Raw genomic sequence first — 54,457 nt, 5'->3', positions numbered from 1 at the left:
GAAGCCGAAGCGCAGGATATCGGGATCGCGGAAATCGCCGATCACGCCGCGCGCGATCAGCGCCTGGCAGATGGCGTAGGCCTCATCGTGGCGGAAGGAGAGCTGGCTGCCGCGCGCATCGGGATCGGTCGGGCTGACGAGATCGAGAACGACTCCACGTTCCGACAAGCACTGGCGAAAGAACTCGGACAGGGCCTGCGATTTCTCGTATAGCCGGTCCACGCCGATTTCCGCAACAAGATCGACGCCGACTTCTAGGGCGGCGAGGCCGAGGATCGGAGGCGTCCCGCAAAGCAGTTTTTCCACGCCGGGCGCTGCCTTGTAATCGTCGCTGAAGGCAAAGGGGGCGGCATGGCCCATCCAGCCGGTCAGCGGTTGCCGCGCGGCCTTCAGGTGCCTTTCGGCGACGAAGGCATAGGCCGGCGCGCCAGGGCCGCCATTGAAATATTTGTACCCGCAGCCGACCGCGAAATCCGCTTCGCAGCCATTCAGATCCACCGGCAAGGCGCCGCCCGAATGCGACAGGTCCCACAGCACCAGCGCGCCGGCTTCATGCGCGGCGTGCGTAAGGGCAGCCATGTCGAACAGCTCGCCCGTTTTGTAGTGTGTGTGGGTGAGAAGAAGGAGGGCGACATCCCCGTCGAGCGCGTCCGCCAATGCTTCGCGCGGGGCCAATCGTCGCTCGGCAAGACCCTGCCGTTCCAGCCCTTCGATCATGTAGAGATCGGTCGGGAAGTTGCCCGGTTCGCTGAGCACGACCTTTCTCCCAGGACGCATGGCAAGCGCGGCGGAGATCAACTTGAACAGGTTTATGCTGGTGGAATCGCAGGCGATGACTTCGTCTGCCCGCGCCCCGATCAGCGGTGCGATCTTGGTGCCGATCTTGCTGGAAAGATCGATCCAGCCCGCCGAGTTCCAGCTCCGGATGAGGTTCCGCCCCCACTCTTCGCGAACCACCTGCTCCAGACGCTCGGGCGTCGCTTTGGGAAGGCAGCCAAGGGAATTGCCATCGAGGTAAATCACCCCTTCCGGTACATCGAAGCGCTCCCGAAATTCCTCCAACGGATCGCCCGCGTCGAGACATTTTGCGCGCTCAAGCATCGGGAAGCTCTCGCAGAATCGCGCGGGTGAGGCCGGCATCGCCGCCCGCGATCTTGAGCGGCAAGGCGATCAGTTCGTAGCGCCCCTCGGATACGCCATCGAGCACCAGCCCTTCGAGGATGCGCATATCGTGCTTCAGCACGGCCTTATGGGCGTCCATCGTCTTCGATTCCTGCGGGTCGACACTGGGCGCATCGGTCCCGACCAGCTTCACCCCCTGAAATGCGAGCCATTCGATCGTTTCGGCATCAATGGCGGTGAAGTCGCCATCCCATTCGTCATGTGGAAAGCGGGCGAAGGTGCGGAACAGCACCCGATCGGCGCTTTCGATATGCGGGAGATCGCCGACCGAGATCGCTCCACCGCTCACGTCGGTGGCATCGATCACCAGGCACTCGCCAAGATAGGGATCGAGCGCGACACTCGCGATATCGGGCGCGGTCTGCGAATAGTGGAGCGGCGCATCGCCATGCGTGCCCGAATGGGTGCTCATCGTCATCCGCCCGACATTGACCGGCGAGCCGTCCTCCATTGTCCACGTTCGTTCGAAGGCGAATTGCGTATCGCCAGGCCAGACCGGCAGGCCCCCTTGCTCGTTGGTGGGGCGCAATGTCTGCGAAATATCCCAGATGCGCCGATCGGACCGCCAGGAACTCACAGCGCGGTCCTCACGCTCAGCAATTCTGGAAAGAACGCCGCTTTCAATACGCCCGCGAGATAGGGCACACCCGGCGTTCCGCCGGTGCCCTTTTTGAAGCCGATGATCCGCTCGACCGTTTTCAGATGGCCGAAACGCCAGCGCTGGAAGTGGTATTCGAGATCCACCAGCTTTTCGGCCAGTTCGTAAAGGTCCCAATATGTCTTCGGGTCACGATAGACCTCGGCCCAGGCTGCCTCGACCTCGGACGAGTGGGTCCATCGTTCGCCGACCGGGCGCTCGAGTATCTCTTGCGGAATGGCCAAACCGCGCCGCGCGAGCAGCGCGACAGCCTCGGCATAGATCGATTTTTTCGCCAGCTCTTCGCGCAGGGCTTCCGCCACTTCGGGCGTCGCCTCGTGCATGGTGATCATGTCCGGATTGCGCCCGCCAAGCAGGAATTCCATCATGCGGTACTGCGCGCTCTGGAACCCGCTCGACCCGCCGAGATGCGGGCGGATGGTCGAATAGTCGTGCGGGGTCATCGTGCTCAGCACGTCCCAGCTTTGAATCAACTGCCCCTGCGCGCGTGCCACGCGGGCGAGCATCTTGAACGAAGGCCGCAGCCGGTCCTGCCGGATGCATTCGCGTGCCTCGGTCAGCTCGTGCAGACACAGTTTGAGCCACAGCTCGCTCGCCTGGTGGACGACGATGAACAGCATCTCGTCATGTGCGTCGGACGCCGGGTGCTGCGCCGAAAGGATGCGGTCAAGATCGAGATAGCTGGAATAGGTAACATCGGATGTCATGCGCACAGCCCTAGCGCGCATTGGTCGCCGATGAAACTAGTTCCCTACCCTAACCCTCGATCACCCGTGTTTGCGGGTGATGCTTGTCTAGGTGCTTCTTCACGATCCGCAGGTTCTTGGTGTTCGAGCGATAGACCACGTCGAACGCGTCGCCGACCACCGGCACCGCGCCCACCGCGCCGTCGATCGCAATATTGCCGATCATCCGCCACAGCTTCCACCGCGGCAGACCAAGGTTCCTGGCTTCCCAAACGATGTAAGCGCCCATGACGGCCGTCACGATATCACCGACCACGGGTACAAACCCGATGATCGTGTCGAGGCCGATCGGATAATTCGTACCCGGCACCACCATGCTGCGTTCGAGCAGGTGTTCCATCGCCTCGATCCGCTTGCGGATCGAAACCGGATCGGTGCCGGTAGGCACGTCGATCCCCATGGGTCTCGGACGATTCGGGTCTTCCATATCCGCTAGATGGGGGCGCGGGAGAGCGGGAACAAGGGATGGATGTTCCACGGGTTTTCGCTGAAGGCGTCGATGTCCGCGCGTACCAGCGACCAGCGGATCGGCGCACCCAGCGGGATGTAAAGATTCGTTGCCAGAAGCGTGTTCTCCGCTTCGTGGAGATAGGAAGCCTCCTCGGTCCCGTCGCGGGCATCGAGCGCGAGCGAGACGAGGTAGTCCGCATCTTCGCTGCACTGCGCCTGCCGAATCCCGCAATTGAACTGGTTGAGGAACCAGCGCGGCGAGGCATAGCGCGCTACACGGTCGCGCAGGGCGAGATCGGCGGCAGACAGTGTTTCGACGCGCGTGGCGGACACACCGATGGCAGCAAGGTCATCGGCCAGCCCTTCGAACAACAGGTCCGAGCCCGGACCGGGCGGCAGATGGATGGCCACCTGCGCTTCCTGCCCGCTTTGCGAACGCCACCGCGCAACCCGCTGGCTTGCCTCGCCGCGCCGCTGTTCCAGCGTGAGCGCAGCCCATCGCTCTTCGGGTGTTTCCTGCGCGCCGGACAGGGCGACGGGCACGATCCGGGTCGACGGAATCCAGCCGCCGATATTGAACGGCGCCATGAGATCGGTCCGGTCGATGGCCATGGCAAGCGCCTCGCGATTGGCGCTCGTGGCGAGAAAACCCCGAGGATTGTGGACATCGAGGCCAAGCAATCCAATGGCCGCATCCAGGCGAACATTTCCGCGCGACAGGGGGCCGGTGTTCGCCAGCGGCAAGTTCGCCAGCCGTCCCCCAAGCACGAGGTCGAAATCGCCCTGCGAAAAGCCGTCGGCGGCCCGCTCCGCGTCGACAGCATGCAGCCGCACTTCGCGCACGATGTCTTCCCATCCGGGCTGTTCCGGCAATCCGCGTCGTTCCGGAGGCAGGGGCCTGAGCGCCATCACATCCCCGGCCGTAACGAGCGTCATCAGGCCAGCCCCGCCTTCGCCGAAACCGATTCCGAGTTCGGGTTGCGCCAAGAGCTGCAGAAAGTCGGGCATCGGACTAGTCAGCCGGATTTCGATGACACGACCGGTCATCGCGCGAATGTCCCGGATCTTGGCCAGATCGAAGCCGAGCGTCGTCCCATCGAGCTGACGCAGCCGACGCTGAAGGGCGTCGCGGACCACTTGCGCCGTCAGCCTTGTACCATCGCTTAGATCGAATTCGTTGATGCGGAAAATATAGCTCGCGCCGTCATCGGTCACGATCCACCGCTCGGCAACGCCGGGAACCACTTCCCCGCGCGAGTCGATCCGCACCAGACCGGGGGAAAGCGCCGCGCGCAGGTGCTGGCCCGCATTGCTCAGCCGCACACCCTCGGCCTGCAGATCTTCGGGCTCGGCAATGAAAGCAACATCGATTATGCCATCGTCCGCGCCTGTACCGCAGGCGGCCAGACAGGCGGACAGGAAGGCGAGGAACCAAGGGCGCATGACTGCCGGTTAGCAGCCTGCGGGACCGACGTCAGCCGTACAGTTCAAAGATTGCGAAGGCGTCGTTCCTCGGGAGAGAAAGCCGAAGCCACACCGACCCCCGGCACGCCGGTTTGCGCTTCCCGCGTGGCCCCGACGGGTGCACGAACCACCTTGGGATCGATGTCGCTTTCGAAGGACACGCCGAAGCGCGCATCCTGTACCCAGGCGACATTGCCTTTCACCATACCGACATTGCGCAAGTTGAACTTCAGCCGGTCTCCACGCGATACGGCGATACCGGCACCCTCGGCCATCAATCCGCCCGCGGAAAGATTGCGCACCTTGACCCGGATCGCCTCCGGCCGACCCTCGAAGGTCAGCTCGGCAAAGAGGAACAGGCTGTCGCGAGCAACATTGCGCGTCTCGACCGAAGACATGGCGTTCATCGCATCCTTGACGTATTCCGTTCAGGCCCGGCTCCGGGCGAGTCCCGGCGCCAAGCGACGTTAAGCGACAGACCTAAAAAATCCGTTATCGCGCGTTCAATCGTCGCGCGAGATCTTTTCCCTCCGTTCGTGGGCTTCCTGCGCCTCGACGGTCATCGTCGCGACCGGGCGGGCAATAAGCCGCCTGAGGCCGATCGGATCACCCGTCACCTCGCACCAGCCGTATTCGCCCTCGTCGATGCGCCGCAGCGCCGCGTCGATCTTGGAGATCAGCTTGCGCTGGCGGTCGCGCGTGCGCAGTTCGATCCCCCAATCGGTTTCCGAGGATGCGCGGTCGTTCAGATCGGGTTCGCGGATCGGACCGTCCTGCAGCGACTGCAACGTCTGCCCGGCGGCATCATGAATCGATTTTTTCCAGTCGAGCAGGAGGATACGAAAGTATTCCTGCTGCCGTTCGTTCATGTATTCTTCGTTTTCGTCGGGAACGTAGTCGTCGCCGATTGCGGCGCGCGCCTTGGCTAGTCTTTGCTTTTCGTTTGCCACAGAGGCCATTGAGGACCCTCTCATCCTGGTCGAATTGAGACATCGGACCACCGCCGTCCCGCAGGCCCGGATTTTCCCGGTGCCCCGTATGACCCGCTCGGCGCGAGCCTATAGGCAAGCGCCACCCACGGCACAAGCGTCAATCCGGTAAGCCGCGCAAATGCCCGCCGCCCGTGGCAGATATGCGTTTATTCGCTCGCGGATTAAGAAAGCGGAGCGTGTATTAACCTTTTATTGACCATACTTTGTGAACTTCTTGAACGTCCGGCGATGGATGCCGGTCCTTCAGGGGAATGACGATGCAGCTTACCGGTATCGAAGGGGGCAACGGCACGATCATCCAGGGTGAGGAAGCCGGGGCGCTGGTCGCCGAATGTCTCGCCGCATACGAATTGGGCAGTATCGACGCGCTCTACGACTTGGGCGTCGCATTTTCGACCGGAAGCCACGGCGCGGTCTGCGACCTCGTCGAAGCGCATAAATGGTTCAACATCGCCGCGTCGAAAGGGCATGAAGAAGCAAGCTGGTGCCGCGCCGACGTTTCGGATGAAATGACCGCGCGGGAAATAGCCGAAGCCCAGCGCCGTGCCCGCGAATGGTTGCTCGAAGGCGCTCGCAGAGTCGCCTAACCTTCTTTTCTGAACGGCCCGCGCGTCGCGAGATAGTTGCGATCCGCGGCCACTCCGGCCCGCTCGCGGTCGAGAAAATCGGCAACTGCCTCACGGAAGCCGACATTGGCGACCCAGTGCGCCGAAACCGTTTCCACCGGCTCATATCCGCGCGCCAGCTTATGTCCGCCCTGCGCGCCCGCCTCCACCCGCGACAGACCCAGTTCGATCGCCGCGTCGATCGCCTGATAGTAGCATAGCTCGAAATGCAGGAAGCGCACGTCGCGCGTGCACCCCCAATAGCGCCCGTATAGCGCTTCCCCACCAATGAAATTGAGCGCCCCGGCAATGGGTTCGCCATCCTGCAATGCCAGCACCAGCAGCAATGCCTCCCCCATCCGCTCGCCCAGCAGGTCGAAGGCCTCGCGCGTCAGGTAGGGCGTGCCCCATTTGCGCGCGCCGGTATCCTGGTAGAACGCCCAGAAGGCATCCCAGTGCTCGAGTCGGATATCCCCGCCGCGAAGGCGGAGGATGTCGACACCGGCCTGCGCGGCGGCGCGCTCCTTGCGCAAATCCTTGCGTTTGCGCGAGGCCAGCGTGGCGAGGAAATCGTCGAAGCTTGCAAAGCCGCGATTGTGCCAGTGGAACTGGATGTCGCTGCGCAGCATCCACCCGGCCTGTTCGAACAGCGCTTGCTGGGCCGGTTCGATGAAGGTCGCATGCGCGGAGGAAAAGCCGTTTTGCACGCACAATTGCTCCGCCGCCGCCAGCAGCGGCGCGGCATAGGCCTGGTCAGACAATAGCAGGCGCGGCCCGGTGGCGGGCGTGAAAGGCACCGCGATCTGAAGCTTGGGGTAGTAATGACCCCCGGCCCGCTCGTAAGCATCGGCCCAGCCATGGTCGAAAACATATTCCCCCTGGCTGTGCCCCTTGAGATAGGCTGGCATGGCGGCAAGCAAAGGCCCGCCCTCCTCGCCGATCACCAGCGGGGTCGGCTGCCAGCCGGTCCCGGGTCCGACGCTGCCGGAATCTTCCAGCGCAGTCAGGAATTCGTGGCTGACGAAGGGATTGTCCGTGCCCGCAAGCGCGTTCCATTCGCCGCGGTCGAAGGCGCCGACCGACCCGCCGACGCGCGCGGCAAGGCCGCCATCGCTCACGCTACCCCGGCCCCTTCGACGATCGGGGCGTCGGCATGGACCCGCGCATGGTCGCGCAAGTCCGGTGTATCGACCGTCCAGGTGAGCACCGGCATGCCGCCAGCGCGTAGCGAGGAGACCATCGGATTGGGCAAGGCCGCGACGTGATAGGCGATGAATTCAGGCCGTGCGAACCACAATGCCAAATGCCGTTGCCAAGCCTTCTGCGTCATACCGTAATGGTCCTCGCGCATGACCAGGCCCTGCACTGTGTTCGGCGAATGCCTGCGAAACCAGCGCGAAACGCGCGGGTCGAAACTCATCACAGCGTGGCGCCCTTCATATCCGGCCAGCGCGTCGCGCACAGCGACGCAGCTCTCCTCGACATCGTAGCGACGACGCGATTTTATTTCCACGAGGATAGGCACCTTGCCATCCACCAGTTCCAGCAAATCGTCGAGCCGCGCCAGCATGTGTTCGCTGTCGAGATAGGCGATCCGCGCCAGCTCTTCGGCCGAATAACACGCGGTCGGGCCGGTCACGCCGGTAAGCCGGTCCAGCTCCCAGTCGTGCATGAGCATCGCCGCATGGTCGCGACTGCGCTGGATATCGCATTCCACGCCCATCCCGCCTTCGAGTGCGCCGGCGAAAGCCGCGAGCGAGTTTTCCGGAGCAAGCTCGTCATGCAGGCCGCGGTGCGCATAGGTCCATTCGCGCAGCCACCCAACCCGCGCAGGGTCGGGTGACGGTACGAGAAAGCGATCAAGCCTTGAGAGCAACGATCGCATCGACCTCGACCGCGGCATTGAGCGGGAGGACCGGCACGCCCACTGCGCTGCGCGCATGTTTCCCCGGATCGCCGAAAACCTCGACCATCAGGTCCGAGGCCCCATTGATGACCTTGGGCTGATCGAAGAAATCGGGGATCGACGCGACGAAACCGCCCAGCTTGACCATATGCGCCACGCGTTCGATCAGCCCTGCCGCTTCGAGCTGGGACAGGATCATCATACCGCAGGCCCGCGCGGCGGCGATACCCCGGTCGAGCGCGACGTCCTCGCCCAGCTTGCCGGTCACCAGCTTGCCGTCGATGAAGGGTAGCTGGCCCGACACATAGGCGGTGTGGCCATCGACCACCACGGGCTGATAGCTGGCAACGGGCGCAGCCGCCGGGGGCAGCGTGATGCCATGGGCACGAAGACGGTCGTGAATGCTCATGCGGTTTCCTTCTCGATTTCGCCCAGCAGCCACGGCAGCGCTTCATCCCAGCGATCGATCCGTGCATCGGCATGACCCGAGCTATGCGCGCAATCGATATGCGGGGCGAGCAAAGGTTCGCCGCAGAGGTGGAGCGTGGTGATGGTGCCGACGGTCTCGCGCGCGGAGCGGTGATGCTGCGCCAGATCGTCGATGAAAATGGCTTTCGAGGGATTGTATTCCTCGAGGATCGCCTGGAGCGCTGGCCCCTTGGGTCCCTGATTGGTGAAGACCCGTGCATCGAGCCCGTGATCGAGCAATTGCGCACGGCGCATTTGCTGCCGCTTGTCGACGAGATTGGTGAGGATGACGACATCGGCGTGTTCGCGCAGCGCGGCCATCCCTTCGATGGCACCCGAAATAGGCGTCTGGCGATGCATTTCGGTGTCGAAGAAACCGCCGAGCTTGGACCAGATTTCCTCGGGCGCGAGAACTTCGCCGCTATCCTGCCAGCGCAGCGCCTTGGAGAAATCATTGCCCTCCATCCGGAACTCCACGCCCTGCGTCTCGGCCAGCCAGTCGCGGAATGGCGAGACCATGTGCAGCAGCACTTCGTCGCAATCGGAGATGATCAACGGACGGCTCATGCGGCAAGCTCCCGCGCCGCAGCGGCGAGCGCCTCGGGTGTAGTGTTAAGCGCATCGGCGGCCAGCACCAGGTCGGGCTCGTGATTGGCGAGAAATTCCAGCACTGCCGCCTGAACGCCGCGATCGCTCAACCCGTTCCTCAGCCGTTCGGGAGTGAGGCCGGTGAGCGAGAGCAGTCGCTCGGCCCGCTTCTCGTCGGCCAGCGCCCAGCCGAGCGCTTCGAGCGCCAGCACCTCGGCGGTCCTCGTTTCCTGTCCGGATGGTTCGCGAATAATTGTCAGCGCTCCCGCTTTTCCATATGGCCCCTTCGAAACACGCGAAGGAGCCGCCAAGTGGCAAAGAGAATCCTCGTTGTCGAGGACAACGATCTCAACCGTAAGCTGTTCTGCGACGTGTTGAAGGCCAATGGCCATGAAGTGGTGCCCGTGGCCGATGGGCAGAACGTGCTCGCCACGGCGAAGCGATTCGCGCCCGATCTGGTTATCATGGACATCCAGTTGCCGAATATCAGCGGGATCGATCTGATTGCCCAGCTCAAGGCCGACAGCGCCTTGGCCGACGTCCCGGTACTGGCCGTTACCGCCTATGCCGGCAAGGGCGACGAGGAGCGGATCCGCGATGCGGGCGCGGCCGATTATCTGGCCAAGCCCGTTTCCATCGGGCCTTTCATGGCGGCGGTACGCGCCTTGGTGCCCGATTAGCGGGCGGTCATATCGGCAGCGAAGGCCTCCAGCGCGACAGACGGGCCAGCTTTGCAGAGGCAAAATCACTTGTCCGCTTTCCCTCGTTCGAACAGAGGCTTGCCCGCTTTTGGCAGGGGCGTCACTGCCTGCTGCGCTTGACAAACGCCACCACAAGCCGCTTTGCCCCGGCAGCAAATTGCGCATCGTGCCCCCAGCGGGCCTGTGCCTCATAAGGATTGGATAGCCCCGCCATGGACCGAGCCCAAGTCGACGCAAAGATCCGCGAACTGGCCGCCCCCTTCAACAAGAAGGGCGTAACCATTACCGAAGCCACGACCTTCGCCAACGATCTGGAATTCGACAGCCTGACCGTCATGGATTTCGTTGCCGAAATCGAAGACGAATTCGACATCATCATCTCGATGAACCAGCAGGCCGAGATCGAGAATTACGGCCAGCTCGTGGATGCCGTAACCAAGCTCCAGGCCGACTGATGAGCGAGGGCATCATCCAACCGGACCAGCCGGAAACCATCGAAGGCGAAGGCAGGGATCTGTTCTCGAAGTTCGACGACATCATCGCTCTGCGCGAAGGGCTGCTCGCCAGCGGGCAGGAAGACCCCTTCAATCTCGTGATGGAAAAGGTCCTCTCGCCCACCCGTGCGATTTGCAACGGGCGCGACACGATCCTGCTTGGCACTTATAACTACATGGGCATGACCTTCGACCCCGACGTGGTCGAGGCTGGCAAGCAGGCCTTGGCCGATTTCGGCTCCGGGACCACGGGCAGCCGCGTTCTGAACGGCACGTATCAGGGCCACAAGGAAGTCGAGCAGGCGCTCATGGACTTCTACGGCATGGATCATGCGATGGTCTTCTCCACCGGCTACCAGGCCAATCTTGGGATCATCTCGACCATCGCCGGCAAGGGCGATTACATCGTCCTGGACATCGACAGCCACGCCAGCATCTGGGACGGCTGCGCCATGGGCAATGCCGAGGTGGTGCCATTCAAGCATAACGATATCGAGGCGATGGAAAAACGCCTCAAGCGCATTCCCGAGGACGCGGGCAAGCTGGTCGTGCTCGAAGGCGTCTATTCGATGCTGGGCGATGTGGCGCCGCTCAAGGAAATGGTTGCCATTGCCAAGAAATACGGCGCGATGGTGCTGGTCGACGAAGCGCATTCGATGGGCTTCATCGGCGAGAACGGGCGCGGCGTGGTGGAAACCGCAGGCGTCATGGACGATGTCGATTTCATCATCGGCACCTTTTCCAAGAGCGTCGGAACGGTGGGCGGCTTCTGCGTTTCGAACCACCCCAAGTTCGAAATCATGCGGCTGGTATGCCGCCCCTATGTCTTCACCGCCTCGCTTCCCCCCTCCGTGGTCGCGACCGCCGAAACCAGCATCCGCAAGCTGATGCACGGGTCGAACAAGCGCGCGCATCTGTGGGAGAATTCGCGCAATCTGCACAAGGGGTTGAAGGACCTTGGCTTCACCCTCGGCACGGATGAGCCGCAAAGCGCGATCATCGCGGTGATCATGCCCGATCTCGAGAAGGGCGCGGCCATGTGGGAAGCGCTGATCAAGGGTGGGTTGTACGTCAATCTGGCCCGCCCACCGGCAACTCCGGCCAATATGACGCTGCTGCGCTGCTCGCTCTGCGCCGAACATAGCGAAGAGGAAGTCGGCGAGATCCTCTCGATCTTCGAGCAGGCCGGGAAGGAAGTCGGGATTATCTGACGCGGGGGCGCGCCGCCTAGCGCGCTTCGATCGGTGGCGGGGCGGCGCAGGGGCCGGTATCGCCCTCCTCGCTTCCGCCGAGCTGGGTGAGGATCACCACCCCGCCCACCACGAGAATCACGAACGCTGTCGTCACCGTGCCGAGATATTTGTCGATCACCCGTTTGATCGGCGCGCCGAACACGCGGAACAGTATCCCCACGGTCATGAAGATCAGCGCGCGGGCGAACAGGCTGGACAGCACGAAGGTGACGAGGTTCATCCCGACGAAGCCGGCCGTGATCGTCAGCAGCTTGAACGGCACCGGGGTCGCGCCCGCGATCAGGATCGCCTCGAAATCATATTCGCGCAAATGGCAGGCGGCGACGGGGAACGCCTCGGTCAGGCCGAGCGAGGAAATCAGCCACACGCCGACGCTGTCGTAGAGTCCCCAGCCGATCGCATAGCCGAGCAGCGCGCCCGCCACCGAGGCCAGCGTGGCGATCAGCGCGAACTTCACTGCCTTCTTCGGTTCGGCAAGGCACATCAGGCCGAGCAGCGGGTGCGGCGGAATCGGGAAGAACGAGGATTCGACGAAGCAGAAGAAGGCCAGCCACCACACCGCATGCGGATGCGCGGCCTTGTCCATCGTCCAATCGTACAGCCCGCGCAGCGGTTTCATGATCATGGTGGGGGTGATTCCTCGCGTCCCGGTGAGACATGCGGGATTAAGCGAGGCGAACCCTGTTGGCAACGCCTTCGAACTAACCTATTTGGTTCTTTTCTCTTGACATCGTGACGCTATTTGGCTAGCAAAGGGCGATTATATACTTTACAAACCCAAGCTTCTGCCCTATAACCAAAAGGGTAAGGAGCAATGGAAATGTCGGTACTTTCGTCCCCCCACTTTCACGACGAGGCCAAGGCCTATGAGTTCCTTGAAGGCATCGTGTGGGCGAACGGAGTTACCTGCCCGCATTGCGGCGTGGTCGATGGCCGCGTGTACGATCTTTCCGGCGTCCTCACGAAGCCCTCCAAGAAGCACCCCAAGGGCAAGGTTCGCCACGGTCTCAAGAAGTGTGGCGAGTGCCGCAAGCAGTTCACCGTCAAGGTTGGCACTGTGTTCGAACACGCGCGCCTCCCCCTTACGAAGATGCTCCAGGCGGTTCACCTTATCGTGTCGAGCAAGAAGGGCATCAGCGCCCACCAGCTCCACCGTGTTCTCGAAATCAGCTACAAGAGCGCGTGGTTCCTTGCTCACCGTATCCGTGAAGCGATGCGCTCGGGCGATCTTGCACAGCCCTTCGGTTCGAACGGTGGCGCTGTAGAGGTCGATGAAACCTACATCGGCTTCAAGGGCGGCGTAGCTACCCGTCGCGGCACCGCTCACAAGCGCGCTGTCGTTACCCTCATTGACCGCGAGAGCGGCACGAGCAAGTGGTTCCACGTTGCGAACAGCACCGCAGCGGACATTCACCCCATCGTACTCGGCAACATCAGCCGCGAAGCCCGTCTCATGACGGACGAAGCCAAGATGTACCGCAAGATCGGCCGCGACTTTGCAGAGCACGGCACGGCTACCCACGCGGCTAACCAGTACGTGGACCCGAAAGATCGCACCATCCACACCAACACGGTTGAGGGCGCGTTCTCGATCTTCAAACGCGGTATGCGCGGCGTGTATCAGCACTGCGCAGAGCATCACCTGCACCGCTACCTTGCCGAGTACGAGTTCCGCTACAACACGCGGGAAGCCAACGGCATCAACGACCGTGGACGTGGACGTGGACGTGGACGTGGACGATGAATAAAAAATCGAGTCAAATCAGAGGTTTCCAAACCTCTGATTCGGCTTGACTTTTTAGTCTTTTCGCCTAAAGATAATTGTGTCGGAGACGTCTGTTCGCGACTGACAGATCAGGCACTGCCCGTCCTGTGATGTGACCCAGCTAGAGTGTGGTTGCGGAGGGCGGGCAGACTATCCCAAGACCTTCTCGATATCGGTGGCTAGGCCTTTCATCTCCTTGTCTGGGAATATCTTGAGGCCAAACCGTTTACCGTGCTTTTCGTAAATGGTTGGCGCGAACTGTCGTAAAAACCGGTCATCGGTCATGCCGTGCATCTTCGGCTCGATAGCCATGGCGAATGCAGATGCGGCAATATCGGCAAGGTGAATTGGCTGCTCATTCTGGTGGGGCACTACATCGGGTTCGTCGGCAGAAATTGCTTCCCAGTGCGCCCGACAATTATGTTGTCCCTCTCTCAGTTTCTGGATGTAGGCAAACATTTCTGGATACGGCCACATTCGCTGCTCAGAAAGAACTAGGCTGCACGGTCCGTTCGGGCGTCCGGGCAGCGTTGCTGCGTCCCTGACCGCCCACGAAATACGTTCCACAAGCATCTTCAAAAGATAGTTGTATTCGTTGGCGTGGTTATCCCGGATGTAGCTGCCGAGCATAGAAGGCTTATGGATCGCAACGAAGGCAGTACGGATTTTCTTGGCCGCGATTTGCTGGCTCAAAACGAAGCGGCCTTTGTCGTTCTCTTCAGAGAATTTGCGAAATTCGCGTTCTTGCAGGCGTTCGCCCCTTGCCCCGTCAAATGCCGCCAGCGTATCCTCTAAAAACTCGTCCCTGACGATAACTGCGCCCATCGCTAGGAATGTGCTCGAACCATGCCCATATTTGTCGCCAGAGCATCCGCTCTCGTCAATAAACGCAGAGAAAGTTGAGGGCTTACCGACCATGGCCGGTAAGCGTGAATCCACAATGAGGCGGAGTCAACTGGACAAGTTCAAAGATGCGGCGCGCGAACTTGAATGCGACGACGACGAACAGCGCTTCAGGGAACGGTTGGAAAAGCTGACAAAGCCGCGAAAAGATCAGAAGGCCTAGCCCTTCTTGTCGTCGCCTTTTGAGAAACTGAAGCCGGACACGTAGCCCTTTAACCCCTTGTCTCTCGTAGGCTCTGGCTCCCGCTCTGCCATTGACTTGGCAATTTCGACCCCATCCACGTGCAGGCTGCCCACCCGTGGAGCATATATAGCCTCGCGCTTCGAGCGAATGGTGGTGTTCGTTACGCTTGCGATCAGGTCAGGATTATCGATCGACATGCCCTGACCATGCACGCTGGTTAGCGTGCTGTTGGATATGAAGAGCATGGGCGGATTACCTCCCCCCTTTCTTCCCCTTTTTGTCATAGCGGGCCTTCCTGACGCTGATGTTATCGAGACTTATCTTATCAATGTTGTCGGCATTCAAGAACTGCCTTCCGGTATTTGATCTCACATTTGAAATCTTGGCATCGCCCACCTGACTGATTCTGATGTCTGGTACATCGGGTTCTTCGGGTTCTTCAGGCTTCTGACGGTCGGGCCTCGATGAAGTGAGCGCAAGCCACATTAGGCCCATCGCACTGACTGCTATAGAAGCGATCCCGCCATAGATGAGAACGTCGAAATATGGCGAACCAGATGGGAGACTTGCTGCGCCGATCATGGCTGCAATCCCCCCACTCAATACGGTGACAAGTAAAGCCAGCAAGATACCGCGTTTTTCCATAGGCACCTCATATCAGATGCCTCTTGGGTTTGTAAGGTATACAATCGCCTTTAGCATTCCCACTCGTCCCGTAGGCGCTTCTCTGGCCATAACCTATTTGACGAAAAATCATTTTCCTACAGCGTTACGCTCGGTTTAGAGAGAATCGCATGATGGGAATTGTCCCGATACAGGGGCTTAGATCGCATCATCGGCTAGGTGGGTTTGTAAACGACACAATCGCCTAGCAAAAGGGAACATCGGAAAAGTGCGATTCGAACGGCCCCGACCATGATCGGGCCTGGCGGGCGGTCCTTGCGGGGCCGCCCTTCGTCGTTTCGTGCCCAGTGCAAATGCGGAAGGGATCGACGTGCCGAGCAAACCAGCGACCGGGACACATCGCGAACCCGAATGGATGGCCCCTTTCCTCACCGCCCTGCGGGCCGAGCCGAAGGTGCGCGCCGCCGCCCGCGCAGCCAAAGTGGCCCTGTCGACCGCCTATCACCGCCGCAGGATGGACCCGGACTTCGCTCGCGAATGGGACGAGGCACGCGGGATACCCATTGGCGAGGGGGCATCCGGCCGGGGCGGCACCCGCCGCATCGGCGCCAAGAAGATCGAACGCTTCCTCGAAACGCTGGCCGAAAGCTCCAATGTCCGCGCCGCGGCCGAAGCGGCGGGGATCGCGCCGCGCGCGGTCTATCGCCTGCGCCGCGACGACCCGGACTTCGCGCGGGCCTGGTATGCGGCGCTGGCCGAAGGATACGACAATCTGGAAATGGAGATGCTCGAACACCTGCGCGCGCAGGGGGCAGGCGAAATCACCCCTGCAAGCGCGCGCAAATTCGACACGGCGACCGCCCTGCGCTGCCTTGTCGCGCACCGCGAAAACGTGGCCCGCGAAAAGGGCCGCCGCGCGCTGGCCGACGAGGTGACGACCATCGCATCGATCAACGCCAAGATCGATGCCCTGCGCCAACGCGCCCGTGCCAACGACCGGACGATCCGCAAATCTCGCCGGAAAGCCGCGCGCGATGGCGAAGGCTAGATCCATTCCCTCGCGCGGGAACTGGCTGCGGCGCGACAGTCCGGAAGCCGAGGCCGATCGCGCGGAACTGGGCCGCCTGCTCACGGCCCACGAGCTTGCCGCGCTGGGAAGCTATTACTGGGAAGGCTGGGCACGCGATGCCCAGCTTCCGCCCGAGCAGCTATGGCGGACATGGCTGATCTGCGCCGGGCGCGGCTTCGGCAAGACCCGGGCGGGCGCCGAATGGGTGCGCGACGTCGCCCGCAACGATCCGGCCGCCCGCATCGCGCTGGTCGGCGCGAGCCTGACCGAAGTCCGCAACGTCATGGTCGAAGGCGATAGCGGCGTGCTGGCCGCCGCCCCCGGTGCGCTGGCCCCGTTATTCGAGCCGAGCCTGCGCAAGCTGACATGGGAAAACGGGGCGACCGCCTGGCTCTATTCGGCGAACGAGCCCGAAGTGCTGCGCGGCCCCCAGCACAGCCACGCCTGGTGCGACGAGATCGCCAAATGGGACAGCGCGGGCGACCGCGCGCTGGCCGCGTGGAACAATCTGCAACTGACCATGCGGCTGGGCGAGCGCCCCCGCGTTCTCGCCACGACCACGCCGCGCACCAACGCGCTGATGCGCCACATCCTGGCGCGGGTGCCCACGGGCGAAGTGGTGGTGGCGAGAGGCAAGACGACCGACAACAAGCATGTGCTACCCGGCGACTATCTCGCCTCGATGATCGAGCAGTTCGAAGGCAGCAGCTTCGGACGACAGGAACTGGCCGGCGAAATGGTCGACGCCGTGGAAGGCGCGCTGTGGAGCCGCGCGCTGCTGGAAAATTGCCGAGCAGGAAGCGAATTGCCCAGGCCGCTCCGCATCGTGGTGGCGGTCGATCCTCCGGTGTCGGCCAGGGGCGATGCCTGCGGGATCGTCGTCGCCATGCTGGGGGCGGACGGCGTGTCCTATGTCCGCGCGGATTGCTCGGTCGAGAAAGCGACTCCCGAACGGTGGGCACGCGCGGTGTCGGATGCGGCCGCGGCATGGCAGGCCGACCGCGTCGTCGCCGAGGCCAACCAGGGCGGCCAGATGGTCGCCAGCGTGTTGCGCGCCGCCGATATCTCGGTGCCGCTGAAACTGGTCCATGCCAGCCGCGGCAAGGTGGCGCGAGCCGAGCCCGTCGCGGCGCTCTATGAAAGCGGGCGGGTGCGCCATGCCGGGCTCTTCGCGAAACTGGAGGATCAGCTCTGCGGCTTGATGGCAGGCGGCGGCTATGAAGGGCCGGGCCGATCGCCCGACCGCGCCGACGCGCTGGTCTGGGCGCTGAGCGAGTTGATGCTGGGCAAGAGCGCGAGGCCGAGGGTGCGTACGGTTTAGGAGAAGAAGCACTGGCCCGGAACAGGTCCGGGCTGACGAACTACAGGACGGACCATCAATTACAGTCACCCCGGACTTGTTCCGGGGCGGTGCTCACTTCTGCAATAGCGGCGGGAAGCCCAGGTCTTCGCCAAGGTCGCGCCACTGGGGATTCGTTTCTTCAATGACGTTGAACTTCCATTGGCGCGGCCAGCGCTTGATGGTCTTCTCGCGCCGGATCGCAACTTCGATGTCGTCATGCGCTTCGAACCAGACGAGGCGCTTGATGTCACGCTCCGCAGTGTAGCCGCCGAAAGTGCCATCGCGATGCTGATGCAACCGCGCGAGCAGGTCGGAACTGACGCCGGTGTAAAGTCGCCCGCGATAGTGGCTGGCGAGGATGTACACCACCGGTTCGAACGTCCGCATCGCTTGTGAATGCAAGAAGCACTGCCCCGGAACAAGTCCGGGGTGACACATAAAACAAGGAAATCCCATGTCCTTCCTCACCAGTCTCGCTTCCGCCTTCAAGGGCGGGGGCGATGCCCGCGTGCCTGTGTCGCGCGGGTTTATCAGCCCCTGGGCGACCGCCTTCGATGGCGGGCCGCTGGGACGCGCGCCGTTCGATTACAGCCGCGAGGTGGCCGAGGCCTATCTTGCCAATCCGGTGGCGCAGCGGTCGGTCCGGATCGTGGCCGAGGGAGTCGGCGGCGCGCCGGTTTCCTGCGCCGACGCGCGGCTGGCGAAACTGCTCGCCTGTTCCTGCGGGTCCCAGCCGCTGCTCGAAGTGCTTGCCGCGCAATTGAGCCTGCATGGCAATGCCTATGTCCAGATCGTCAAGGACGGCGCGGGCGTGCCCATCGAGCTCTATCCGCTGCGGCCCGAGCGGGTGCAGGTGGTGGCGGGCGAGGATGGCTGGCCCACCGCCTTTCGCTACGTCCTCGCCGACCGCACGCTCACGATCCCGCTCGAGGACGAGGACGGGTGGCCGAACCTGGTCCACCTCAAGGGTTTCCACCCGACCGACGACCATTATGGCGCGGGCAGCCTCGCCGCCGCCGCGCCCGCCGTGGCGATCCACAATGCGGCGAGCGAATGGAACCGCGCGCTGCTCGCCAATGCCGCCCGCCCCAGCGGTGCGCTGGTCTATGACGGCGGCGATGCGGGCGGCCTGACCGGCGACCAGTTCGACCGGCTCAAGGCCGAGCTTGCCAGCGCCTTTCAGGGCCACGGCAATGCGGGCCGTCCGATGCTGCTCGAAGGCGGGCTCGACTGGAAGGCGATGAGCCTCAGCCCCGCCGACATGGATTTCGCCACGCTGAAGGCCGCCGCCGCGCGCGACATCGCGCTGGCCTTCGGCGTGCCGCCCATGCTGCTCGGCCTGCCGGGCGATAACACCTATGCCAATTACCGCGAGGCCAACCGCGCGCTGTGGCGGCTCACCCTGCTACCGCTGGCGGGCAAGATCCTGGCCGGGCTGCACGCAGCTTTGTCGGACTGGTTCGCCGATCCGCCCATCGTCGATCTCGACCGCGTCCCCGCGCTTGCCGAAGACCGCGAGAAGCTGTGGGCGCAGGTCAGCGGCGCCGATTTCCTGAGCGGCGCGGAAAAGCGCGCCATGCTCGGCCTCTCCCGATTGGAGACTTCGCAATGACCCGAGAAGACATGCTCGCGCGGCTGATCGCGCAGGCGAACCGCGCCGATACGTCCGGCGGCGTCGAGCTGATCACGCTGCGCGCCATTGTCGAGGAAGCGAGCGAGCTGGGCGCGGACCGGGTGCTGGGCCGGCTCGGCCTCGCCGATCCTTCCGCGCAGGACGATTTGGACGAATTGCGCGAGCTTCTGTCGGCCTGGCGCGATGCCAAGGCCAGCGCATGGAAGGCGGCCATCGAGTGGCTGGTGCGCGGCGTTCTCGCGCTGCTGCTGGTCGGCATCGCCGTGCGGCTGGGTGTCGGGGAGATGCTGTCGTGAGCCGCGAACACGGGTCCCCCTCCCCTTCGGGATGGCCCAGGGGTGGGGGCCCGACCTCGCCTGCAAGCGCCGCAAACCCACCCCCGGCCCCTCCCTCGAGCGAGGGGAGGCCGCTCCGCATAGCCGGCTATGCCGCGCTGTTCGACAAGGTGGACGGTGCGCGCGATACGATCCGCCCCGGCGCCTTCGCGCGCACCCTGGCGGAGCGCAGCGGCCCCTACCCGCTCTACTGGCAGCACCGGCCCGACCGGCGCATCGGCTGGGTCGAGACCGCGGGCGAGGATGCGCGCGGCCTCAGGATCATTGCCAGCATCGACAAGGCGCAAGGCCGCGCCGCCAGGTTGCTGCGGACAAGGGCGGTGAACGGCCTCAGCTTCGGCTACCGCGCAAGGGCCTATCGCCAGACGCCGCAGGGCCGGGAACTCGCCGAGATCGAGCTGTTCGAGGTCAGCGTGGTGACGCACCCGCTGCAGGACGGCGCAAGAGTGCATTTCACGACCTGACGGATACCCGCCCCTCTTCTTCAGAGGAGGGGCAACGAGACTTGGTGAGCCGCAGGCGAACCTAGTCGCAGTGGGGTGGTGCCCTCAGGCGCTCGCTCCGCTCGCCACCACCCCAACCCCCTCCTCTGAAGAAGAGGGGGCTTTTCGCGTGCCCATCAGAAAAAGGATTACGTATGGATACCACCCCCGCCCCCACCGATACCGCCGAAGCCAGCTTCGATATCGTCGCCCGCCAGGACAAGACCGAAGCCGATGTCGCCGCGCTGCGCTCCGACGTCGACGAGGTGAAGGCGCGCGTCGACAAGATCGGCCGCGTAGCTGCCCGCCCCGCGATCGGCACCGCCGACGAGAGCGCCCCCGAAGTGAAAGGCTTCGTCGACGGCTATCTGCGCCGTGGTTCGACCGCCGAGTTCAAGTCGATCACCGGCACCGTGCCCGCCGATGGCGGCTATGCCGTGCCGCGCCAGATCGACGCTTTGATTGCCCGCGCGCTTATCGAGATCAGCCCGATCCGCGCCATCGCCCAGGTCGTGCAGACGGGCAGCGCGGGCTATCGCAAGCTCGTCACCACCGGCGGCACGGCCAGCGGCTGGGTCAGCGAGACCGCCGCGCGGCCCGAAACCGACACGCCCGAATTTGCCGAGATCGCGCCGCCCACGGGCGAGCTTTACGCCAACCCCGCCGCGAGCCAGGCGATGCTCGACGATGCCGGGTTCGACCTCGAAAACTGGCTCGCCAGCGAGATCGCGATGGAATTCGCCCGCGCCGAAGGGGCCGCCTTCATCGGCGGCAGCGGGATCGACCAGCCCGAAGGCTTCCTCAATGCGCCGGCGACGATGGCAGAGGACGCCGCGCGCCCCTTCGGCACGCTGCAATATCTCGCCTCGGGCGATGCGGGCGGGTTCGATGCCAATCCGGACGCAAAGCTGATCGACCTCGTCCATACGCTCAAGGCGGGACACCGCCAGGGTGCGAGCTTCGTGATGAATTCGGCCACGCTCGCCGAAGTGCGCAAGCTGAAGAGTGCCGATGGCGCCTTCCTGTGGCAGCCGGGCCTGGTCGAGGGCCAACCCGACCGCCTGCTCGGCTATCCGGTGGTCGAGGCGGAGGACATGCCCGATATCGCGGCAGGCACCTATCCGATCGCCTTCGGCAATTTCCGCCACGGCTATCTGATCGCCGAACGCAGCGCCACGCAGGTGCTGCGCGATCCCTTCACCAACAAGCCCTTCGTTCACTTCTACGCCACCAAGCGCGTCGGCGGGCAGGTACTCGACAGCAACGCGATCAAGCTGCTGAAGATCGAGCTGTAAGAGCTGGCAAGCAGGCCCGGTGTCCCCTGCCGGGCCTGTTTGTTTTTTGTTTTTCGAACCCGCCTCCGCGGGTTCGTCCTCGCTAGACGTGCGGCAAGCCGCACCCGCTGCGGGCGGGCTGTCGCCCTTGCCGGCCCTCCGCCGGGCCGGATCTGGCGCAAACCAACTGACCGGCGAAAGTCTCCGAGCCAAAGGCGAGGCAAGCGCGACTGCGCGCCCGCAGCGACGCGCCCGAAGGGCGTGTGAGCGAGGATAGCCTAAGGCCGCGGACGCGGCCGCCGGCGCCTGAGGCCAAACAAGGAATCCCCCCACATGCCCCCAGACCTGTCCGGCCAGCCACTTGGCGAACTCAAGCAATGGCTGGCGATTAGCACGCCGGGCGAGGACGCGCTGCTGCTCCGCCTGCTCGCGACCGCCTGGCAGGTGTGCCTGCAATTCACCGGCATTCCCGCCGCCGGCTGGAGCGATCTCGACGAGGCTCTGCGTCACGGGATCGTCCGCTTCGCCGCGCATCAATATCGCGAGCGGGACGCGGATGACGGGCACCTGCCCACATCCATCGCCGCGCTGTGGCGACCCTACCGCATGGTGCGGCTGTGAGTTTCGCCGCGCTGGCCCAGCGCCTCACCCGCCGCGCCGCGACGCTGGCCGCGGCCCGCGCCGAGAGCCGCATCCGCGCCCGCCGCCGCAATGGCGGCCAATGGCACCGCGCTAGACTGCTGTGGCCGCTCTTCACACAAGGGAGCGAGTAGATGGAAACCGCCTTGCGCAGCGCGCTGGTCGGCTGGTTGCGCGCCGACCCCATCCTCGCCGGGATGGTCAATGCAATCGAGGAAGAAGGTCCGATCGCCGCCAGCCCGCCGCACATTGCGATTGCGGCAAGCGCGAGCACCGACTGGTCGACCAAGACCGGGCCTGGCCGCGAGATTCGCCTGGCGCTCGAATTGGTGGATCGCGGCGACGAGGCAACCGCAACCGGCGCCATCGCCGCCCGCATCGAGCAACGCATCGCCACGCTCGCCCCGCAGCAGAGCGGGTTTCGCGTGGTCGTCACCCAATTCCTGCGCAGCCGCGCCGAACGCCGCCGCCGAAACCTGCGAGCGGTCCTGCTCGAATATCGCTTCCTGACGACCGCAGGCTGATCGGCCCCTCTTCATTCAGAGGAGGGGCAACGAGACTGGCGATGCGCAGCAGTGCCTAGTCGCAGTGGGGTGGTGCTCAAAGGCACCCGCTCCGCTCGCCACCACCCCCAAACCCCCTCCTCTGAAGAAGAGGGGGCTTTTTCGCGCCGACCTCCGTCGGTGCGTCCTCGGTGCCGTTTCGACGCGTGTCGCGTCGAGCACCTGCGGGCCTCTCCCGGCCCGGATTTGGCGCGACACATCTGATCAACTCGATTTTCCGAGCCGAAGGCGAGGCAAGGCCGACTGGCCGCCCGCAGCGACGCGACCTTCAGGTCGCATGAGCGAGGAAAGCCTAAGGCCGCGGAGGCGGCCGCCGGCGATTGAGGCCAAACAAAAAAGGACACATGACATGACAGCCCAGAAAGGTGCCGCCTTCCTCCTCAAGATCGGCGATGGCGGTTCGCCCGTAAGCTACGAGACCGTCGCCGGGCTCAGAACCACGCAGATGAGCGTCAATGGCGATACGGTGGTCGTCACGCACAAGGAAAGCGGCGGCTGGCGCGAACTGCTGTCGGGCGCGGGAACGCGCTCGGTCTCGGTCTCGGCCTCGGGCATCTTCCTCGGTTCGAATGCCGAGGCATCGGTGCGCGCCCATGCGCTCGCCGGAACGCTCGACGATTACGAACTGAGCTTCGAGGACGGCGCGAAAATGCGCGGCCGCTTCCTTGTCCAGCGGCTCGACTATGCGGGCGATTTCAATGGCGAGCGGACCTATGCGCTCCAGCTCGAAAGCTCCGGCGCGGTGGTGCCGTCGTGAACGGTGCTCAAGCAGCCACAGGCGGTAGCGCCGACCAGAAGCCGAGCAACCCGGTTCGCGGCGAAGCCACGCTTGTCATCGCGGGCAGGCCCTTTCTCCTGCGCCCCACATTCAACGCACTGGTCTGCGCCGAGGAAGAGCTGGGATCGCTGTTCGCGCTGGTCGAACGCGCGGGCGAAGGCAAGCTGCGCCTCGCCGAAATCGCCACGCTGTTCTGGCACTGCCTTGCCCAGCGCGGCGGGCTGACCCGCGAGGATGTGGGGCAGGCCGTGCTCGCCCAAGGCCTCGCGGCGGCCGCCAGACCGCTGCGGGTGCTGCTGGCCGAGATTCTGAAGGGTCAGCCGTGATGATCGCACCAGGCGATCTCCCCTGCCCATGGCGAGGGGGCAGGTCTGGGTGTTCGCCCCATCGGGCAAGCGGGGCACACCCACCCCCAGCCCCTCCCTCAAGGGAGGGGAGCCAGTGAGCGAGGCCTTCTCGGGCGCGGCGCTTCGACTGGCCGCGCTGGCCGCAGCGTATCTCCGCTGGACGCCGCGCATCTTCTGGAACGCGACGCCTTCCGAACTCACCGCAAGCCTCGCCCCGCCCTTGCCCGGCGAAACCCCGCCCAGCCGCGCCGAAATCGCGGCGCTGATAGAACGAGACAGCCATGGATGACGAGATCGACGATCTGATCGTTGCGGTACGCGCCGACACGCAGGCCTTCGCCGCGGATATGCAAACGATGCGCAGCACCTTCGATACGACGCTGCTCGACGGCTTCGAGAATGCGGGCCGGGTGCTCGAACGCGGGCTGCTCTCCGCGATCCGCAAGGGCAGCCTGGGATTCGACGATCTGAAGCGCATGGCCACCAGCGCGCTCGACCAGATCGCCGCCCAGGCGCTCCAGCTCGGGCTCGACCGTCTGTTCGCCGGTTCGGGCGATGGCGGGCTCGGCGGCCTGCTTGCGGGCACGATCGGTGCGCTGTTCGGCCTGCCGGGACGCGCGACCGGAGGGCTGGTGGCCCCCGACCGCCCCTATCTCGTCGGCGAACGCGGCCCCGAACTGTTCGTGCCGACCAGCGCGGGTCGGGTCGAACCGAATGCAGGTGGCGGCACGGGCCGCTCGGATGTGCGCGTCGCGATCAATTTGTCGGCACCGCGCGGCACTTCCGCACCGGTCGCGCTGCAACGATCCTCGCGTCAGGTGGCCAGCGCAGTGCGGCGGGTATTATCTGTCTAGCCTCAGGCGATCTTTTGTTTTTCGAACCCGCATCCGCGGGTTCGTCCTCGCTAGACGTGCGGCAAGCCGCACCCGCTGCGGGCGGGCGCTTGCCCTTGCCGTCCGCTGGTCGCGGACGGTGCTTTTGCGCTCGCAGACGTTTGGCGATGCTTTCCGAGCCGAAGGCGAGGCAAGCGCGACTGCGCGCCCGCAGCGATGCGACCTTCAGGTCGCATGAGCGAGGATAGCCTGAGGCCGCGGATGCGGCCGCCGGCGCTTGAGGCCCACAAAAAAAGGAAACAACCCCATGGCTTTCTGGCTCGCCCGCGAGAGACGCGGGCAGCATTCCGATTATATCCAGCGCTTCGATCCGCGCTTCTGGACGGTCAATTTCCCGCGCCCGATGATGGCCAGCGTGGTGACGACCGCAGCCGATGCGCTGCGCGTCGAGTGCGAGTTTCACCACGAGGGCGAGCTTGCGGGGCTGATCTGGGACAGCGAAGACACGCTCGACCATCCGCTGCTCGCCTATGAGACCCAGCGCGATTACGCGCATTGCGTGCTGCGCTTTCGCTGGCGCAGCGGCGGGCTGCTGGCACTCGACGTACCGCATGGCCCGACGCTGACGATCGAGGGCCGCGACGCGGCAGGCAATCCGCGCGCCTGGTATGTCCGGCTGTGGAACTATGCCAGCGGTTCGCCCACCGATGCGCGGATCGAACTGCCGTTCTCCGCGCTGGAATCCGGTTACAGCCTTCCGGGCGAAGCGATCCACCCGGCCGATATCGACCGCATGTTCATCAGCCTCGTCCCGCAAGGCTATGTCGAGGGCAGCACGGCGCAATTGCCCGCGCGGGTCGAAGGCTGGGCCGAAATGAGCGCCATTTCCTGCGAGGGCGAACACGCCTCGCTCGACATCGGCGATGTGCTCGTCCCCGCCCATGGCGAGCACATCGCCACTGCCTATGACGACAGTTTCAACCAGACGCCCGCGCGGCTGATCCGCAATATCGAAGGCCTCGGCTATCGCGGGCGCGTGGTCCACTATGTCGGGATGAGCCATTATTTCCGGCTCGAACCGCTGGGCGGCGAACATTACGTCAGCCTGGCGGGCGGCGCGATCAACCGCCCGTGCGAGGCCTGGCACTGGGCCTATGCCGCGGCGGCGCGCGACCATGGCTTCGATCTCGTCTGGTCGCTATCCTACGAATTGTTCGACGCGCATTGCTGGAACGACTGGAAGCAGCGCGCGCATGACGGATCGCCCGCGCTGACCGGCTGGGAGCCGCCATCCGCGCTGCTATCGCCTGCCCATTCGGGCGCGATGGGCTATCTGCAACAGATCGCGCGGGCGTTCGTGGAGATCGCGCTGGACGCCGGGATGCCCGTGCTGTTCCAGATCGGCGAGCCATGGTGGTGGACCGTGCCGCAGACCGGCGCGCCCTGCCTGTACGATGCCAGCGCACAGGCGGCGCTGGGCGGCGATCCGGTGGAGATCGCCTCGCTGCGCGATCCGCTCGACGCGGCACAGACGGCTCTGCTCGATGCCGCCGGAGATCTACTGGCCAATTCGACGCTCGCGCTGGCCAGTGCCGTTCGCGACGCGGCCGGCGGCAACGCCGAAATCATGCTGTTGACCTTCACCCCCACCGTGCTCGATCCGGCGACGCCCGAAGCCTGGCGCGCCAATATGCCGGTCGGCTGGCGCTATCCCGCCTTCGACCGCCTGCAGCTCGAGGATTACGACTGGCTGGTTGGCGGGGCGGATGCGGCGCGGCGCCATGCCTATAACTGGGTCGAGCGGCACCTCGCCTATCCGGCCGCCGCAACCGATTATCTTTCCGGTTTCGTACTCGATCCCGCCGATTCCGACGCGTCCTGGCCGCTGATCGACGAGGCGCTGGACAAGGCCCGCGAACGGAGCGTGAGCCAGAGATTCGTCTGGGCGCTGCCCCAGGTCGCGCGCGACGGATACACCCGCCAGCCCCCCGGAGAAGACGTGATGACCCCTTTCGACGATGTCGCCTATCCGCTCGCGCTTGGCCGGGATGCGGCGGCGAGCCCCGAATTTTCCACCTCGGTCGCCGTCACCGCCTCGGGCTACGAACACCGCAACGCGCTGTGGTCCGATGCCCGCATGCGCTACGATGTCGGCCCGGGCATCCGCTCGGAAAAGGAACTGGGCACGCTGCTGGCCTTCTTCCGCGCGCGCTATGGCCCGGCACGGGGCTTTCGCCTGCGCGATCCCTTCGATTTCAGTTCCAACGGGATGACCGGCGCGCCCACAGCCACCGACCAGCCGCTCGGCAACGGCGATGGCATCGCCAGCCGCTACCGCCTGGTCAAGACCTATGGCGAGCAGCTCCGCGCGATCACCCGGCCCGATCTCGCGACGCTGGTCGTCGCGGTCGACGGCCTCCCGACTGCCGCCTGGACCTATGAGACGGGGGGCTGGATCGTTTTCGATACCGCGCCCGCGAACGGTGCGCCGATCACTGCCGGTTTCCTGTTCGACGTGCCGGTTCGCTTCGCGGAAGACCGGCTCGACGTGAGCGGCCTTTCCTTCGCGGCGGGCGAAGCGCCTTCGGTTCCGCTAATCGAGATCCGGGAAGCGGCATGAGCAGGGTATTCTTCGCCGCCGAGCTGGAAACCGCGGCAAGCTGGTGGCGCATCTTTCGGCGCGACGGCGTGACGCTCGGCTTCACCACGCATGATCGCGACTTGTGGTTCGACGGCGTCCTGCATCGCGCCGCCCCGGGCATGTTGCCCGCCGCGATCCGTCTTACCGCCGGCTTCGAGGACGATCCGGGCGATGTCGAGGGGGCGCTCAGTCACGATTCGATCGCCGAGGCGGATCTCGCCCGGGGGCGATATGACGGCGCGCTGGTCGAAAGCGGGATCGTCGACTGGGAAACGCTGGAACGCGCCACGCTGTATTCCGGATCGATCGCCAGCGTCAGCCGCGAAGCGGCAGGGTTCAAGGCCGCGCTGTCATGCGACAAGGCCCGGCTGGCGGGAGACACGGTTCCGCTCGCGGGCCCTTCGTGCCGGGCACGCTTTTGCGGGCCGGGATGCAGCCTCAACCCGGTGGCGTTCGAGAAGCGCGCGCGCGTGCTCGCACTCGATCCCGATGCTGGCACAGTTACGATGGATATCGCCGAAACGGCGCCCTATCGCTACGGCCTCCTGCGCTGGCTCGACGGCCCCTCCACCGGCCTGGAAAGCGCCATCGTCGATACCAACGGCAGCGTGCTGACCCTTGCCCAGCGGATCGACGCCGATCTGCCCGCCAATGTGCGGGTGCGCCTGCGCGAAGGGTGCGACAAGACCATCGCCACTTGCGCCGAGCGTTTCGGCAATGCGGCCAATTTCCGCGGCGAACCCTTCCTGCCCGGCAACGACATGCTGGCGCAATATCCGGTGGCGCGATGACGATGGTTGCAGAACAGTTCGCCGGGGCAGCCGAAGCGCTGGTCGGCACCCGCTTCCGCCTACACGGGCGCGACCCGGAAACGGGCCTCGATTGCATTGGCCTCGTCGGCTGCGCGCTCGAAGCCTGCGGGAAGGCCGTGCGCTATCCGCGCGGCTACCGGTTGCGCAATGCCGATATTGCGCGCTGGCTGGACTTCGCAGGCGCAAACGGACTGCACGGCTGTCGCGGCATGACGATGCGAGGCGATGTCCTGCTGATCCGGCCAGGCCCGGCCCAGCATCACCTCCTCGTCGCTCTGGGCGCAGATCGTTTCGTTCACGCCCATGCCGGTCTGCGCCGCGTGGTCGCCCAGCATATCGCGGCCATGGCGGCTCCCCTCGCCCACTGGCGGCTTCAACCGGAATTGGAAACACCATGGCAACGCTAGTGCTCGGTGCGCTCGGCACTCTGGTCGGCGGTCCGATCGGCGGCGCGATAGGCGCCACACTGGGTCGCAGCCTCGATTCCACGATCATCGGTTCGCCGCGACGCGAAGGCCCGCGTCTCAAGGAACTGGCGATCAGCACGTCGAGCTACGGCCAGCCGATCCCGGCGATCTACGGCGCGGCGCGCGTGCCGGGCACGGTGATCTGGGCCACCGATCTGAAGGAAGATCGCGAGACCAGCGGAGGCGGAAAGGGCAAACCCAAAACCACGACCTATAATTACAGCGTCTCGCTCGCCCTCGCCCTGTCGAGCCGCCCCATCCAGTCGGTCGGCCGGATCTGGGCGGACGGACACTTGCTGCGCGGCAGCGCGGGCGACCTGAAGACTGCCGGAACCCTTCGTATCCATACCGGGCATGCGGATCAGATGCCCGACCCCTTGCTGGCGGCGGCAATCGGCGCCAGGTGCCCAGCCTATCGAGGCTGCGCCTATGTAGTGTTCGAGGACCTCGCGCTGGAAGATTTCGGCAACCGCATTCCCGCGCTCAGTTTCGAAGTTTTCGCCGATCCGGCCACGCGGATCGTCGATGAGATAGCGCAGCAGCAGGGTCTCGCGAGCCGCCGGGCGGAATTCCCCGAGTTGCGAGGATTCATCCATGACAGCGGCAGCCCGGCGGCGGTGTTATCGCTGATCGATCGCCTGAGGCCGCTGACCGCCCTATGCGGCAAGGGGCGTACCCTGATCGAGGGAGGCGCGCAGCCATCGGGAGAGATACCGCTTCTGCCCGCCGCAGCTGCCTGGGGAGAGGGCGATTTCGGCCGTGAGAGCGGCACCGCGCTGGCCCGCGCATCATCCCCCGATCGGGTGCTCTCGGCGCTGCGCTATTACGATCCGTCGCGCGCCTACCAGCCCGGTCTTCAGCGCACCGACGCATTGCAGACCACTCGCTCGGCAGCGTCGGTGCTGGAGTTTCCCGGAATATTGAGCGCCACCGATGCCCATACGCTTCTCGCGCGGGCATCGGTGCGGGGGCGGCAGGGCGGCGAAACACTGGCCTGGCGCACATGCGAGCTCGATCCGGATATCGGGCCGGGCAGCATTGTGCGGGCTCCGAGCCTGTCTGGCCTGTGGCAGATCGATAGCTGGGAGTGGCGCGAAGGCGGGATCGAGTTGGAGCTGGTCCGCTACGCCGCCCCACCAACCGCCAGCCAGGCCGCCGACCCGGGACGCGGCTGGTCTCCGCCCGATCGTCCCGCAGTGAGAACCAGCCTGCGTGTGTTCGAATTGCCTTGGGATGGTGCGGGTTCGAGCGAGATCGCGCGTCGTTTCGCCGCCATTTCCGCGCCGGACGGACGCTGGTCGGGCGCGACACTCTATCGGACGAGTGGCGACGGTTTGGTTCCACTCGCGCAAAGCGGCCGTGTTCGCGCGGTTGGAGGCACGCTGATCGATACGCTGCCGCCGAGCAACGCGCTGCGACTCGAACTGTCTGCCTCCTGCCGCGTCGCGCTCCTCAACCGCAGCGCCGACCTCGAACCGGTCACCACCGATGGGCTGGCACGCGGCGCCAATCGCCTGCTGATCGGTGACGAGATCGTCCAGTTCGGAGAGTGCAAGGCCGAAGGTGACGGCGTCTGGCGGCTGACCGGATTGCTGCGAGGCCGCGGCGGTACGGAAATCGAGGCGGCGAGCGGCCATCCATCGGGAGCTCCGGTCACCCTGCTGGACGAGCGGCTGATGGAACTGCCGGAGGGGATAAATCTGGGCGAGCCCGGCCAAATCGCAGCCATCGGTCTCGCCGATAGCGACCCGGTCCTGGCCACACTCGAGGCCCCTGGGCGGACGCGGCGCCCCCTGTTTCCGGTCCAGCCTCGCTGCGTATCCGACGGCGCGGGCGGCATCGTGCTTGGCTGGACTCGCCGTGCCCGAGGCGGCTGGCCCTGGCTCGACGAGGTCGAACAACCCCTCGTGGAACAGGTCGAACGGTACGAAGTCGGGTTGGGAGAGCCGGAAAACCCCGCCCGTTTGTGGACCGTGTCAGAACCCAGCCTCGCGCTTCCCGCCCCGGAAATCGCCTCTCTCGCGGCGCTCGCACCCGGTGCGTCGCTGTGGGTGCGCCAAAAAGGCAGCTTTGCTGTCTCGCCGCCCCTGCACCTCACCATCCTTTCCTAACCAACCGACAGGATCGCCCCATGACCCAGCCTTTCACCTTCGACTCGTCGACCGGACGCCATGCGCTTCCCCTTCTCGTTGCCGGACAGGCGCAGAAGGAATTCTTCGTGAACGAAGCGCTGGCGCGGATCGACGCGCTGCTCCACCCGGTGGTGGAGGGGCAGGCCGGCACGCCGCCCGCCTCCCCAGCGATCGGGGAGTGCTGGATCGTCGCTGCCGCCGCATCGGGCGAATGGGAGAATCGCGGAGACCATCTGGCGAGCTGGGACGGCACGCAATGGAGCTTCTGTGCCCCGGCGGAAGGCATGCTTGTCTTCGACCGTTCGGTGGGGGAACGCCTGGCCTTTCTCGACGGATGGAGCCGACCCGTTCGGCCCGTGCCGCCGGCCGGTGGTTCGGTAATCGACAGCGAAGCGCGTACGGCAATCGGGGCGATCGTCGACCTGCTTGCAACACTTGCGATAATCCCGCGAATTTGACGGGAACCCGATGCGCCTCGTACCGTTCGCCAGATACGGAAGGGGTCCGCAGCCCGGAACTCATTCTCAATGCGCGGGAAAAGCGGCATTATTGCAACAGTTCCCGCCCATTGTTTGCTTGCCACCTCAAGGGTTGAAAGTTAGATATGCTGCACTCGGTGGCTCCAATTCGCAAAAAGGGGAAACTATAATGCGGAAATTCGTCATAGGAATGGCGATGGCCTCTACGGCCCTTGCATCGCCAGCCCTGGCAAAGGACGACAGCTGGTACATCGGCGCCGAATTCGGTGCCATGCTCGTCGAAGATACCGAATTCGAAATCAACGGCGGTCCGGACGCACACACCATCAACCATGAATATGGTTTCGATGGCGGTGGCTATGTCGGTTATGATTTCGGCGCTTTCCGTCTGGAAGCCGAAGTCAGCTATCGCCAGGCAGATATCGATAGCATTCTGGTTGGCACTCCCGGTCTGCTTTCCGGCTCGGGTGCAACGGTTCCTGCTGGCACCTACGAGGCCGCTGGCGGTGATGTCAGCGCGCTTTCCTTCATGCTGAACGGCCTGCTCGATTTCGGTCCCGATGATGGCCTTCAGGGCTATGTTGGTGGCGGTGTCGGTGTGGCACGCACCAGCTACGAAGCTAGCCTGAACACGAATGCGGCTCCGTCGCTCGACGATTCGGACAGCGGTCTTGCCTGGCAGGTTCTTGCCGGTGTTCGCGCTCCGCTGACCGACAATGTCGATGTCGGCCTGCGCTATCGTTACTTCAACGCCGACAGCGTCGAACTGGTCGACCTGGGTGGTAACGCGCTGGAAGATTCGTTCACCAGCCACTCGCTGATGGGTACGCTCGAGTACAATTTCGGTGCTCCGCCCCCGCCGCCGCCTCCCCCGCCGCCCCCGCCGCCGCCGCCTCCCCCGCCGCCGCCTCCCCCGCCGCCGCCTCCGGCGCCGGTCTGCGAGACGGGTCCCTATATCGTCTTCTTCAACTGGGACGAATCGGCGATCACTCCGGAAGCAGCGACGATCCTGGACAATGCGGTTTCGGCCTACGCCAACTGCGGCACTGCCTCGGTGATGCTGGCCGGTCACACCGACCGTTCGGGTTCGGTAACCTACAATATGGGTCTCGCCGAACGGCGTAACGACTCGGTCCGTGGTTACCTGAGCTCGCGCGGTATTCCGGATGGCCGGATCACCAGCGAAGCGTTCGGTGAATCGCAGCCGCGCGTCCCGACCGCCGACGGTGTTCGCGAACTGCAGAACCGTCGCGTCGAAATCACTTACGGTCCGGGTTCGGGCATGTAAGCGAAGGGCGTAACGCCAAAAGTAAGAGGGGCCGGAGCAATCCGGCCCCTTTTTCGTTGGCAGGAGTAAGCCGACCTTCAAACCAAGAGGACCGCCATGAAATTTCGTTCACTGCTTCCTTCGCTCGCCGCACTCGCCCTGGTCGGTTGTACGACATTAGAGAGCCTGCCGAGCGACCGAGTGGGCGAAACCACGCTTCGCTTCGCCAACGGCCTGCCTGCGGGAACCGTCCAACTGCTCAGCAACGGCCGGACCTTGACCGTCGCAGTAGCGGCCGTGGGCATGTCAGAGGGGGACCATGGCTTCCACCTCCACACCACCGGTCGCTGCAAAGCCCCCGACTTCAAGAGCGCGGGCGGCCATCTCAATCCGCGCGGTGCCACACATGGGCAGCTCTCGCCTGGCGGCAAGCACTTGGGGGACATGCCCAATCTCGCGATCGGCGCCAACGGCACCGGTAGCGCCGAAATCGTCCTTCAAGGTAACGCCGACGCGATCCTCGATGACATTTTCGATGCGGACGGTACTGCTGTCGTCGTCCACGCGAATTCCGACGATTATCGCACCGATCCCACCGGCAATGCCGGTGCGCGGATCGCCTGCGGCGTTCTGAAACGCGGCTAGACCGGCTCTCCCGCTTCGCGCGCGCGCTCGACCACGCTCGAAGCGGCACCTGGCACCAGCTTCAGCGCGGCGATCAGCAATACCAGCCCGAACGGCGCGGCCACCAGCGTGGAAAGCACGCCGATCGATAGGTCGTCGCCATTGGTCGCCGACACGTAGCCGGCCATGAAGGGGCCGAGGCCCAGCCCGATCAGAGTGGTGGAGAGGAAGAAGGTTGCCGTCGCGAGTCCGCGCATTCTCGGCAAAACCAGCGCCTGGCTCGATGCCGCGGCGGCCCCCAGCGCCGATGCACTCAGCAACTGGGCGACGAAGGCGCCGATATAGAACGGTACCACATCATCGGTCGTATACGCGACCCATATGGCCGGGATGGGTGCTACAAGGCCGAAGAGAATGACCCAGATGCGTCCCTCGGGTCTGCGCTCGAGCAGAAAGTCTGCCATCCGGCCGCCAAGGATAACGCCCAGAAAACCGGCCACGGCGGCGGGGGCGCCCAGGAACCAGCCGAGATCGGTCTTGTTCACGCCCAGTGCCCGTTCGGCATAGGGCGCGCCCCAATAGGATACGGCATAGGCCACGAAGGCAACGGTCCCGTAGCCGAGAACCACGCACATGAAGGCGGGTGATCCCCAGGTCAGTCTGAAGGTCGGCAGATCGCGTGCGCGCAGGCCCATCGCCCAGCTGAACACCGCGTAGTATCCGACGCCGAGAAACAGCCATTGTTCGAAGACGCCAGTCCAGCGCCACAGCGCCCAGGCCAGCGCGGCAAAGAATGCCGCACCCAGCAGGTTCAGCGCCAATGCGCCCGCCCCGCGTCCGGCCGCTCCGAAAACCGTGAAGGGCGGAATGACCTGGAAGAGCTCGCGAACGAAACCGCGAAAGGGCGCCGGGTCTTCCGGAGTAGGCAAGCCGTCCATCGCCCCGCGCACCGGTTCGCGCAGGGTGAGGACCCACAGCGCGAGAGCGATCCCCGGTATTCCAACCGCGAGGAACGCCGCCTGCCAGCCAACGAGACCCAGCGGCCCGCCTTGGGGGTAGGCGGCATTCCAGTTCTCGACGATGAGCCCGCCAATCAGCAGCGAGATCCCGCCGCCGATATAGAGCCCCGATGAATAGATCGCGAGGGCGGTCGCGCGCAGCCGGGCGGGAAACCAGTCTGAGATGAGCGAATAGGCCGATGGGCTGGCCGTGGCCTCGCCCACGCCCACGCCGATGCGCGCCACGGTCAATGTGGTGGCGTTCTTGGCGAAGCCCGAAAGGGCCGTCATCGTCGACCACAGGGCGAGGCCGAGGCTCATCAACCGGACCCGCTTCCAACTGTCGGCAAGCTTGCCCAGCGGGATGCCGAACAGGGCGTAGAATACCGCGAAGGCGGTACCATAGAGAAAGCCGAGATAGTCGTCCTCGACGCCGAGATCGGCCTTGATATCATTGGCCAGGATCGAAAGGATCTGCCGGTCGATGAAGTTCAGGACATAGACGAGGACGAGAACACTGAGCGCGTACCAGCTATAGGCGGGTACCGTGTCCGTGCCGGCGCCGGCTGTGTCGTGGCTCGGCGGTGCGGCATCCTTCGTTTGGCTCAATTCCCTACTCCCCTCGGTCGTGGATTTCCTCTGCGTAGGGGGTGGTATCGGCAAGGCCTGCCTCGGCAAAGCCTTTTCGCCGCAGGCGGCACGAATCGCAGGCGCCGCAGGCGAGGCCATCACCTGTGGGATCGTAGCAGGACCAGCTCCATGCAGGATCGAGACCCAGCCTGTAGCATTCGCGCGCAATGTCCGCTTTCGACATGTCTTGCAGCGGAGTGTGGATGGTGAATGGCCGCCCTTCCACGCCCTGCTTCGTGCCCAATCGCGCGGTTTCGGCAAAGCTGGCGATGAATTCCGGCCGGCAATCCGGATACCCTGAATAATCGAGCGCGTTGACGCCGATGAAGATATCCCGCGAATCCGACGTTTCGGCAAAGGCCGTGGTCAGGGCCAGAAAGACGAGGTTGCGCGCCGGGACATATGTCACGGGTATGTCGTTTCCGACGCCGGTCTTGGGCACATCGATATCGTCGGTCAGGGCCGATCCGCCGAAGCGCCTGAGATCGAGGGGAAGGACAATGTGGCGTTCAACGCCAAGCCGTTCCGCAATCGCCCGTGCCGATTGCAGTTCACGCACATGGCGCTGGCCATAATCGATCGTGAGGGCATGGACCGCCATCCCCCTTTCGCGGGCAATGGCGGCGGTAACCATGGAATCGAGCCCCCCCGAAAGCAGGACGACGGCGGGGCCGGAAGGTTGGGATTGGCTCATGCAGGCTCGCTATTCGCAAGCGCGCGAGCCTGCAAGAAGTGGATCAGCCGCAGGCGCCGGTCCGGCGAGCCTCGGCTGTGAACTGGAACGGCTTGCCGCCGGAAATCCCCTGACTGTCGATCTGGACCAGCGAGGCCGTTTCCTTGCGAATATGGGTCCGGCCATAGCCATTGCCCCGGCAGGTATATTGAACAGTCACGTCAGTGGCGCTGTCTTCAACCACGAAGCGGTTGCACCCGCTGTCGGAGTGGCGCAGCTGAATGAACTCCCGCCCGGTGCGCACACACACCTTGCGTGCGGCGCTGCCATCGCGGTAGCGGACTTCCCAGCCGCCCCGATCAAGGCTGTCGAGCATGGCCAGCGAAGCCTGCGCGATAGCTGGAACGGCGAGAACCGCGAGCGGCGCAGCAAGCGCCGCCAGAAAAAATGCCCGTTTGCGAGCCATGTCGAAATTCACCTTTCGTCCGTAAGTTCAGACGCGCCCGTGATTCGTAATCATTACAGCACAATCACGATGAACTGTTGTATAACAACGACACGCCGGTCAGATTTCGATCCCGAACTGTCTCGAGCAGAATGCGCAATCGACCGTGACGATCCCGTTTTCGTCGCGCATATCCCTGCGGTCTTCTTCCGGAAACCGTCCAAGCACCTCGCGATAGTGATCGACAGAGCAACGGCAGCCTTTCGCAATATCCGCGCCCGGCTGGATGCGGACCTCGTCCTCCTCGTGAAACAGTCGCCAGGCGATGGCCTCGAGCGAGAGCGCGGAATCCAGCAATTCGTCATGGCGTAGCGATCCTGCGAGAATGGCCACATGGTCCCATTCGGGATGATCGAGTTTGCTGTGAAGGCGCTCGCGACCCTCTTCGCCTTCCGGCAGATGCTGTACCAGCAGTCCGGCCGCGCTTACCCCCTCGCCATCGGACCGTACCGCGCAGCGAATCAGCGTGGGTACCTGCTCCGACTGATAGAAATAGCGTTCGCAAGCCTCCGAGAGGTTGTCGCCTTCCAGCGGTACGATCCCCTGGTACCGGCCCCGACCACCAGCCAGATCGAAAGTGATGGCCAGATAGCCCTTGCCGAAGAGCGCGAAGAGCGAAGGATTGGCGCCCAGCTCGGCCAGCCTTGCCGCGTCGAAATCGACATAGCCCCGAAGCTCCCCGCCCTTGTAGTCGCACACCAGCAGGCTGACCGCGCCCGCTTCGGTCTGCGCCTGCATGGTGACTTGCGAGCCATCGTCCTTGACCAGCCCACCCATCAGCACCGCCAGCACCAGCGCTTCCGCGAGCAAATGGGTCACGGGTGCAGGATAGTCATGCGCGGCGAGAATGTCGTCGAGCGTCCGGTCGAGCCGCACCAGGCGACCGCGCGCATGGCGCGTGGGAATGGTGAAAGCGAGCAGGCGTCCGGAATAGGTTTCGGGTGTATTCTGGGGAGTAGCGTCCATCGCCGCCATATGGGGCGCCCCTTCGCGGATTGGTAGAGTGTGCCGCCGACTGTCAGATTTTATCGAAACACCAGAGCAGAACCGATTTTTGGGCGTGGATGCGGTTCTCGGCCTCGTCGAATACGACCGACTGGTCGCTCTCGAACACGTCCTCCGTCACCTCCTCGCCGACATGGGCGGGGAGACAGTGGAGGAATTTGGCATCGGGCTTCGCCAATCCCATCAGCCGATTGGAAACCTGGAACGGCGCCATGGCGGCAAGCTTGTTGTGAACATGCTCCTGACCCATCGACACCCAGGTGTCGGTCACCACGATATCCGCCCCCGCCACGGCTTTATCCGCATCCTGGGTCAAGGTGACTTGCGCTCCGCCCGCGCGTGCCATTTCGACGAATTCGGGTTCGGGTTCATAGCCTTTCGGCGCCCCGATCCGCACGTTGAACTTCATCAACGCGGCCGCCTCGAGAATCGAGTGCAGCACATTGTTGCCATCGCCCAGCCAGGCCAGTTCGAGACCGGGCAAGGCCTTGTCATGTTCGATCATGGTCAGAAGGTCGGCGACTATCTGACACGGATGCGAACGATCGGTCAGGCCATTGATGACCGGAACCGTCGCATGGCGCGCCATTTCCAGCGCCTTGGCGTGATCGTCGGTGCGGATCATGATCGCATCGACCATGCGGCTGAGCACACGCGCGGTGTCGGCGATGCTCTCGCCGCGCCCGAGCTGGCTGGTGCCCGAATCGAGAATCAGCGCCGTTCCGCCAAGCTGACGCATGGCGATGTCGAAACTAACCCGCGTGCGAGTGGAGTTCTTCTCGAAGATCATGCCGAGCACATGGCCCGCCAGCGGCGCATCGGCATCGGGTCTGCCCTTGGGCCACTCGCTGCGCGCCGCCTTGCGGTCCTGTGCATCGTTTATCATGGCGGCGATCGCATCCCCGCCCGCATCCGATAGATCGAGGAAGTGCCGCATCGTCTCGCTCCGTTCAGCCGGCCGGGGTGTAGCTTGCGGCACCGGCCGAAAGCTTGTCGAAGAATTCGTCGAATTCGGCATCGCCTGCCACCAGCGGCGGCAGGACGCGCAGCGTGTTGTCGCCCGCCGCTACGGTCAGCAGCTGATGATTGTCGCGCAAGTGAACGAAGAAGGGCCGACTTTCGACCTTCATCTTTACGCCGAGCATCAGGCCCTTGCCCCGGACCAGCTCGAACAGCTCGGGGTAATTGCCGATGAACTGTTCGAGGCGACTGCGCAGCCGCTCGCCCTTCTCGGTTACTTCGGCGAGGAATTCGTCATTGGCGACGGCATCCATCACCGCCATGCCTGCCGCCATGGCCAGCGGATTGCCGCCATAAGTCGAGCCATGCGTGCCGAAGCCCATGCCGCGCGCGGCTTTTTCGGTCGCGAGGCATGCGCCCAGCGGGAAGCCGCCGCCGATACCCTTGGCGCTGGCCATGATGTCGGGCGCGATGCCGTAATGTTCATAGGCATAGAGTTTTCCCGTGCGCGCCACGCCGCACTGAACCTCGTCGAAGACCAGCATGAGGTCGTTCTCGTCGGCCAATTGGCGCAGGCCGCGAATGAACTCTTCGCTGCCGGGGCGAATGCCGCCCTCGCCCTGGATCGGTTCGACGAGGAAGCCGGCGGTCTTGTCGCTCATCAACGACTTTGCGTGGTCGAGATTGTCGAATTCGGCGTATTGGAACCCGGCGAGCAGCGGCATGAAGCCCTTGTGCATCTTTTCCTGGTTCGAAGCGCTGATGGTCGCCATCGTGCGGCCGTGGAAAGCGTTGGTGAAGGTGATCAGTTCGGTACGATTGGCATCGCCATCTTCGTGCTGATGGTAAGCGCGTGCGGTCTTGATCGCCGTTTCGACCGCTTCGGCACCGGAATTGGTGAAGAAAACCGTGTCGGCGAAAGTCTTGTCGACCAGGCGCTGCGCCAGCGCCTCGCCCTGGGGGCTGCCATAGAGGTTCGAGACGTGCATCAACGTCTCGGCCTGCTTCTGGATCGCGCCGATCAGGCCGGAATGGCTGTGGCCGAGCAGGTTGACCGCGATACCGCTGGCGAAATCGAGATAGCGCGTACCGTCTTCATCGATCAGATGGCAGTGATCGCCCTTGACCGGGCGGACCCCGCAGCGGGGATATACGGGCATCAGCGGCGAAATCGACATGGGTCCTCCAGCGGCACCTCTTGATGGGTGCATTACAGTGCGAAAGACAAATGGCGGCCCCCGGGGAACCGCCATTTGCGTGTTTGCCAGCGATCTATTGCGTATCGCGCGCCGGGTCAAACCGGATCGCGGGAACGCCTTGCCTCAGTCCTGTGCGGGGACGAGATTGACCGCCGAATACTTGCCGCGTCGGTCGACCTCGAGGTCGAATTCGTAACGCTCGCCCTCGTTGATACCGGCCAGACCCGACCGCTCCACCGCGCTGATATGCACGAACGCATCGGGCTGCCCGTCATCGCGGGTGAGGAAGCCGAAACCCTTCATCGAGTTGAAGAACTTGACCGTCCCGGTGGCCTTCTCGCCGGTCAGTTCGCGGCGCGGAGCCGATTCGCGATCACCACCGCCGCGCGATTCAACGGGAATGACGTCGCCAACCACCTGTAGGTCTTGTGCAGACACCTTACCGCCGCGATCGACGAGGTTGAATTCCAGCTCCTGCCCTTCCGCAAGACCTTCGAGACCGGCACGTTCGACCGCGCTGATGTGAACGAAAACGTCCTCACCGCCGCCATCCTGCTGGATGAAGCCGAAGCCTTTCTGGCCGTTGAAGAACTTTACCGTTCCCTTGCCGGTGCCGACGACCTGCGCAGGCATGCGGTTGAACCCGCCGCCACCACCGCCGCCGCCGCCGCCGCGGTTGCCACCGCCTACGCCGCCGCCGCGATTTCCGCCGCCGAAACCACCGCGGTCGCCGCCACGATCACCGCCTCCGAAACGGTCCTTCTGGAATGCTTCATGCGGCACGAAATCGGCCGGGGGGCCACCGAAATTATCGAAACCGTCATCGCCGAAACCGTCGCGCTTGTCCTTCCCGCGGCGGCGCCCTCTGTCGTAACCCATAACTCGAACAATACCTTGTCGTGCAGCCCGTCAATCAGAACCCACCGAAACGAAGGACTGCAGTCCGTGCCGGCGCGGGCGGGCACGAAACCCTCCCTTGCGCATCCGTCATAGCGCGAAACAACGCTATGCGCGAATGATTTAGATGTAATGGCCTGCAAACCGCAAAAATGTGACATTTTCGCAAAGAAGATGTTGCGCGAAAGATGTCTTGAACGCAGCGGAGCCGTTCGGCACAGCGCAAATCATGGATTTAATGGCCCTGGTTTCCGATCCAGCCGCCTGGCTGGCGCTGCTCACCCTGATCGCGCTGGAGGTCGTGCTGGGTGTCGACAATCTGATCTTCATCGCGATTCTCTCGAACAAGCTGCCCGAACACCAACAGCAGCGTGCCCGGCGCATCGGGCTGGCGCTCGCGCTGATCATGCGGATCGCACTGCTGATGCTGATCGGCTGGCTGGTCACGCTGCAAACCCCGATCTTCGACCTCGGCATCGTCGGCCCACCGGTCGAAGGGACCAATAAGGTCAGTTTCGAAACCGCTTTCTCAGGTCGCGATCTCATTCTTCTGACCGGCGGGCTCTTTCTGCTGTGGAAGGCGACCAAGGAAATCCATCACTCGATGGAGCCGGAAGACGATTCAGGCGATCTGCTCGACAAGACTCCCGGTGTCGCCGATGCGGCCAAGGCCACTTTCGGCACGGTCATCGCCCAAATCGTTGCCATCGATATCGTCTTCTCGGTCGATTCGATTCTGACTGCGGTGGGCATGACGAACGAAATTCCGATCATGGTCACCGCCGTCGTGATAACTGTCGGCATCATGATGGTGGCTGCCGATCCGCTGGCGAAATTCATCGAGAAAAACCCCACTCTGGTAATGCTCGCCCTGGCTTTCCTCGTCATGATCGGCCTCGTCCTGATCGCCGATGGGTTCGGCTTCCACGTGCCCAAGGGATACATCTACGCCGCGATGGGCTTCTCCGTCGGGGTCGAGATCCTCAACATCATTCAGCGCAACCGGCGAGCGGAAAAACTGGCCCGAGCACAGGAAGGGATACGATGAGCGAGTTCCGAAAACTGTCCGACGATTTCTACGCGAGCCCGCAGGTCACGCCGCGGGAAATTTCGGAAGCCGCCGCCATGGGAATGGCGCTGGTGGTCAACAACCGGCCCGATGGCGAGGCTGCCGACCAGCCGCCGGGTGCCGATATAGAAGCGGCGACGCGGGCGGCAGGGATGGATTACATCGCAATCCCGATCGGCAGCGCGGGCTTCAGCGAACCCCAGGTCGAGGCGCTTCAGGAAGCGCTTGCGACCGCCAAGGGGCCGGTGCTGGGTTTCTGCCGTTCGGGGACGCGCTCGACATTGCTGTGGTCGCTGGCCCGCGCACGCAGTGGCGACGACCCGGAGGCCATCGGCGAAGCCGCCGCGGCAGCCGGTTACGACGTCAGCCCGGTTCGCCCGGCAATGGATATGTTCGCCGCCCGCGCGCGGGGCTGACTACTTGCGATAGTCGAGCGGCGGTTTGCGATCGCCGAGCAGCGATTCGTACACATAGTCCGCGCCCCTGGCCTCGGCGAACTCGGCCTTCGCCGTCTCGCGCAATTGCGGATTGGTGTAGAGTTCGACTGCCGCGAGCACCATCGCCTTGGCCGCGTGCTGCGTGCCCTTGGCGCCGTAGCTGTGCCCGCTCGCGGCAACCGCCTGCCAGCTATGCGCCGCCGTGCCCGGTACCCAGGTGGCAGTGCGCACACTGACAGTGGGGACCGCGCGGCTGACATCGCCGACATCGGTCGAGCCGTATCCCGTCAAAACGGCATAGTCTTCGACCTGCTGTGCCTGCGCCAATTCGGGCGCGTCCTCGCCCAGGCTTTCGCGAATCGTCGCGGCCCATTCCAGTTCGTCGGCGGTATGTTCGATCGGCTCCAACGAACGCAGCTTTCCATCCATCATCAGTTGCAGCGACTGGAGCGGCAGCGTTGGGTTGTTGCCGTGGATGATCTCCCAATCGACCTCGGTGCCGGTGCCCATGGCCGCGCCCTTGGCCGCCGCTTCGATACGCGGCCACAAGGCACGAACCTCATCCGCGTCCGAATGGCGCACATAATAGAACACCTCGGCGAAATCGGGGACCACATTGGGCGCCTTGCCGCCATCGGTGATGACGTAATGGATGCGCGTGTCCATGCTCGTATGCTCGCGCATCATATTGACCATCATGTTCATCGCCTCGACCCCGTCGAGCGCGCTGCGCCCCCGTTCGGGCGCACCCGCCGCATGGGCCGAAACACCGCGGAAGCGGAACTTGCCCGAACGGTTGGCGAGGCTTTTGCGGGAGGCCGCCGAATTACGGTCGGCAGGGTGCCAGTCGATCACGAAATCGGCATCGTCGAACAGGCCGGCGCGGGCCATGTAGACCTTGCCCGACCCACCTTCTTCGGCAGGTGTGCCATAGAGGCGTACGCGGCCCGGTGTGCCGGTCGCCTCGAGCCAGTTGCGGATAGCGATTGCCGCGCTAAGCGATCCGGCGCCGAAGAGGTTGTGTCCGCAGGCGTGGCTCGCATGCTTTCCCGCGACCGGATCGCGCGTCGGGGCAGAGGACTGGTTGATGCCCGGCAGAGCGTCGAATTCGGCCAACAGGCCAATGACCGGTCCGCCCTCGCCCCATTCGGCCACAAACGCCGTAGGAATCTCCGCCACGCCCTGGCGGATCGAAAATCCCTCGCGCTGCAATTCGTCGACCAGCAGCCCGCTCGAACGCGTTTCGAGATAGCCGAGTTCAGCAAACTCCCAGATCCGCTGAGCCACGCGCTCGGTTCGTTCTTGCTGCGCTTCGACCTGGAGAATCGGATCGGCATCCTGCGCACATACCGGCGTGGCGATCGCGGCAGCTCCGACGGCGAGAATGGCAAAGAACTTCATCGGTATCTCCCTTTCACGGCCTGCTTGCCGTAAAGTGCACATCATGCCAATCCATTCGCGTGATGGAGATCGCCCCCGCCCTGCTGCAATTCGCCGGCTCGCTGCTCGCCATTCTTGCGCTGGCAGCCTTCGCATATTGGCTCAAGCTCGGCCCTGCCCCGCGCCTCGCGGATGAAGAGGCGGTACGCATCGCGGCCGACGAGGCGGTCAGCGGCTACGAGCCGGTCGCGATCGGCCTGGATCGCTCGGGCAAAGGCGCACTGATGCGCGACGCAGCCGGGCGCGTGCTCCTGCTGCGGCAGCACGGAAGTCACTTTGCAGGGCGTATTCTCACTTCCGCGACCCGGGTTCGTAGCGAAGGGTCCACACTCCTCATCGATACCGCGGAAAAGCGTTATGGCACAGCGCGCCTCGTACTCGACGATCCGGCGGCTTGGGTTCGGACGATAGAAGCGATAAGGCAATAACCGTCATGCCCGATTTTTCGCCCACCGAACTGGCCGTACCCGGCTTTGTCCTCCTGGTTCTGATCGAAATGATCTGGGCCTGGCGCAGACGACCCGAAGCCTATGAACCCAGGGATACGCTTACCAGCCTGGCCTTCGGCCTCGGCAGCACGGTTTCGGGCCTGGTGTTCGGCGGCGCCTTCTTCGCTCTGTTTCTGTGGGCTTGGGAATTCCGCCTGTTCGATATTCCCTGGACCTGGTGGGCCTTTGCGCTGTGCTTCGTGCTCGACGATCTCAAATATTACTGGGTCCACCGCTTCGGCCACCGCGTGCGCTGGTTCTGGGCGAGCCATGTGAACCACCATTCGAGCCAGCACTATAATCTCAGCACGGCTCTGAGGCAGACTTGGACGGGCTATCTGACGCTGGGATTCGCCTTTGCCCTGCCGCTGGTTCTGCTCGGCTTTCATCCCGCGATGATCGCCATTTGCGCCGGATTCAACCTCATCTACCAGTTCTGGATTCATACAGAGGCGATCGACAAGATGCCGCGCTGGTTCGAAGCAGTGATGAACACGCCGAGCCATCACCGGGTCCATCATGCGACCAATCCGCGCTATCTCGATCGCAATTATGCCGGTGTCTTCATCGTCTGGGACAAGATGTTCGGCACGTTCGAGCCCGAAGTGGAGGACGAGACGATCCGCTACGGCATCGTCAAGCAGCTCGGCAGCTTCAACTTGCTGTGGGCCGTGTTCCACGAATGGATCGGCATAGCCCAGGACATGTGGCGCGCGCCGTGGAAGCACAAGCTATCCTACCTGCTGCGCGAACCCGGCTGGACGCATGATGGCAGCCGCGAGACATCCGACCAGATTCGCGAACGCTGGCTCGAACGCCAGGGAGCGAAAGAAAAATCCGTTTCATACGAAAACCGGATTGCAGGCGAGGCGGAGGCTGCCTAACCTCTCCGACGAGAGAGGAGATATCATGGACGAATTCGATGTCATCGTGATCGGTGGCGGGAGCGCAGGCAGTGCCGTCGCCGGACGGTTGGCCGAGAGCGGCAAAAGCGTATGCCTGCTGGAGGCCGGCCCCCGTAACAACACGGTCTTGGTCAAAACACCGGGATTCATGCCCTTCCTGCGCGATTCCTCGAACTATCGGTTCGAGACGGTCCCGCAAAAAGGGCTCAATGGCCGGATCGGCTATCAGCCGCGCGGTCGCGGGCTGGGGGGATCGTCGGCGATCAATGCGATGATCTACATTCGCGGCCACAAGTGGGATTACGACAACTGGGCCAAGCTCGGCTGCACCGGGTGGGGCTATGACGATGTGCTGCCCTATTTCAAACGGGCCGAGCACAATGTGCGCGGAAGCGACGCGTATCACGGCGACGATGGCCCCTTATGGGTCAGCGACCAGAACTGGCCCAACCCCGGCAGCCTCGCCTTCGTGGAAGCGGCAGCCCAACTGCAATTGCCGCGCAATAATGATTTCAACGGCGCCAAGCAGGAAGGCTTCGGCCTTTACCAGGTGACGCAGAAAGACGGCGAACGCTGGTCGGCAGCGCGGGCCTATATCGAACCGAAGCGGGCCCTGCGCAATCTCGACGTGCGTATCGGCGTGAGCGTGCAGCGGCTCGAGATCGAGAACGGACGGGTCACGGGAGTCACCTATAGCGTTGGCGAGAAGCGGCGCACGGTGAAGGCGCGCGGCGCGGTGGTCCTTTCGGCGGGGGCTTTCAATTCGCCGCAGATCCTGATGTTGTCTGGTATCGGCCCGGCCGCGCATCTTCGCGAACACGGGATCGACGTCGTGGTAGACAAGCAGGCCGTGGGCAACGACTTGCAGGACCATATCGACTATGTTTCGAGCTGGCAGACCGCCAATAAGGACCTGATCGGGGACAGTCTTACCGGCACTGTACGCATGGCGAAGGCGATTATCGAACATCGTCGCAAACGCACAGGGATCATGACGACGCCCTATGCCGAGGCCGGGGGATTCTGGGCGGTCATGCCCGATGCGCCGGCGCCCGATGTCCAGTGGCATTTCGTACCTGCCATGCTCGAGGATCACGGCCGTACGAAAGTGAAGGGGCATGGCTTTTCGCTCCATGCCTGCGTGCTCCGCCCCGAAAGCCGGGGTACCGTCCGCCTCAACGGGCCGGATGCGCGCATGGCGCCGCGCATCGATCCCAACTTTCTCGACGACGAGCGCGATATTGCGACTTTGCGTGCGGGCGTGCGCCTGTCGCATCGCATCGCCAGTTCGCCCAGCCTGGCGAAATACGATCCGCAAGACCGCTATCCGATCGATCTCGACGACGATGCCCAGCTCGACGAGCTGATCCGCAATCGGGCTGATACGGTGTACCACCCGGTCGGCACGTGCCGCATGGGCGCGGACGAGGATGCGGTGGTCGATCCGACGCTCAAGGCGCGGGGAATCGATGGGCTCTACATCGCCGACGCCAGCGTGATGCCGCGACTGGTTTCAGGCAACACCAACGCACCCAGCATCATGATCGGCGAACGCTGCGCGGATTTCGTGCAGGATGCGTTTGCTGCCTGACCTCAACGCGCGACCACGTTGCCTCGATTATCATAGGCGCACGCGATGCTCTATCGCGAGCGCCGCATGGTGTGCAGGCCTGCATCGTTTGGCGGCTTGTCTGCTGTTGTCACGGTCAGGCTCCGACACATCTCGGTCGCAGGCCTTTGCCTGTTTTAATGGTAACGGGCCGGAGATCGATCTCCGGCCCGTCATCCTGGCTAATGCCTGCTGACCCTAGAACGACTGACGGGCCGTCAGGCCGAACGTACGCGGGGTACCCACACGGTAGGCGAGACGGGCGCGCCCGCCGCGTTCACGGTCAAAGCTGAGCAGCGCATTTTCGTCGAACAGATTGTTCGCATAGAGGATGAGCGACAGCCCGCTGTCCAGATCAATACCTGCGCTGAGATTGACCAGGCTGTAGGAGGGCAACAGGAGATCCACCGTAGTCGAAGCGTTTGCCGGCGCCCCTCCGAACGGGAGGTTATGTACGAAGGTGCGCGGGTTGTTTTCCTGGTCCGCCGGCTGGGTGTAGCGATTGCCGACATAGCTGTAAGATGCCGAAATATAGCCATTTGTGGTATTGCTCAGCGGGAATTCGTAACTGCCCGATGCCGAGAACTGGAACTTGGGCACCGATGGCAGGCGATTGCCTTCGCGGATACCCGTAGCCACGGTCAGCGCCCCCGGTAGCGTCGAATCGAACTCGGCTTCGATCAGGCTTCCCGAGAAAACCAAGTCGAGTCCGGCCATAGGCGAAACGCCGATTTCCGCTTCCACACCCATCGAATGCGCTTCCGGTACGTTGAAGACGACGCGCGAAGAACAGCTTCCGGCGTCAAGCGTAACCTGCAAGTTCTGGATGTCGTTATAGAACCCGGCAACATTCGCATAGAAGCCGCGGCCTTGTGCTTTGGCGCCGATTTCATAGTTCCACAGGGTTTCGTCGCTATAATCCTGAAACCCGCCGAAGAGCGCCCGATCCGGTCCGTTCGGTTGCCCGCCATCGCAGAGATCGACGTTCAAAGGATCGTTCACGCCGCCCAGACGAAAACCCTTCGATGCCTGTGCATTGAGTGTGATGGAATCGCTGACATCGTAGCTCAACAACACACGCGGGCTGATGCCGTCGGACTTGGTCTCGTCGGTAATATTGTCGCCATTGGCAAACAAGCCGCCCGAAATGAACTGCCGGGATTCCTTGTAATCGTAGTATCGGGCACCCACCGTGACATCAAACGCGTCCGTCAGAGCATAGGTCAGCTCGCCGAAAATCGAGATTTGTTCCAGATCGTAGGGAATGTCCGCATTGTAGGGCGAATCGGCTGGAAAACCGTTTGCAACCGCAGCAGAAGTGCCCGCCCCGAGCGTCGCATCGGTGAACGCATCATAGCCTGGTGTCGGCAGTCGCTGACGATAGAAGCGGTCGGTCTGCGAATAGAACCCGCCAATCACCCATTGAAGCGGTCCCGACCCATTCGAAGCGAAGCGCAATTCCTGAGTAATGCCGCTGACCTCGGTTGTGTCGCGCAGGTTTGAAGGAAGCAGGATGCCCGCGTCGGGAAAGCCCAGGTCCGACGACACCGACCCACTCAAGGCGCTGGCATCGCGGCTGACGAGAATATCGCGATCGGTATATGAGCTGACCGAGGTCATGGTGACCGCGCCGAGCTCCGCCTCAACCACCATGTCAGCGATCAGCGTCTCGTCCTCGAACGCCTCGCGAAGCAAGAGATACTGCTCGCGCTCGTCAAACTGGACCTTGGGCCGCGTCGTGGTGAAGGAATTGGCGTAGAGATTGTAGATTTCCTGACGGTTGAAGCCGTTGGCCTTGACCTTCTGGAAAACCACGCGCGGCGTGATGCTGAACCCTTCGCCGGTGTCCAACGTGAACGCCAGCCGCCCGCCATAGCGTTCGCCATCGTTCACATCCTCGCCGCCCGCTGGGCCGATCGCATCGATGAATCCGCCATAGCGAGTGTAATAGGCAACCGCGCGCATGGCTGCGTTGTCGCCCATGGGGATGTTCACCGCGCCCTTGAGGTGCCAGCCGATGTCATCGCCATCGACGAGGTTGACGTTGCCCTCGACGAGACCCTCGGTCGTCCCGATCGCAGGCTGGTTGGTGATGTAGCGGATCGTACCGCCGACGCTTCCCGATCCGAACAGCGTGCCCTGCGGGCCACGCAGGGTTTCAACGCGGTTCAGGTCGAACAGGTCAAGATCGGGGGTAAAGAGCGATAGCGAGATTACACTTTCGTCGAGATAGACACCAACCTGTTCTTTGACGCCCGGCTGGTCGCGCACGATCTGGCCGGCGGAAACACCGCGAACAGATACTTGGCTCTGGCCCGGGCCGAGGTTCTGGACCGAAAGACCGGCAACGTTGCGCGAAATGTCCTCGAGGTTCGCAGCGCCTGACTTCTGAATGTCCTCCTGCGTCTGGGCATTGATCGAAAACGGCACGTCCTGGATTGTCGAATCGCGCTTAGTCGCAGTCACGATAATGACGTTGTCGCTTACTTCGGCTTCGCCCGTATCCTGCGCCAGCGACGGCGTGGCGATAGCCGACAGGCCACAACCGGCCAGCAGCAGTGCGGCGCGCGCGATCCTGCGTTCGATAATCATCTGCATGAAATTTCCTCCACCACGGGATCCCAACCGTCCCGTCTCGGGAAAGAATGAAACTGAGGCGTGTCGCTTGCAATCGCACGCGTGCCCCGTTGTCTTAAATGCAACGTAGCCGTAGCATTACGGCCACACATGCCGTCAGGGCAAAAAAGGGGCCGGAGACGAATCTCCGGCCCGGCAAAGTCGGTGTTCGCAGGAGGAACATGGTTGGGCGGGGGCACCGGAGAAAAGAGGAGAGAACGGCGCCCCCGCCGAACTGGTTAATTGTAAGCACGCTCTCCGTGTTCGGAGATGTCGAGCCCGTCGATTTCGGCTTCCTCGGCGACCCTCAGGCCGATCAGTGTCTTGACGATGAAGCCAACGACAAGGGTGCCAATGCCCGCCCAGGCGATCGTCACGAGGACGCTGAAGATCTGCACCCAGAGCTGCGCGCCGAGGGCGACCGAACCGTCGCCGGGTCCGGCGAGGAAGGGCTGGTAGACGACTGCCGTACCGATTGCGCCGACAATGCCGCCGATGCCGTGGATGCCGAAGGCATCGAGGCTGTCGTCATAGCCGAGCTTGGCCTTCACCTTGGCGACGAAGAAGTAGCAGATCGCCGCGCTGAGGATGCCGAGCAGGATCGCACCGAACGGCCCGCTATTGCCCGCTGCCGGAGTGACCGCCACGAGGCCCGCGATAACCCCCGAGCAGAAGCCCAGCGCGCTGCCCTTGTGGCCCGCTGCGCGTTCGATGACCATCCAGGTGAGCGCGCCGGCTGCCGTGGCGACGAAGGTGTTGATCATGGCGAGTCCGGCCGAAGCATCCGCTTCGAGCGCGCTGCCCGCGTTGAAGCCGAACCAGCCGACCCACAACAGGCCCGTGCCGACCATGGTCAACGTCATGCTATGCGGGGGCATGGGTTCTGCCGGATAGCCGCGACGCTTGCCGAGGAGATAGGCGAGCACAAGGCCCGAGACACCGGCATTGATATGCACCACCGTGCCCCCGGCGAAGTCGAGCGCGCCGTCTTCGAACAGCAGGCCGCCGCCCGCCCAGACCATATGGGCGATCGGGAAATACACGATGGTCAGCCACAGCGGGACGAACAGCATCACGGCGTTGAACTTCATGCGTTCCGCCGTCGCGCCGAGGATCAGCGCGGCGGTGATCGCGGCGAAGGTCATCTGGAAACTGATGAAGACAAATTCGCTGATGACTTCGTCGGTGAAGGTCGCCGCCGTGCTCGCGGCATCGGTCTGCGACAGGAACAGATTGCCCCAGCTGAAGAAGGCGTTCCCTTCCGGTCCGAAGGCAGTCGAATAGCCCCACATCACCCATACCAGCATCGCCAACGAGGCGGCCGCGCCGATCTGGGTCATGGTGGAGAGCATGTTCTTGGAACGAGTCAGGCCGCCATAGAACAGGGCGAGGCCCGGCAGGATCATGAGCATGACCAGAACGGTGGCGGTCATCATCCAGGCGTTGTTGCCGGGGTTGGGCACGGCGGCTGCGGCTTCGGCCGCCTCCTGCGCGAATGCCGCGGCGGGCGTGAGCAGCGCGAGCCCGAGGGCGGCGGTGCGCGAAAGAGTTCGAAACATCATGGGTCCCATCCTGTCCGTCAGAGCGCGGTGTCGCCGGTTTCGCCGGTGCGAATGCGGGTGGCGCTGGCGAGGTCGAATACGAAGATCTTGCCGTCGCCGATGGCTTCGGTGCTGGCGGTCTGCTGGATCGTCTCGACCACTTGCGGGGCGAGGTCGTCGCTCGCGGCAATCTCGAGCTTCACCTTGGGCAGCATGTTGGTCGAGTATTCGGCGCCGCGATAGATTTCGGTCTGGCCCTTCTGGCGGCCGAATCCCTTGACTTCGGTAACGGTCATCCCGGCCACTCCGATGCCGCCGAGCGCTTCGCGCACCTCGTCGAGCTTGAATGGCTTGATGACAGCGATGATGAATTTCACGCCTTCACCCCTGTGTGGTCCGCCGGTCCGTCACCGGCGTTCGCACATGCAGCAAAGTGCGTGCCAAACCGCTTTTCGGCACGATTCGACCTCAGAGGCGCGCCGCCTACACCAATTATTGCCTAATGATTGGGCTGTTGCCTATTTTTTAATCAAATCCAGCGTGGCAATCACGGGCAGGTGGTCCGATGCTACCGCCGACAGACCGGTGTGATGGACCTGCGCCTCGACGCAGTCCCAGTGGCTGCTGGCCACGATCCGGTCGAGTGTGGCAACAGGCTGGCGGCTGGGATAGCTTCGGCCGGGCGTGACAACATGCCAGCCTTCGGCAAATTCGCGCATGGCCCCGGTGCGCCTCCCCCACTGATTGAAATCGCCCATGATGACGGTCGGCAGATCGCGTTTGCAGCCATTGCAGAATTCGAGCAGCGACCGGATCTGGTCGCGGCGGCGCAGACCCGACAGGTCGAGATGCGTACCGATGACACGCAGCCGGTGCCCCTCGACCATTAGCTCGCCGCAGGCCGCGCCGCGCGGTTCGAGCGTCGGCAGATCGAGCGCTTCACCGTCCAAGACATCCATGTCGCGCCGCACCAGCAGCGCATTGCCGTGCCAGCCAATGCTGCGCGGGCGTTTGGCCACTTCGACGACGCGCCAATGGGTATCGTCGATCTCGGCGCGCGGAAGCACGCTGGCGCGCTGCCCGATCCGGCGATCCGCCTCTTGCAACGCGATGATATCGGCATCGATCTCGTGAAGCACGCTGAGAATGCGCTCGGGATCGCGCTTGCGGTCCAGCCCGACTGCCTTGTGGATGTTGTAACTGGCGAAAGTCAGGCGCACGCGCGGTCAATCGCCAGCAAAGTAGCGGTCGGTCGGCCTGGTAGGGATACCGTCGATACTGCGATCACGTGACCGCCGCTTGGCCACGAATTCCTCCGGATCGCGCCCTGCGTAGTATTTGACCAGCGTATCCCGCTCCCGCTCGAATTCCATGAACGGCACACCCCAGCCACAACTGGTCTGCACGCTGTCCACTGCGATATCGAAAATCTGCCTTGTGCCCGGCAGCAGTTTGAAATGCGCCGCGAGTTCTTCCCAACCGTGGTCCTGCGGCAAGACCGGTTTGCCCGTCCCGTACAGCCGCAAGATAAGAGCCGGCTGTTCGAAATTGCAAACCATGATCGTGATGCGCCCGTCCACTGTGAGATGGGCATGCGTTTCGTTCCCCGACCCGGCCAGATCGAGATAGGCCACACGGTTGGGCCCGAGTACGCGAAACGCGTCATAACCCTTCGGGCTCAGATTGATCCGTCCGTCACTCGCCGCGGTGGCGACGAAGAAGACCGGCTGCTTTGCCAGCATGGCGACATGGTCATCGGCTAGCCGGTCGAAGAATTCCGCCATCAGAGGAAATCCCGTATCGTCTTCATGAACCGGTCGAACTGGTCATGATGCAGCCAGTGACCCGCATTCGCGAATTCGATCACCTCGGCATTGGAGAAATGGTCGAGCCTGCCATCGCCTTCCGGGTTCGAAGCCCAACTGTCGGCGCCATAGAGCAACAGCGTGGGTGCGGTTATCGCAGCCCAGGTCTGGTGCAGGAACTGGTCGGCGATATCCTCCACCGCCCAGACATTGAGATGGGGATCGAATTTCCAGCTATAAGTGCCGTCCTCGTTGCGATTCACCCCATGAATGGTGAGGTGCCGCGCCTGCTCTTCGGTGAGATAGCTGTTTTCCTCGATCATCCGCGCGAAGGCGGATTCGATGCTCTCATACTTGCGGGGTATCCGGCCCGAGGCGGCGCGCTTCTTGCCGATCCACTCATTGAGCCGCTCGGGATAACTCTTCGCACGCATTTCGGCCTGCCGCTTGGGGCTGGGGCCGAGGCCTTCGATGGCGACGATCTTGGTGACCATGTCGGGGAAGGTCCCAGCATAACGCAGCGAGACATTGCCGCCCATCGAATGGCTGACAATGGTCACCGGCCCCACGCCCAGCTGGTGCACCAGCTGGGCAAGATCGTAGACCATGTCATTGGCGGAATAATTGCCGTCGCTGACCCAGTCCGAATCGCCGTGGCCGCGATGGTCCATCGCCACCACATGCCAATCGTCGCGCAATTGTTCGGCGACCCAGTCCCAACTGCGGGCATGGTCGCGCCCCCCATGGACGAGCACCAGAGGCGGCTTCCCGCGATTGCCCCAGTCGAGATAGTGCAGCCTCAGCCGCTGCGAAATGAAAGTCTGCGAGGTCGGTCCGGCGTGAAGCGTCATGGCGCTGCAATGCCGCCTTGCTGCGCCTGCCGCAAGCCTACCGCTCCTTCGTCGCCGAGAAGGTGAGGTCGGGGTTCTTTTCCTGCTGGTAGTTCACGTCCCACGGGCTCTTGGCCATGAATACCAGATCGCCGTCGCGATCCTTGGCGAGGTTGGACAGGTTGAATTTCTCGAACTCGTTCATTGCCTTCTCGTCCCCCTTAATCCATCGCGCGGTGGCGAAGGGCGAGGCTTCGAGCCTGGCCTCGACCTTGTATTCGGCGGACAGGCGGCTGATCAGCACGTCGAGCTGGAGCTGGCCGACCACGCCGATAATCCACTGGCCGCCGATCTCGGGATAGAAGACCTGGATCACGCCCTCTTCGGAAAGGTCGTCGAGCGCCTTTCGAAGCTGTTTGGTCTTGGTCGGATCGACCAGCGCGACGCGGCGCAGGATTTCGGGCGCGAAATTGGGCAGGCCGGTGAAGCGGATCGCGTTCTTTTCGCTCAGCGTATCGCCCACGCGCAGCGTGCCATGGTTCGGAATGCCGATGATGTCGCCCGGCTCGGCAGTGTCCGCGACTTCGCGGTCCTGCGCGAAGAACAGGATCGGAGAATGGATCGCGACCGGCTTGCCGAGGCCCGAGGGCGTCAGCTTCATGCCGCGCTTGAAGGTGCCCGAAACCTGCCGCATGAAGGCGATGCGGTCGCGGTGGTTGGGGTCCATATTGGCCTGCACCTTGAAGATGAAACCCGTGACCTCGCCATGATCCGGCGCAATCTCGTCTTCGCCGGCGGGCTGAGGGCGCGGCGGGGGGGCGTATTTCGCGATCGCCTCGATCAGCTCGGTAACGCCGAAATTCTTCAGCGCCGATCCGAAGTAGACGGGGGTCAGGTCGCCATTCCGGTACGCTTCGAGGTCGAATTCGGGATAGCCGATCTGCGCCAGCTCGATCTCCTCCGCGAAACGCTCGGGGATGGCCGGGTCGCAGTCGCGCGTGCCGGTAAATTCCTTTGAGGGGCCTTCGGGCCGCGCGACGCAGCCGGTGGCGAAATCCAGCACGCCCTCAAACTCGCCGCCCATGCCCACCGGATAGGCCTGCGGGCTGACGTCGAGCGCGAGCATGTCGGCGATCTCGTCGAGCAGTTCGAACACGGGCCGCCCTTCCCGATCGACCTTGTTGACGAAGGTGATGATCGGCACGCTGCGCAACCGGCAGACCTCGAACAGCTTGCGCGTCTGCGGCTCGATACCCTTGGCCGCGTCGATCACCATAATGGCGGAATCGACCGCGGTAAGCGTGCGATAGGTGTCTTCGGAAAAATCTTCGTGCCCCGGCGTATCGAGCAGGTTGAAGGTGATGCCCTCGCGCTCGAAGGTCATAACGCTGGATGTCACCGAGATGCCGCGCTGCTGCTCGATCTTCATCCAGTCCGACCGCGCTCGCCGCGCCTGCCCGCGCGCCTTGACCTCGCCCGCCAAGTGGATCGCGCCGCCGGTCAGTAGCAGCTTCTCGGTCAGCGTGGTCTTACCCGCGTCGGGGTGCGAGATGATCGCGAATGTGCGGCGGTCTGACATATTCTCTTTTCCTACCCTCCCGTTCACATCGAGCGAAGTCGAGATGCATCCAGGCCATCCGGGTCTCGACTTCGCTCGACACGAACGGAGGCGGGCGTTGATGGGTTAGTGGTGTTCGCGCGCGACGCGGAAGCCGGCGAAATCCTGGTTTACCGGCATCAGTTCGAGCCGGTTGATGTTGAGATGCGGGGGCAGTTCGGCGATCCAGCGGATCGTGTCGGCAATGTCCTGCCCGGTCATCGGGTCGGCACCGCGATAGAGATCGTCGGACGCCTCCTGGCTGCCGGTGCGCACCAGCGTGAATTCGGTCTCGACCATGCCAGGCTCGATGCTCGTCACGCGCACGCCCGTGCCATGCAGATCGGCGCGCAAAGCGAGCGTGAAGTGGTTCACGAAGGCCTTGGAGCCCGCATAGACGTTACCGCCGGGGTAAATGTAGCTGCCCGCGACCGAACCAATGGCGATGATCGCGCCTTTGCGCTCGATCAGCGTGGGCAGCAGCTTGCGCGTCAGCACCACCATGGCCGTCACATTGGTGTCGATCATGGTCTGCCAGTCGTCGAGGCTGGCT

The 54,457-nt window shown here is 63.7% G+C and carries 64 protein-coding genes (2 of these 64 only partly in view); 31 read left to right on the top strand and 33 right to left on the bottom strand.

All coding sequences use genetic code 11. From position 1 onward, the window contains the following. The 7 genes from kynU to dksA form a co-directional block, all read right to left on the bottom strand. Positions 1-1,101: the 5' portion of a kynureninase gene (gene kynU / locus L5849_RS10815; RefSeq protein WP_236925569.1), read on the bottom strand. It extends 117 nt beyond the left edge of the window; the window shows 1,101 of its 1,218 coding nt (coding positions 1-1,101); it begins with the start codon at positions 1,099-1,101; its stop codon lies off the left edge, out of view. Beyond that, positions 1,094-1,759 (bottom strand): arylformamidase, encoded by a 666-nt coding sequence (gene kynB, locus L5849_RS10810; RefSeq protein ID WP_368735735.1) that lies wholly within the window; start codon positions 1,757-1,759, stop codon positions 1,094-1,096. Before kynB ends, kynU begins: the two co-directional genes overlap by 8 nt. Then, positions 1,756-2,547, bottom strand: a complete 792-nt coding sequence (locus L5849_RS10805) for a tryptophan 2,3-dioxygenase (protein WP_236925568.1) — start codon at positions 2,545-2,547, stop codon at positions 1,756-1,758. Before L5849_RS10805 ends, kynB begins: the two co-directional genes overlap by 4 nt. Before the next feature lie 49 nt (positions 2,548-2,596). Then, positions 2,597-3,013 (bottom strand): DUF4112 domain-containing protein, encoded by a 417-nt coding sequence (locus L5849_RS10800; protein WP_236925567.1) that lies wholly within the window; start codon positions 3,011-3,013, stop codon positions 2,597-2,599. A 5-nt stretch (positions 3,014-3,018) separates the two neighbouring features. Then, on the bottom strand, positions 3,019-4,479 hold the full coding sequence (locus L5849_RS10795) for an ABC transporter substrate-binding protein (RefSeq protein WP_236925566.1): 1,461 nt from the start codon (positions 4,477-4,479) through the stop codon (positions 3,019-3,021). Between the two features lie 44 nt (positions 4,480-4,523). Then, positions 4,524-4,907, bottom strand: a complete 384-nt coding sequence (locus L5849_RS10790) for a PilZ domain-containing protein (protein WP_236925565.1) — start codon at positions 4,905-4,907, stop codon at positions 4,524-4,526. A gap of 96 nt (positions 4,908-5,003) precedes the next feature. Continuing rightward, entirely contained in the window at positions 5,004-5,459 is a 456-nt protein-coding gene (gene dksA, locus L5849_RS10785; RefSeq protein WP_115415716.1) for an RNA polymerase-binding protein DksA, read from the bottom strand. Positions 5,460-5,749: 290 nt separating this feature from the next. Here dksA and L5849_RS10780 point away from each other — a divergent pair, with 290 nt between their 5' ends. Then, positions 5,750-6,079 carry a sel1 repeat family protein gene (locus L5849_RS10780; protein WP_115417767.1) on the top strand — a complete coding sequence of 110 codons (330 nt, stop codon included), beginning with the start codon at positions 5,750-5,752 and terminating at the stop codon, positions 6,077-6,079. On the opposite strand, the gene L5849_RS10775 is transcribed toward L5849_RS10780, so the two are convergent. From L5849_RS10775 to L5849_RS10755, 5 genes are read right to left on the bottom strand one after another with little or no spacing between them, the layout of a single operon-like run. Continuing rightward, positions 6,076-7,215: a GNAT family N-acetyltransferase gene (locus tag L5849_RS10775; protein ID WP_236925564.1), complete on the bottom strand. Its 1,140-nt coding sequence runs from the start codon at positions 7,213-7,215 to the stop codon at positions 6,076-6,078. The two genes, L5849_RS10780 and L5849_RS10775, sit on opposite strands and share 4 nt — an antisense overlap. Then, positions 7,212-7,982, bottom strand: a complete 771-nt coding sequence (locus L5849_RS10770; protein WP_115415714.1) for a glycerophosphodiester phosphodiesterase family protein — start codon at positions 7,980-7,982, stop codon at positions 7,212-7,214. Before L5849_RS10770 ends, L5849_RS10775 begins: the two co-directional genes overlap by 4 nt. After that, a complete protein-coding gene (locus L5849_RS10765) occupies positions 7,957-8,412 on the bottom strand; it encodes a RidA family protein (protein WP_115415713.1) in 456 nt (151 codons plus the stop codon). The genes L5849_RS10770 and L5849_RS10765 overlap by 26 nt, the downstream gene beginning before the upstream one ends. After that, a complete protein-coding gene (locus L5849_RS10760; protein ID WP_236925563.1) occupies positions 8,409-9,038 on the bottom strand; it encodes an HAD family hydrolase in 630 nt (209 codons plus the stop codon). The genes L5849_RS10765 and L5849_RS10760 overlap by 4 nt, the downstream gene beginning before the upstream one ends. Continuing rightward, positions 9,035-9,268, bottom strand: a complete 234-nt coding sequence (locus tag L5849_RS10755; protein WP_236925685.1) for a DUF3572 family protein — start codon at positions 9,266-9,268, stop codon at positions 9,035-9,037. Before L5849_RS10755 ends, L5849_RS10760 begins: the two co-directional genes overlap by 4 nt. A 102-nt stretch (positions 9,269-9,370) precedes the next feature. Between L5849_RS10755 and L5849_RS10750 the strand changes: the two genes are divergently transcribed. From L5849_RS10750 to L5849_RS10740, 3 genes are all read left to right on the top strand, one after another. Then, positions 9,371-9,739 carry a response regulator gene (locus tag L5849_RS10750; RefSeq protein WP_236925562.1) on the top strand — a complete coding sequence of 123 codons (369 nt, stop codon included), beginning with the start codon at positions 9,371-9,373 and terminating at the stop codon, positions 9,737-9,739. 233 nt (positions 9,740-9,972) lie between these two features. Then, positions 9,973-10,215 (top strand): acyl carrier protein, encoded by a 243-nt coding sequence (locus L5849_RS10745; RefSeq protein ID WP_115415710.1) that lies wholly within the window; start codon positions 9,973-9,975, stop codon positions 10,213-10,215. Then, positions 10,215-11,465: an aminotransferase class I/II-fold pyridoxal phosphate-dependent enzyme gene (locus L5849_RS10740; protein WP_236925561.1), complete on the top strand. Its 1,251-nt coding sequence runs from the start codon at positions 10,215-10,217 to the stop codon at positions 11,463-11,465. The genes L5849_RS10745 and L5849_RS10740 overlap by 1 nt, the downstream gene beginning before the upstream one ends. A 16-nt stretch (positions 11,466-11,481) precedes the next feature. Here the strand turns inward: L5849_RS10740 and L5849_RS10735 are convergent, their stop codons facing one another. Then, a complete protein-coding gene (locus tag L5849_RS10735; protein ID WP_115415708.1) occupies positions 11,482-12,132 on the bottom strand; it encodes a YqaA family protein in 651 nt (216 codons plus the stop codon). A 195-nt stretch (positions 12,133-12,327) separates the two neighbouring features. Here L5849_RS10735 and L5849_RS10730 point away from each other — a divergent pair, with 195 nt between their 5' ends. Continuing rightward, positions 12,328-13,251 (top strand): IS1595 family transposase, encoded by a 924-nt coding sequence (locus L5849_RS10730; protein ID WP_236925560.1) that lies wholly within the window; start codon positions 12,328-12,330, stop codon positions 13,249-13,251. Between the two features lie 171 nt (positions 13,252-13,422). Here the strand turns inward: L5849_RS10730 and L5849_RS10725 are convergent, their stop codons facing one another. Next, complete coding sequence (locus L5849_RS10725; protein ID WP_236925559.1) at positions 13,423-14,190, bottom strand: DUF3800 domain-containing protein; 768 nt, start codon at positions 14,188-14,190, stop codon at positions 13,423-13,425. On the opposite strand from L5849_RS10725, the gene L5849_RS10720 reads away from it, so the two are divergent. Then, entirely contained in the window at positions 14,189-14,338 is a 150-nt protein-coding gene (locus L5849_RS10720; RefSeq protein WP_236925558.1) for a hypothetical protein, read from the top strand. The genes L5849_RS10725 and L5849_RS10720 overlap by 2 nt on opposite strands. On the opposite strand, the gene L5849_RS10715 is transcribed toward L5849_RS10720, so the two are convergent. Then, positions 14,335-14,604, bottom strand: coding sequence for a hypothetical protein (locus L5849_RS10715; protein ID WP_236925557.1), 270 nt, complete (start codon positions 14,602-14,604; stop codon positions 14,335-14,337). The genes L5849_RS10720 and L5849_RS10715 overlap by 4 nt on opposite strands. A 7-nt stretch (positions 14,605-14,611) precedes the next feature. Beyond that, positions 14,612-15,004: a hypothetical protein gene (locus L5849_RS10710; protein ID WP_236925556.1), complete on the bottom strand. Its 393-nt coding sequence runs from the start codon at positions 15,002-15,004 to the stop codon at positions 14,612-14,614. Positions 15,005-15,353: 349 nt separating this feature from the next. Here L5849_RS10710 and L5849_RS10705 point away from each other — a divergent pair, with 349 nt between their 5' ends. Together L5849_RS10705 and L5849_RS10700 are read left to right on the top strand one after the other, a co-directional pair. Next, positions 15,354-16,031, top strand: a complete 678-nt coding sequence (locus L5849_RS10705; RefSeq protein ID WP_236925555.1) for a hypothetical protein — start codon at positions 15,354-15,356, stop codon at positions 16,029-16,031. Continuing rightward, positions 16,018-17,373: a DNA-packaging protein gene (locus L5849_RS10700; protein WP_236925554.1), complete on the top strand. Its 1,356-nt coding sequence runs from the start codon at positions 16,018-16,020 to the stop codon at positions 17,371-17,373. Before L5849_RS10705 ends, L5849_RS10700 begins: the two co-directional genes overlap by 14 nt. Before the next feature lie 93 nt (positions 17,374-17,466). Here the strand turns inward: L5849_RS10700 and L5849_RS10695 are convergent, their stop codons facing one another. Continuing rightward, positions 17,467-17,781, bottom strand: a complete 315-nt coding sequence (locus L5849_RS10695) for a GIY-YIG nuclease family protein (RefSeq protein WP_236925553.1) — start codon at positions 17,779-17,781, stop codon at positions 17,467-17,469. Positions 17,782-17,848: 67 nt separating this feature from the next. Here L5849_RS10695 and L5849_RS10690 point away from each other — a divergent pair, with 67 nt between their 5' ends. From L5849_RS10690 to L5849_RS10605, 18 genes are all read left to right on the top strand, one after another. Further along, a complete protein-coding gene (locus tag L5849_RS10690) occupies positions 17,849-19,006 on the top strand; it encodes a phage portal protein (protein ID WP_115415704.1) in 1,158 nt (385 codons plus the stop codon). Beyond that, positions 19,003-19,323, top strand: a complete 321-nt coding sequence (locus L5849_RS10685; RefSeq protein WP_115415703.1) for a DUF6127 family protein — start codon at positions 19,003-19,005, stop codon at positions 19,321-19,323. The genes L5849_RS10690 and L5849_RS10685 overlap by 4 nt, the downstream gene beginning before the upstream one ends. Then, the gene (locus L5849_RS10680) at positions 19,320-19,826 is read left to right on the top strand and encodes an HK97 family phage prohead protease (protein WP_368735734.1); all 507 of its coding nucleotides are present in this window, start codon (positions 19,320-19,322) and stop codon (positions 19,824-19,826) included. The genes L5849_RS10685 and L5849_RS10680 overlap by 4 nt, the downstream gene beginning before the upstream one ends. A 173-nt stretch (positions 19,827-19,999) precedes the next feature. Beyond that, positions 20,000-21,139 carry a phage major capsid protein gene (locus L5849_RS10675; RefSeq protein ID WP_236925552.1) on the top strand — a complete coding sequence of 380 codons (1,140 nt, stop codon included), beginning with the start codon at positions 20,000-20,002 and terminating at the stop codon, positions 21,137-21,139. 312 nt (positions 21,140-21,451) lie between these two features. After that, positions 21,452-21,739: a head-tail connector protein gene (locus L5849_RS10670; RefSeq protein ID WP_236925551.1), complete on the top strand. Its 288-nt coding sequence runs from the start codon at positions 21,452-21,454 to the stop codon at positions 21,737-21,739. After that, the gene (locus L5849_RS10665) at positions 21,709-21,891 is read left to right on the top strand and encodes a hypothetical protein (protein WP_162814834.1); all 183 of its coding nucleotides are present in this window, start codon (positions 21,709-21,711) and stop codon (positions 21,889-21,891) included. Before L5849_RS10670 ends, L5849_RS10665 begins: the two co-directional genes overlap by 31 nt. After that, positions 21,892-22,281, top strand: a complete 390-nt coding sequence (locus tag L5849_RS10660) for a DUF3168 domain-containing protein (protein WP_236925550.1) — start codon at positions 21,892-21,894, stop codon at positions 22,279-22,281. Positions 22,282-22,669: 388 nt separating this feature from the next. Next, on the top strand, positions 22,670-23,077 hold the full coding sequence (locus L5849_RS10655) for a phage major tail protein, TP901-1 family (protein ID WP_236925549.1): 408 nt from the start codon (positions 22,670-22,672) through the stop codon (positions 23,075-23,077). Beyond that, complete coding sequence (locus tag L5849_RS10650; RefSeq protein WP_236925548.1) at positions 23,074-23,424, top strand: gene transfer agent family protein; 351 nt, start codon at positions 23,074-23,076, stop codon at positions 23,422-23,424. Before L5849_RS10655 ends, L5849_RS10650 begins: the two co-directional genes overlap by 4 nt. Positions 23,425-23,539: 115 nt before the next feature. After that, a complete protein-coding gene (locus L5849_RS10645; protein WP_236925547.1) occupies positions 23,540-23,734 on the top strand; it encodes a phage tail assembly chaperone in 195 nt (64 codons plus the stop codon). After that, positions 23,727-24,299, top strand: a complete 573-nt coding sequence (locus L5849_RS10640) for a tail tape measure protein (RefSeq protein ID WP_236925546.1) — start codon at positions 23,727-23,729, stop codon at positions 24,297-24,299. Before L5849_RS10645 ends, L5849_RS10640 begins: the two co-directional genes overlap by 8 nt. 286 nt (positions 24,300-24,585) lie before the next feature. Further along, positions 24,586-26,898: a DUF2460 domain-containing protein gene (locus tag L5849_RS10635; RefSeq protein WP_236925545.1), complete on the top strand. Its 2,313-nt coding sequence runs from the start codon at positions 24,586-24,588 to the stop codon at positions 26,896-26,898. After that, a complete protein-coding gene (locus tag L5849_RS10630; RefSeq protein ID WP_115415693.1) occupies positions 26,895-27,710 on the top strand; it encodes a DUF2163 domain-containing protein in 816 nt (271 codons plus the stop codon). Before L5849_RS10635 ends, L5849_RS10630 begins: the two co-directional genes overlap by 4 nt. Beyond that, complete coding sequence (locus tag L5849_RS10625) at positions 27,707-28,138, top strand: hypothetical protein (RefSeq protein WP_236925544.1); 432 nt, start codon at positions 27,707-27,709, stop codon at positions 28,136-28,138. Before L5849_RS10630 ends, L5849_RS10625 begins: the two co-directional genes overlap by 4 nt. Further along, complete coding sequence (locus tag L5849_RS10620; RefSeq protein ID WP_236925543.1) at positions 28,126-30,309, top strand: phage tail protein; 2,184 nt, start codon at positions 28,126-28,128, stop codon at positions 30,307-30,309. The genes L5849_RS10625 and L5849_RS10620 overlap by 13 nt, the downstream gene beginning before the upstream one ends. 20 nt (positions 30,310-30,329) lie before the next feature. Beyond that, positions 30,330-30,788, top strand: coding sequence for a DUF2793 domain-containing protein (locus tag L5849_RS10615; RefSeq protein WP_236925542.1), 459 nt, complete (start codon positions 30,330-30,332; stop codon positions 30,786-30,788). Positions 30,789-30,978: 190 nt separating this feature from the next. Continuing rightward, positions 30,979-32,097: an OmpA family protein gene (locus L5849_RS10610; protein WP_236925541.1), complete on the top strand. Its 1,119-nt coding sequence runs from the start codon at positions 30,979-30,981 to the stop codon at positions 32,095-32,097. Positions 32,098-32,193: 96 nt separating this feature from the next. Continuing rightward, positions 32,194-32,721, top strand: coding sequence for a superoxide dismutase family protein (locus L5849_RS10605; protein WP_115415690.1), 528 nt, complete (start codon positions 32,194-32,196; stop codon positions 32,719-32,721). On the opposite strand, the gene L5849_RS10600 is transcribed toward L5849_RS10605, so the two are convergent. From L5849_RS10600 to L5849_RS16005, 7 genes are all read right to left on the bottom strand, one after another. Beyond that, positions 32,718-34,307 (bottom strand): MFS transporter, encoded by a 1,590-nt coding sequence (locus L5849_RS10600; protein ID WP_234041538.1) that lies wholly within the window; start codon positions 34,305-34,307, stop codon positions 32,718-32,720. The genes L5849_RS10605 and L5849_RS10600 overlap by 4 nt on opposite strands. A 4-nt stretch (positions 34,308-34,311) precedes the next feature. Continuing rightward, a complete protein-coding gene (queC, locus tag L5849_RS10595) occupies positions 34,312-35,022 on the bottom strand; it encodes a 7-cyano-7-deazaguanine synthase QueC (RefSeq protein WP_236925540.1) in 711 nt (236 codons plus the stop codon). A 43-nt stretch (positions 35,023-35,065) separates the two neighbouring features. After that, positions 35,066-35,467, bottom strand: a complete 402-nt coding sequence (locus tag L5849_RS10590) for a hypothetical protein (RefSeq protein WP_115415687.1) — start codon at positions 35,465-35,467, stop codon at positions 35,066-35,068. A 99-nt stretch (positions 35,468-35,566) separates the two neighbouring features. Beyond that, positions 35,567-36,481, bottom strand: a complete 915-nt coding sequence (locus L5849_RS10585) for an Hsp33 family molecular chaperone HslO (RefSeq protein WP_370459225.1) — start codon at positions 36,479-36,481, stop codon at positions 35,567-35,569. Positions 36,482-36,524: 43 nt separating this feature from the next. Continuing rightward, positions 36,525-37,448, bottom strand: a complete 924-nt coding sequence (gene argF / locus L5849_RS10580; protein WP_236925539.1) for an ornithine carbamoyltransferase — start codon at positions 37,446-37,448, stop codon at positions 36,525-36,527. Between the two features lie 13 nt (positions 37,449-37,461). Next, positions 37,462-38,649: an aspartate aminotransferase family protein gene (locus L5849_RS10575; protein WP_236925538.1), complete on the bottom strand. Its 1,188-nt coding sequence runs from the start codon at positions 38,647-38,649 to the stop codon at positions 37,462-37,464. A gap of 144 nt (positions 38,650-38,793) precedes the next feature. Continuing rightward, entirely contained in the window at positions 38,794-39,549 is a 756-nt protein-coding gene (locus tag L5849_RS16005; RefSeq protein WP_305040842.1) for a cold-shock protein, read from the bottom strand. Between the two features lie 247 nt (positions 39,550-39,796). Between L5849_RS16005 and L5849_RS10560 the strand changes: the two genes are divergently transcribed. Then, positions 39,797-40,615, top strand: coding sequence for a TerC family protein (locus L5849_RS10560; RefSeq protein ID WP_115417764.1), 819 nt, complete (start codon positions 39,797-39,799; stop codon positions 40,613-40,615). Next, positions 40,612-41,052, top strand: coding sequence for a TIGR01244 family sulfur transferase (locus L5849_RS10555; RefSeq protein WP_115415683.1), 441 nt, complete (start codon positions 40,612-40,614; stop codon positions 41,050-41,052). Before L5849_RS10560 ends, L5849_RS10555 begins: the two co-directional genes overlap by 4 nt. Here the strand turns inward: L5849_RS10555 and L5849_RS10550 are convergent, their stop codons facing one another. After that, the gene (locus L5849_RS10550) at positions 41,053-42,474 is read right to left on the bottom strand and encodes an amidohydrolase (protein WP_236925537.1); all 1,422 of its coding nucleotides are present in this window, start codon (positions 42,472-42,474) and stop codon (positions 41,053-41,055) included. A gap of 62 nt (positions 42,475-42,536) precedes the next feature. Here L5849_RS10550 and L5849_RS10545 point away from each other — a divergent pair, with 62 nt between their 5' ends. From L5849_RS10545 to L5849_RS10535, 3 genes are read left to right on the top strand one after another with little or no spacing between them, the layout of a single operon-like run. Beyond that, complete coding sequence (locus L5849_RS10545; RefSeq protein ID WP_234041594.1) at positions 42,537-42,941, top strand: hypothetical protein; 405 nt, start codon at positions 42,537-42,539, stop codon at positions 42,939-42,941. Between the two features lie 5 nt (positions 42,942-42,946). Further along, a complete protein-coding gene (locus L5849_RS10540) occupies positions 42,947-43,885 on the top strand; it encodes a sterol desaturase family protein (RefSeq protein WP_236925536.1) in 939 nt (312 codons plus the stop codon). 25 nt (positions 43,886-43,910) lie between these two features. After that, positions 43,911-45,497 (top strand): GMC family oxidoreductase, encoded by a 1,587-nt coding sequence (locus L5849_RS10535; protein WP_236925535.1) that lies wholly within the window; start codon positions 43,911-43,913, stop codon positions 45,495-45,497. Between the two features lie 216 nt (positions 45,498-45,713). Here the strand turns inward: L5849_RS10535 and L5849_RS10530 are convergent, their stop codons facing one another. The 8 genes from L5849_RS10530 to L5849_RS10495 form a co-directional block, all read right to left on the bottom strand. Beyond that, the gene (locus L5849_RS10530) at positions 45,714-48,113 is read right to left on the bottom strand and encodes a TonB-dependent receptor (RefSeq protein ID WP_236925534.1); all 2,400 of its coding nucleotides are present in this window, start codon (positions 48,111-48,113) and stop codon (positions 45,714-45,716) included. 257 nt (positions 48,114-48,370) lie between these two features. Beyond that, positions 48,371-49,690 (bottom strand): ammonium transporter, encoded by a 1,320-nt coding sequence (locus tag L5849_RS10525; RefSeq protein ID WP_236925683.1) that lies wholly within the window; start codon positions 49,688-49,690, stop codon positions 48,371-48,373. Between the two features lie 20 nt (positions 49,691-49,710). Next, positions 49,711-50,049, bottom strand: coding sequence for a P-II family nitrogen regulator (locus tag L5849_RS10520; RefSeq protein ID WP_219954901.1), 339 nt, complete (start codon positions 50,047-50,049; stop codon positions 49,711-49,713). Between the two features lie 141 nt (positions 50,050-50,190). Further along, a complete protein-coding gene (locus L5849_RS10515; RefSeq protein WP_236925533.1) occupies positions 50,191-50,892 on the bottom strand; it encodes an endonuclease/exonuclease/phosphatase family protein in 702 nt (233 codons plus the stop codon). Between the two features lie 6 nt (positions 50,893-50,898). Then, positions 50,899-51,456: a pyridoxamine 5'-phosphate oxidase family protein gene (locus L5849_RS10510; protein ID WP_115415677.1), complete on the bottom strand. Its 558-nt coding sequence runs from the start codon at positions 51,454-51,456 to the stop codon at positions 50,899-50,901. After that, positions 51,456-52,328: an alpha/beta fold hydrolase gene (locus tag L5849_RS10505; protein WP_236925532.1), complete on the bottom strand. Its 873-nt coding sequence runs from the start codon at positions 52,326-52,328 to the stop codon at positions 51,456-51,458. The genes L5849_RS10510 and L5849_RS10505 overlap by 1 nt, the downstream gene beginning before the upstream one ends. A gap of 37 nt (positions 52,329-52,365) precedes the next feature. Then, positions 52,366-53,886, bottom strand: a complete 1,521-nt coding sequence (locus L5849_RS10500; protein WP_236925531.1) for a peptide chain release factor 3 — start codon at positions 53,884-53,886, stop codon at positions 52,366-52,368. A 105-nt stretch (positions 53,887-53,991) separates the two neighbouring features. Then, on the bottom strand, positions 53,992-54,457 hold the 3' portion of the coding sequence (locus tag L5849_RS10495) for an SDR family NAD(P)-dependent oxidoreductase (protein ID WP_236925530.1). 308 nt of this gene lie beyond the right edge of the window; 466 of the gene's 774 nt are visible here — the last part of the coding sequence; the start codon falls outside the window, past its right edge — the gene reads right to left on this strand; it ends in the stop codon at positions 53,992-53,994.

It is taken from the genome of Erythrobacter sp. SN021, assembly GCF_021864455.1.
The sequence above is the reverse complement of the archived record's forward strand: the minus strand, read 5'-3'. Positions and strand labels throughout refer to the sequence as shown.

Excerpts from the sequence above, each read along its gene's own strand:
- dksA (WP_115415716.1), bottom strand. The coding sequence starts at position 5,459 with ATGGCCTCTGTGGCAAACGAAAAGCAAAGACTAGCCAAGGCGCGCGCC.
- L5849_RS10760 (WP_236925563.1), bottom strand. The coding sequence starts at position 9,038 with ATGAGCCGTCCGTTGATCATCTCCGATTGCGACGAAGTGCTGCTGCAC.
- L5849_RS16005 (WP_305040842.1), bottom strand. The coding sequence starts at position 39,549 with ATGGGTTACGACAGAGGGCGCCGCCGCGGGAAGGACAAGCGCGACGGT.
- L5849_RS10730 (WP_236925560.1), top strand. The coding sequence starts at position 12,328 with ATGTCGGTACTTTCGTCCCCCCACTTTCACGACGAGGCCAAGGCCTAT.
- queC (WP_236925540.1), bottom strand. The coding sequence starts at position 35,022 with ATGAGCCAATCCCAACCTTCCGGCCCCGCCGTCGTCCTGCTTTCGGGG.
- L5849_RS10690 (WP_115415704.1), top strand. The coding sequence starts at position 17,849 with ATGTCCTTCCTCACCAGTCTCGCTTCCGCCTTCAAGGGCGGGGGCGAT.
- L5849_RS10770 (WP_115415714.1), bottom strand. The coding sequence starts at position 7,982 with ATGCGATCGTTGCTCTCAAGGCTTGATCGCTTTCTCGTACCGTCACCC.
- L5849_RS10805 (WP_236925568.1), bottom strand. The coding sequence starts at position 2,547 with ATGACATCCGATGTTACCTATTCCAGCTATCTCGATCTTGACCGCATC.
- L5849_RS10610 (WP_236925541.1), top strand. The coding sequence starts at position 30,979 with ATGCGGAAATTCGTCATAGGAATGGCGATGGCCTCTACGGCCCTTGCA.
- L5849_RS10720 (WP_236925558.1), top strand. The coding sequence starts at position 14,189 with ATGGCCGGTAAGCGTGAATCCACAATGAGGCGGAGTCAACTGGACAAG.
- L5849_RS10745 (WP_115415710.1), top strand. The coding sequence starts at position 9,973 with ATGGACCGAGCCCAAGTCGACGCAAAGATCCGCGAACTGGCCGCCCCC.
- argF (WP_236925539.1), bottom strand. The coding sequence starts at position 37,448 with ATGCGGCACTTCCTCGATCTATCGGATGCGGGCGGGGATGCGATCGCC.
- L5849_RS10740 (WP_236925561.1), top strand. The coding sequence starts at position 10,215 with ATGAGCGAGGGCATCATCCAACCGGACCAGCCGGAAACCATCGAAGGC.
- L5849_RS10700 (WP_236925554.1), top strand. The coding sequence starts at position 16,018 with ATGGCGAAGGCTAGATCCATTCCCTCGCGCGGGAACTGGCTGCGGCGC.
- L5849_RS10710 (WP_236925556.1), bottom strand. The coding sequence starts at position 15,004 with ATGGAAAAACGCGGTATCTTGCTGGCTTTACTTGTCACCGTATTGAGT.
- L5849_RS10620 (WP_236925543.1), top strand. The coding sequence starts at position 28,126 with ATGGCAACGCTAGTGCTCGGTGCGCTCGGCACTCTGGTCGGCGGTCCG.
- L5849_RS10535 (WP_236925535.1), top strand. The coding sequence starts at position 43,911 with ATGGACGAATTCGATGTCATCGTGATCGGTGGCGGGAGCGCAGGCAGT.
- L5849_RS10540 (WP_236925536.1), top strand. The coding sequence starts at position 42,947 with ATGCCCGATTTTTCGCCCACCGAACTGGCCGTACCCGGCTTTGTCCTC.
- L5849_RS10800 (WP_236925567.1), bottom strand. The coding sequence starts at position 3,013 with ATGGAAGACCCGAATCGTCCGAGACCCATGGGGATCGACGTGCCTACC.
- L5849_RS10780 (WP_115417767.1), top strand. The coding sequence starts at position 5,750 with ATGCAGCTTACCGGTATCGAAGGGGGCAACGGCACGATCATCCAGGGT.
- L5849_RS10670 (WP_236925551.1), top strand. The coding sequence starts at position 21,452 with ATGCCCCCAGACCTGTCCGGCCAGCCACTTGGCGAACTCAAGCAATGG.
- L5849_RS10530 (WP_236925534.1), bottom strand. The coding sequence starts at position 48,113 with ATGCAGATGATTATCGAACGCAGGATCGCGCGCGCCGCACTGCTGCTG.
- L5849_RS10725 (WP_236925559.1), bottom strand. The coding sequence starts at position 14,190 with ATGGTCGGTAAGCCCTCAACTTTCTCTGCGTTTATTGACGAGAGCGGA.
- L5849_RS10625 (WP_236925544.1), top strand. The coding sequence starts at position 27,707 with ATGACGATGGTTGCAGAACAGTTCGCCGGGGCAGCCGAAGCGCTGGTC.
- L5849_RS10655 (WP_236925549.1), top strand. The coding sequence starts at position 22,670 with ATGACAGCCCAGAAAGGTGCCGCCTTCCTCCTCAAGATCGGCGATGGC.
- L5849_RS10525 (WP_236925683.1), bottom strand. The coding sequence starts at position 49,690 with ATGTTTCGAACTCTTTCGCGCACCGCCGCCCTCGGGCTCGCGCTGCTC.
- L5849_RS10765 (WP_115415713.1), bottom strand. The coding sequence starts at position 8,412 with ATGAGCATTCACGACCGTCTTCGTGCCCATGGCATCACGCTGCCCCCG.
- L5849_RS10630 (WP_115415693.1), top strand. The coding sequence starts at position 26,895 with ATGAGCAGGGTATTCTTCGCCGCCGAGCTGGAAACCGCGGCAAGCTGG.
- L5849_RS10675 (WP_236925552.1), top strand. The coding sequence starts at position 20,000 with ATGGATACCACCCCCGCCCCCACCGATACCGCCGAAGCCAGCTTCGAT.
- L5849_RS10695 (WP_236925553.1), bottom strand. The coding sequence starts at position 17,781 with ATGCGGACGTTCGAACCGGTGGTGTACATCCTCGCCAGCCACTATCGC.
- L5849_RS10510 (WP_115415677.1), bottom strand. The coding sequence starts at position 51,456 with ATGGCGGAATTCTTCGACCGGCTAGCCGATGACCATGTCGCCATGCTG.
- L5849_RS10715 (WP_236925557.1), bottom strand. The coding sequence starts at position 14,604 with ATGCTCTTCATATCCAACAGCACGCTAACCAGCGTGCATGGTCAGGGC.
- L5849_RS10590 (WP_115415687.1), bottom strand. The coding sequence starts at position 35,467 with ATGGCTCGCAAACGGGCATTTTTTCTGGCGGCGCTTGCTGCGCCGCTC.
- L5849_RS10585 (WP_370459225.1), bottom strand. The coding sequence starts at position 36,481 with ATGGCGGCGATGGACGCTACTCCCCAGAATACACCCGAAACCTATTCC.
- L5849_RS10555 (WP_115415683.1), top strand. The coding sequence starts at position 40,612 with ATGAGCGAGTTCCGAAAACTGTCCGACGATTTCTACGCGAGCCCGCAG.
- L5849_RS10735 (WP_115415708.1), bottom strand. The coding sequence starts at position 12,132 with ATGATCATGAAACCGCTGCGCGGGCTGTACGATTGGACGATGGACAAG.
- L5849_RS10615 (WP_236925542.1), top strand. The coding sequence starts at position 30,330 with ATGACCCAGCCTTTCACCTTCGACTCGTCGACCGGACGCCATGCGCTT.
- L5849_RS10505 (WP_236925532.1), bottom strand. The coding sequence starts at position 52,328 with ATGACGCTTCACGCCGGACCGACCTCGCAGACTTTCATTTCGCAGCGG.
- L5849_RS10500 (WP_236925531.1), bottom strand. The coding sequence starts at position 53,886 with ATGTCAGACCGCCGCACATTCGCGATCATCTCGCACCCCGACGCGGGT.
- L5849_RS10640 (WP_236925546.1), top strand. The coding sequence starts at position 23,727 with ATGGATGACGAGATCGACGATCTGATCGTTGCGGTACGCGCCGACACG.
- L5849_RS10575 (WP_236925538.1), bottom strand. The coding sequence starts at position 38,649 with ATGTCGATTTCGCCGCTGATGCCCGTATATCCCCGCTGCGGGGTCCGC.
- L5849_RS10795 (WP_236925566.1), bottom strand. The coding sequence starts at position 4,479 with ATGCGCCCTTGGTTCCTCGCCTTCCTGTCCGCCTGTCTGGCCGCCTGC.
- L5849_RS10550 (WP_236925537.1), bottom strand. The coding sequence starts at position 42,474 with ATGAAGTTCTTTGCCATTCTCGCCGTCGGAGCTGCCGCGATCGCCACG.
- L5849_RS10605 (WP_115415690.1), top strand. The coding sequence starts at position 32,194 with ATGAAATTTCGTTCACTGCTTCCTTCGCTCGCCGCACTCGCCCTGGTC.
- L5849_RS10560 (WP_115417764.1), top strand. The coding sequence starts at position 39,797 with ATGGATTTAATGGCCCTGGTTTCCGATCCAGCCGCCTGGCTGGCGCTG.
- L5849_RS10790 (WP_236925565.1), bottom strand. The coding sequence starts at position 4,907 with ATGAACGCCATGTCTTCGGTCGAGACGCGCAATGTTGCTCGCGACAGC.
- L5849_RS10635 (WP_236925545.1), top strand. The coding sequence starts at position 24,586 with ATGGCTTTCTGGCTCGCCCGCGAGAGACGCGGGCAGCATTCCGATTAT.
- L5849_RS10685 (WP_115415703.1), top strand. The coding sequence starts at position 19,003 with ATGACCCGAGAAGACATGCTCGCGCGGCTGATCGCGCAGGCGAACCGC.
- L5849_RS10545 (WP_234041594.1), top strand. The coding sequence starts at position 42,537 with ATGGAGATCGCCCCCGCCCTGCTGCAATTCGCCGGCTCGCTGCTCGCC.
- L5849_RS10660 (WP_236925550.1), top strand. The coding sequence starts at position 21,892 with ATGGAAACCGCCTTGCGCAGCGCGCTGGTCGGCTGGTTGCGCGCCGAC.